The 57,671-nt window shown below is 70.1% G+C and carries 51 protein-coding genes (1 of these 51 running past the window's edge); 34 read left to right on the forward strand and 17 right to left on the reverse strand.

The genetic code is table 11. The features are described from left to right. On the forward strand, positions 1–807 hold an 807-nt coding region (locus H5T77_RS03360), incomplete at its 5' end, for an SGNH/GDSL hydrolase family protein (RefSeq protein WP_292645029.1). 87 nt (positions 808–894) lie between these two features. Here H5T77_RS03360 and H5T77_RS03365 read toward each other — a convergent pair. The 3 genes from H5T77_RS03365 to H5T77_RS03375 are packed head-to-tail and all read right to left on the reverse strand — an operon-like array spanning position 895 to position 2,818. Further along, entirely contained in the window at positions 895–1,800 is a 906-nt protein-coding gene (locus H5T77_RS03365; protein WP_292645031.1) for an aldose 1-epimerase family protein, read from the reverse strand. A gap of 9 nt (positions 1,801–1,809) precedes the next feature. Then, positions 1,810–2,352, reverse strand: a complete 543-nt coding sequence (locus H5T77_RS03370; protein ID WP_292645034.1) for a nucleoside/nucleotide kinase family protein — start codon at positions 2,350–2,352, stop codon at positions 1,810–1,812. A 1-nt stretch (position 2,353) separates the two neighbouring features. Beyond that, on the reverse strand, positions 2,354–2,818 hold the full coding sequence (locus H5T77_RS03375) for a hypothetical protein (protein ID WP_292645037.1): 465 nt from the start codon (positions 2,816–2,818) through the stop codon (positions 2,354–2,356). Positions 2,819–2,906: 88 nt separating this feature from the next. Between H5T77_RS03375 and H5T77_RS03380 the strand changes: the two genes are divergently transcribed. The 8 genes from H5T77_RS03380 (at position 2,907) to H5T77_RS03415 (ending at position 9,641) form a co-directional block, all read left to right on the forward strand. Next, on the forward strand, positions 2,907–3,401 hold the full coding sequence (locus H5T77_RS03380; protein ID WP_292645040.1) for an SseB family protein: 495 nt from the start codon (positions 2,907–2,909) through the stop codon (positions 3,399–3,401). Between the two features lie 309 nt (positions 3,402–3,710). After that, on the forward strand, positions 3,711–4,454 hold the full coding sequence (infC, locus tag H5T77_RS03385) for a translation initiation factor IF-3 (RefSeq protein WP_292645042.1): 744 nt from the start codon (positions 3,711–3,713) through the stop codon (positions 4,452–4,454). 75 nt (positions 4,455–4,529) lie between these two features. Further along, positions 4,530–4,742 carry a large ribosomal subunit protein bL35 gene (locus H5T77_RS03390; RefSeq protein ID WP_008359371.1) on the forward strand — a complete coding sequence of 71 codons (213 nt, stop codon included), beginning with the start codon at positions 4,530–4,532 and terminating at the stop codon, positions 4,740–4,742. A 46-nt stretch (positions 4,743–4,788) separates the two neighbouring features. Continuing rightward, complete coding sequence (rplT, locus tag H5T77_RS03395; protein ID WP_292645053.1) at positions 4,789–5,172, forward strand: 50S ribosomal protein L20; 384 nt, start codon at positions 4,789–4,791, stop codon at positions 5,170–5,172. A 5-nt stretch (positions 5,173–5,177) separates the two neighbouring features. Beyond that, positions 5,178–5,951: a TrmH family RNA methyltransferase gene (locus H5T77_RS03400; protein WP_472850327.1), complete on the forward strand. Its 774-nt coding sequence runs from the start codon at positions 5,178–5,180 to the stop codon at positions 5,949–5,951. Between the two features lie 201 nt (positions 5,952–6,152). Continuing rightward, complete coding sequence (locus H5T77_RS03405) at positions 6,153–7,196, forward strand: MerR family transcriptional regulator (RefSeq protein WP_292645056.1); 1,044 nt, start codon at positions 6,153–6,155, stop codon at positions 7,194–7,196. Positions 7,197–7,344: 148 nt separating this feature from the next. Next, entirely contained in the window at positions 7,345–8,547 is a 1,203-nt protein-coding gene (locus tag H5T77_RS03410) for an oxygenase MpaB family protein (RefSeq protein ID WP_292645058.1), read from the forward strand. Positions 8,548–8,582: 35 nt separating this feature from the next. Then, on the forward strand, positions 8,583–9,641 hold the full coding sequence (locus H5T77_RS03415) for a sensor histidine kinase (protein ID WP_292645060.1): 1,059 nt from the start codon (positions 8,583–8,585) through the stop codon (positions 9,639–9,641). Positions 9,642–9,668: 27 nt separating this feature from the next. On the opposite strand, the gene H5T77_RS03420 is transcribed toward H5T77_RS03415, so the two are convergent. The 3 genes from H5T77_RS03420 to H5T77_RS03430 are packed head-to-tail and all read right to left on the reverse strand — an operon-like array spanning position 9,669 to position 13,606. Continuing rightward, positions 9,669–11,768 carry an iron ABC transporter permease gene (locus H5T77_RS03420; RefSeq protein WP_292645062.1) on the reverse strand — a complete coding sequence of 700 codons (2,100 nt, stop codon included), beginning with the start codon at positions 11,766–11,768 and terminating at the stop codon, positions 9,669–9,671. Further along, positions 11,765–12,781, reverse strand: a complete 1,017-nt coding sequence (locus tag H5T77_RS03425; RefSeq protein WP_292645064.1) for an iron-siderophore ABC transporter substrate-binding protein — start codon at positions 12,779–12,781, stop codon at positions 11,765–11,767. The genes H5T77_RS03420 and H5T77_RS03425 overlap by 4 nt, the downstream gene beginning before the upstream one ends. Positions 12,782–12,808: 27 nt before the next feature. Beyond that, positions 12,809–13,606: an ABC transporter ATP-binding protein gene (locus tag H5T77_RS03430; protein ID WP_292645065.1), complete on the reverse strand. Its 798-nt coding sequence runs from the start codon at positions 13,604–13,606 to the stop codon at positions 12,809–12,811. A 222-nt stretch (positions 13,607–13,828) separates the two neighbouring features. Here H5T77_RS03430 and pheS point away from each other — a divergent pair, with 222 nt between their 5' ends. Further along, the gene (gene pheS / locus H5T77_RS03435) at positions 13,829–14,950 is read left to right on the forward strand and encodes a phenylalanine--tRNA ligase subunit alpha (RefSeq protein WP_292645067.1); all 1,122 of its coding nucleotides are present in this window, start codon (positions 13,829–13,831) and stop codon (positions 14,948–14,950) included. Further along, on the forward strand, positions 14,947–17,442 hold the full coding sequence (pheT, locus tag H5T77_RS03440) for a phenylalanine--tRNA ligase subunit beta (protein ID WP_292645069.1): 2,496 nt from the start codon (positions 14,947–14,949) through the stop codon (positions 17,440–17,442). The genes pheS and pheT overlap by 4 nt, the downstream gene beginning before the upstream one ends. 210 nt (positions 17,443–17,652) lie before the next feature. Here the strand turns inward: pheT and H5T77_RS03445 are convergent, their stop codons facing one another. Next, a complete protein-coding gene (locus H5T77_RS03445) occupies positions 17,653–18,681 on the reverse strand; it encodes a threonine aldolase family protein (RefSeq protein ID WP_292645071.1) in 1,029 nt (342 codons plus the stop codon). Between the two features lie 91 nt (positions 18,682–18,772). On the opposite strand from H5T77_RS03445, the gene H5T77_RS03450 reads away from it, so the two are divergent. Further along, the gene (locus tag H5T77_RS03450; protein WP_292645074.1) at positions 18,773–21,754 is read left to right on the forward strand and encodes an ATP-binding protein; all 2,982 of its coding nucleotides are present in this window, start codon (positions 18,773–18,775) and stop codon (positions 21,752–21,754) included. A 6-nt stretch (positions 21,755–21,760) separates the two neighbouring features. Here H5T77_RS03450 and H5T77_RS03455 read toward each other — a convergent pair whose 3' ends face one another. The 4 genes from H5T77_RS03455 to H5T77_RS03470 all read right to left on the reverse strand — a co-directional run bounded on the left by H5T77_RS03455 (position 21,761) and on the right by H5T77_RS03470 (position 24,897). Beyond that, entirely contained in the window at positions 21,761–22,525 is a 765-nt protein-coding gene (locus H5T77_RS03455) for an ABC transporter permease (RefSeq protein ID WP_292645077.1), read from the reverse strand. A gap of 1 nt (position 22,526) precedes the next feature. Then, the gene (locus H5T77_RS03460; RefSeq protein ID WP_292645079.1) at positions 22,527–23,393 is read right to left on the reverse strand and encodes an ATP-binding cassette domain-containing protein; all 867 of its coding nucleotides are present in this window, start codon (positions 23,391–23,393) and stop codon (positions 22,527–22,529) included. A gap of 111 nt (positions 23,394–23,504) precedes the next feature. Further along, positions 23,505–24,059 carry an LOG family protein gene (locus H5T77_RS03465; protein WP_292645082.1) on the reverse strand — a complete coding sequence of 185 codons (555 nt, stop codon included), beginning with the start codon at positions 24,057–24,059 and terminating at the stop codon, positions 23,505–23,507. Between the two features lie 10 nt (positions 24,060–24,069). After that, positions 24,070–24,897, reverse strand: coding sequence for a maleylpyruvate isomerase family mycothiol-dependent enzyme (locus tag H5T77_RS03470; RefSeq protein WP_292645085.1), 828 nt, complete (start codon positions 24,895–24,897; stop codon positions 24,070–24,072). Between the two features lie 73 nt (positions 24,898–24,970). Between H5T77_RS03470 and argC the strand changes: the two genes are divergently transcribed. The 9 genes from argC to H5T77_RS03515 all read left to right on the forward strand — a co-directional run bounded on the left by argC (position 24,971) and on the right by H5T77_RS03515 (position 33,841). Further along, positions 24,971–26,008, forward strand: coding sequence for an N-acetyl-gamma-glutamyl-phosphate reductase (argC, locus tag H5T77_RS03475; RefSeq protein ID WP_292645087.1), 1,038 nt, complete (start codon positions 24,971–24,973; stop codon positions 26,006–26,008). Positions 26,009–26,177: 169 nt separating this feature from the next. After that, on the forward strand, positions 26,178–27,032 hold the full coding sequence (argB, locus tag H5T77_RS03480; protein ID WP_292645283.1) for an acetylglutamate kinase: 855 nt from the start codon (positions 26,178–26,180) through the stop codon (positions 27,030–27,032). Then, positions 27,029–28,231: an acetylornithine transaminase gene (locus tag H5T77_RS03485; RefSeq protein ID WP_292645089.1), complete on the forward strand. Its 1,203-nt coding sequence runs from the start codon at positions 27,029–27,031 to the stop codon at positions 28,229–28,231. The genes argB and H5T77_RS03485 overlap by 4 nt, the downstream gene beginning before the upstream one ends. After that, on the forward strand, positions 28,228–29,151 hold the full coding sequence (gene argF / locus H5T77_RS03490; RefSeq protein WP_292645091.1) for an ornithine carbamoyltransferase: 924 nt from the start codon (positions 28,228–28,230) through the stop codon (positions 29,149–29,151). The genes H5T77_RS03485 and argF overlap by 4 nt, the downstream gene beginning before the upstream one ends. Beyond that, positions 29,148–29,675 carry an arginine repressor gene (locus tag H5T77_RS03495; RefSeq protein ID WP_292645092.1) on the forward strand — a complete coding sequence of 176 codons (528 nt, stop codon included), beginning with the start codon at positions 29,148–29,150 and terminating at the stop codon, positions 29,673–29,675. The genes argF and H5T77_RS03495 overlap by 4 nt, the downstream gene beginning before the upstream one ends. Before the next feature lie 25 nt (positions 29,676–29,700). Further along, the gene (argG, locus tag H5T77_RS03500; protein ID WP_292645094.1) at positions 29,701–31,161 is read left to right on the forward strand and encodes an argininosuccinate synthase; all 1,461 of its coding nucleotides are present in this window, start codon (positions 29,701–29,703) and stop codon (positions 31,159–31,161) included. Further along, a complete protein-coding gene (gene argH, locus H5T77_RS03505; protein WP_292645096.1) occupies positions 31,161–32,585 on the forward strand; it encodes an argininosuccinate lyase in 1,425 nt (474 codons plus the stop codon). Before argG ends, argH begins: the two co-directional genes overlap by 1 nt. 88 nt (positions 32,586–32,673) lie before the next feature. Next, positions 32,674–33,285, forward strand: coding sequence for a DNA-3-methyladenine glycosylase (locus H5T77_RS03510; RefSeq protein WP_292645098.1), 612 nt, complete (start codon positions 32,674–32,676; stop codon positions 33,283–33,285). Positions 33,286–33,421: 136 nt separating this feature from the next. Next, positions 33,422–33,841: a single-stranded DNA-binding protein gene (locus tag H5T77_RS03515; RefSeq protein ID WP_292645103.1), complete on the forward strand. Its 420-nt coding sequence runs from the start codon at positions 33,422–33,424 to the stop codon at positions 33,839–33,841. A gap of 12 nt (positions 33,842–33,853) precedes the next feature. Here H5T77_RS03515 and H5T77_RS03520 read toward each other — a convergent pair whose 3' ends face one another. After that, the gene (locus tag H5T77_RS03520) at positions 33,854–35,014 is read right to left on the reverse strand and encodes a DUF1015 family protein (RefSeq protein ID WP_292645106.1); all 1,161 of its coding nucleotides are present in this window, start codon (positions 35,012–35,014) and stop codon (positions 33,854–33,856) included. A gap of 65 nt (positions 35,015–35,079) precedes the next feature. Between H5T77_RS03520 and H5T77_RS03525 the strand changes: the two genes are divergently transcribed. The 7 genes from H5T77_RS03525 to H5T77_RS03555 all read left to right on the forward strand — a co-directional run bounded on the left by H5T77_RS03525 (position 35,080) and on the right by H5T77_RS03555 (position 44,028). Continuing rightward, entirely contained in the window at positions 35,080–36,129 is a 1,050-nt protein-coding gene (locus H5T77_RS03525; RefSeq protein ID WP_292645109.1) for an HAD-IIA family hydrolase, read from the forward strand. Next, positions 36,126–36,392, forward strand: a complete 267-nt coding sequence (locus tag H5T77_RS03530) for a hypothetical protein (RefSeq protein ID WP_292645113.1) — start codon at positions 36,126–36,128, stop codon at positions 36,390–36,392. Before H5T77_RS03525 ends, H5T77_RS03530 begins: the two co-directional genes overlap by 4 nt. An 11-nt stretch (positions 36,393–36,403) precedes the next feature. Continuing rightward, complete coding sequence (locus tag H5T77_RS03535; protein WP_292645115.1) at positions 36,404–37,267, forward strand: TlyA family RNA methyltransferase; 864 nt, start codon at positions 36,404–36,406, stop codon at positions 37,265–37,267. 148 nt (positions 37,268–37,415) lie between these two features. Next, positions 37,416–38,357 (forward strand): NAD kinase, encoded by a 942-nt coding sequence (locus tag H5T77_RS03540; protein WP_472850328.1) that lies wholly within the window; start codon positions 37,416–37,418, stop codon positions 38,355–38,357. After that, positions 38,350–40,131 (forward strand): DNA repair protein RecN, encoded by a 1,782-nt coding sequence (recN, locus tag H5T77_RS03545; protein ID WP_292645117.1) that lies wholly within the window; start codon positions 38,350–38,352, stop codon positions 40,129–40,131. The genes H5T77_RS03540 and recN overlap by 8 nt, the downstream gene beginning before the upstream one ends. A 208-nt stretch (positions 40,132–40,339) precedes the next feature. Further along, the gene (steA, locus tag H5T77_RS03550; RefSeq protein WP_292645120.1) at positions 40,340–42,283 is read left to right on the forward strand and encodes a putative cytokinetic ring protein SteA; all 1,944 of its coding nucleotides are present in this window, start codon (positions 40,340–40,342) and stop codon (positions 42,281–42,283) included. Positions 42,284–42,297: 14 nt separating this feature from the next. Then, positions 42,298–44,028, forward strand: a complete 1,731-nt coding sequence (locus H5T77_RS03555; protein WP_292645122.1) for a CTP synthase — start codon at positions 42,298–42,300, stop codon at positions 44,026–44,028. Positions 44,029–44,078: 50 nt separating this feature from the next. Here H5T77_RS03555 and H5T77_RS03560 read toward each other — a convergent pair whose 3' ends face one another. The 5 genes from H5T77_RS03560 to pepN all read right to left on the reverse strand — a co-directional run bounded on the left by H5T77_RS03560 (position 44,079) and on the right by pepN (position 51,509). Beyond that, positions 44,079–45,791 carry an alpha-glucosidase gene (locus H5T77_RS03560; protein ID WP_292645124.1) on the reverse strand — a complete coding sequence of 571 codons (1,713 nt, stop codon included), beginning with the start codon at positions 45,789–45,791 and terminating at the stop codon, positions 44,079–44,081. 41 nt (positions 45,792–45,832) lie between these two features. Further along, positions 45,833–46,801, reverse strand: a complete 969-nt coding sequence (locus tag H5T77_RS03565) for a TIGR03885 family FMN-dependent LLM class oxidoreductase (RefSeq protein ID WP_292645126.1) — start codon at positions 46,799–46,801, stop codon at positions 45,833–45,835. Beyond that, positions 46,798–48,429, reverse strand: coding sequence for an alpha-amylase family protein (locus tag H5T77_RS03570; protein ID WP_292645128.1), 1,632 nt, complete (start codon positions 48,427–48,429; stop codon positions 46,798–46,800). Before H5T77_RS03570 ends, H5T77_RS03565 begins: the two co-directional genes overlap by 4 nt. Before the next feature lie 89 nt (positions 48,430–48,518). Further along, the gene (locus tag H5T77_RS03575) at positions 48,519–48,992 is read right to left on the reverse strand and encodes an SRPBCC family protein (protein WP_292645130.1); all 474 of its coding nucleotides are present in this window, start codon (positions 48,990–48,992) and stop codon (positions 48,519–48,521) included. A gap of 78 nt (positions 48,993–49,070) precedes the next feature. After that, positions 49,071–51,509, reverse strand: coding sequence for an aminopeptidase N (gene pepN / locus H5T77_RS03580; protein WP_292645132.1), 2,439 nt, complete (start codon positions 51,507–51,509; stop codon positions 49,071–49,073). A 22-nt stretch (positions 51,510–51,531) separates the two neighbouring features. Here pepN and H5T77_RS03585 point away from each other — a divergent pair, with 22 nt between their 5' ends. The 6 genes from H5T77_RS03585 to H5T77_RS03610 all read left to right on the forward strand — a co-directional run. After that, the gene (locus H5T77_RS03585; RefSeq protein WP_292645137.1) at positions 51,532–52,167 is read left to right on the forward strand and encodes an NUDIX domain-containing protein; all 636 of its coding nucleotides are present in this window, start codon (positions 51,532–51,534) and stop codon (positions 52,165–52,167) included. Between the two features lie 129 nt (positions 52,168–52,296). Then, the gene (gene ald, locus H5T77_RS03590) at positions 52,297–53,412 is read left to right on the forward strand and encodes an alanine dehydrogenase (RefSeq protein ID WP_292645140.1); all 1,116 of its coding nucleotides are present in this window, start codon (positions 52,297–52,299) and stop codon (positions 53,410–53,412) included. 225 nt (positions 53,413–53,637) lie between these two features. Next, positions 53,638–54,534: a site-specific tyrosine recombinase XerD gene (xerD, locus tag H5T77_RS03595; RefSeq protein ID WP_292645288.1), complete on the forward strand. Its 897-nt coding sequence runs from the start codon at positions 53,638–53,640 to the stop codon at positions 54,532–54,534. Beyond that, positions 54,531–57,167: a DEAD/DEAH box helicase gene (locus tag H5T77_RS03600; RefSeq protein WP_292645143.1), complete on the forward strand. Its 2,637-nt coding sequence runs from the start codon at positions 54,531–54,533 to the stop codon at positions 57,165–57,167. Before xerD ends, H5T77_RS03600 begins: the two co-directional genes overlap by 4 nt. 30 nt (positions 57,168–57,197) lie before the next feature. Further along, positions 57,198–57,344, forward strand: coding sequence for a hypothetical protein (locus H5T77_RS03605; RefSeq protein WP_292645145.1), 147 nt, complete (start codon positions 57,198–57,200; stop codon positions 57,342–57,344). A 257-nt stretch (positions 57,345–57,601) separates the two neighbouring features. Continuing rightward, a protein-coding gene (locus tag H5T77_RS03610; RefSeq protein WP_292645146.1) for a ParA family protein crosses the window boundary here: on the forward strand, positions 57,602–57,671 show its 5' end (the start). It continues 926 nt past the right edge of the window; only the first 70 of its 996 coding nucleotides appear in the window; its start codon is at positions 57,602–57,604; its stop codon lies beyond the right edge, outside the window.

Here is a 57,671-nt window from a genome sequence, read left to right on the forward strand (position 1 = left end):
GCGGTGAGCTTCCACGTCGTCGGCGAGAGCGGCCCGATCACCGGGCACGACGTGGCCACACAGACCTCCTACGTCTCCGGGACGGCCAGCGCGGACGTGGCCGGCGAGGAGTCGGGCGCGGCGTTCACGACGCCGATCGCCAGCTGGTACTGGGTCGAGAGCGTCGTCATCGAGAAGCCCCGCCGGGTCAGGACGGCGGTGTTCTTCGGCGACTCGATCACCGACGGCAACGGCTCCACGGTCGGAGCCAACCGGCGCTACCCTGACGCGCTGGCCGACCGGGTGGCGACGAGCCGGTTCGCCGGCCGGTTCGGAGTGATGAACGAGGGCATCTCCGCCAACCGCGTCCTGGTCGACAGCTCCGGCGGGCAGCGTGCTCTGGACCGCTTCCGCCGAGATGTGCTCGACCAGCCGGGGGTCTCCACGGTCGTGGTGCTGGCGGGCATCAACGACATCCGCTGGGACGATGCCGACGAGGCCTCCGACCTGATCGTCGCCTACCGCGACCTGATCGCGCAGGCGCACGCGGAGGACGTGTGCGTCGTGGGCGCGACCCTGACGCCGTACGAGGGTGGCAGCCGCTACACCCCCACGCGCGAACGGGTGCGGGTCGCGTTCAACGAGTGGATCAGGACCTCCGGCGAGTTCGACGGTGTCGTCGACTTCGACGCCGCGACCCGTGACCCGGACCGACCGACACGGTTCCTCCCCGCGTACGACTCCGGCGACCATCTCCACCCCGGTGACGCCGGCTATGCGGCCATGGCTGAGGCGTTCGACCTGTCGCTGCTGGACTGCGACCGCTGAGCGGTCAGCGCCGCCCGACGAGCACGCGGTCGACGGTCTCGGCGTTCTCCCTGTAGGTCCTGCTGAGGCCGGAGACCTTCAGCAGGCTCATCGGACTGCGGCGATGCCCCAGGAGACCTCGAGGCGCTCGTCGGGAGCGAGCTCGATCAGATCGGTGCCCGAGTTGAACGCGTCCGGGGGAGCAGTCATCGGCTCGACCGCGAGGCTGCCTCGCGCGGGCGACTGGTCATCGGCGCTGTAGACCATCAGCCACGGGTGGTGCTCGTCGACCCACAGCTCGACGCCACCGTCCGGCCCCTGGATGGTGACCGTGGCCCGCCCGTCCTCGGCGCGGTCGAGATCGGTGAACGCGTGGTCGAGGACGACGTCGCCGATGGTTTTGGCGGAGGTGAAGTCGTAGGCCGTCGCGGCTGTCGTCTCGCTCGTCGTGGGCAGCTTGCGCTCGGGGTCCGACAGCAGGCGGGTCCGCGCGGGGAGGGTGAGGGTCCAGCCATCGACCGGACCGGCGCCGACGGTGAGATACGGGTGGGCGCCGGAAGCGTACGGAGCGGGGGAGCCGGCGTGGTTGGTCGCGGACTGGGTCACGGTGAGCCCGTCGGGCCCGACCGCGTACGTCACCTCGAGATCGAGCGTCCAGGGGTAGCCGCTCTGCGCCATCAGACGGGTCGCCAGGGTGATCGAGGACTTGGCCTCCTCGATGGGCAGCCACTGCGCCCACCGCACCAGCCCGTGGGAGGCGTTGTCGCGCGAGGCCTCGGTGAGCCCGAGCTGGTGGGTCTTCCCGGCGAACTCGTAGCGGCCGTCGCGGATCCGGTTGGGCCACGGCGCCAGCAGCTGCCCCTTGCCGCCGCTGGACTGCTCGTTGTCGCCGAAACCGGCGACCAGCTCCCGCCCCTCGTAGGAGAGCAGGCGCAGCGCGCCACCACTCTCCGTCACCGTCGCGGTGTAGCCCCCGCCGTCGATCGTGAACTGCTCTCCACTCGGTCTCAACACGTGCACAGGCTATCCAGTCGCCACGATGATGTCGGCGCGGGCAGCGGTCTGGTCGCGGGCGAAGTGTTCGGTCTCGGCCGCAGCCCAGGCGTCCCAGTGGGGCGCGAAGGTGTCGCCGTCGCGGCCGACGCCGCGTCGCCGGCGCTCCTCCTCGGGCGCGTCGACCCAGGCGAGGGCGGTGCGGAAGCCGTCGTACGCCGCGGCGCCGCTCCCGACGCCCTCGATGACGAGCAGTGGGCTCGGTGGGACCAGCACGGTCTCGGCGAGCTCGTGTGCGTGCCAGTCATAACGGCGGTAGGAGCCCGGGGCTCCCTCGACGAGGGGGAGCAGGACGGTCTCGAGCTGGGCGATGCCCTCGGCGAGACCCTCCCAGCCGGCGTACAGGTCGTCCATGTGGACCACCTGCGCCTGCGTCATGTCGGCCAGGGCGGTGGCCAGCGTCGTCTTCCCCGAGCCGGCGGGGCCGTCGACGCAGATCAGCCGGCCCGGACCGAGGGTGGCCGGGCGGCTCATCGCGATCATCAGCAGATCGGCGGAAGGGGAGTCGGTCAACTCAGGAGATGCCGTACTTCTTCAGGATGTCGTTGACGTCGGCCAGGTCGTCATCGTCCTCGTCGCTCACCGGGCTCTTGGCCGTCTTCCGCGCCGCGACCGAGGCCGGGCCGGCCGAGCCGGCAGGTGCGGCACCGGTCGATCCCTTCCGGGCCGCACGGCTCGGCTTCTCCTTGGTGGGCAGGAAACGGGCGACGAAGATCAGCACGATCGCGAGCGCGGCGATGCCGAACCCGATCCAGACCGTCGGGCTGAAGACCAGGCGCGCGGCCCAGTCGGCGATCGCGTCCACGATCCTGCCGCCGGCGCGCAGGAGACCGGTCAGATAGGCCGCCGGGGCGAGCAGCGTCCACCCCAGCGCTTTCACGCCGGCTCCGAGGCCACGCCGTCGGAGCGCGACCCAGGTCCAGATCGCGCCCAGAACGGTGAGCGCGGCGGCTAGTGCGAGGTAGGCGCCTTGGTCCATACCTGCAGTCTTCCACCCTCCTGGTCGTCTGGCACCCGGACTGTCCCTGATGTCGGCCCTGATGTTCCTCTGCGGTTCAATGGGGGCGATGAACGATAAGCGACTCCTCGGCACCGCGTTCCCCGGCGACACCGGCGAGACCAGCCCCGAGGTCGAGGCCGTGCTGAGGTCGTACGCCGCGGGTCAGGCCACGCAGGCCGACGTGCTCACCGCCTTGGCCGCTGCCCGTGTCCTGGTGCCCGTGGTCGCGGTGCTGGGCGAGGTCGAGGTCGACGAGGCCGGTCTGGCCCACGACAAGACGTCAGACATGGCCACCGTGCTGCTCACCGGCGCCGACGGGCGCCAGGCGCTGCTCGGGTTCACCGGCATGGCGCCGCTGCAGGCGTGGCAGGCCGAGGCACGGCCGGTGCCGGTCGGGTTGCGTGACGCCGCCCAGGCCGCGGTCCACGACGGAGCCGATGCCCTCGTGCTCGATCTCGCCGGGCCGGTCCCGTTCGCGATCGAGGGAGACGACCTGCGCAAGGTGGCCGAGGGCTGGCAGCTGGCGACGGTCGGGCAGCGTACGGCATGGGTGCGGCCCTGAGGGTTTCGCTCGACGCCCGGAGCGCTCCGGGGATTGGGCCGGTGCGGAATGTTGCAGTAATGTTCCGTGTTGACCGATCAGACCGACGTACGCCGTGGGTCTGATCCAACAAGCGGAGATCACGAAAGCGTTCTCCCACCCGCATCGACCGCAAGCAACAAAGGTCGTCGGGTCCGGTCCCGAAGACGATGTCCCAGGAAATTCATGGGTCGGACGATTCGGTGGTGCGAGCCCTGCTCGGGTGAGCGTCCTGACTGGCTTCCGCTTGTGACAATCAAGCGGAAGCCATTTTTGATTTCCGGACCGTTCGTGCACGCGGCCCGGAGACCGAGATCCAGAGCCTCCGCAGCCACAACAACTGGAGGACACATCAGCACTGAGCTTCGTATCAACGACCGGATCCGGGTTCCCGAGGTCCGCCTCGTTGGTCCCAACGGAGAGACGGTCGGCATCGTGCCGACCCCTGACGCGCTGCGCCTGGCCCAGGAGGCCGATCTCGACCTGGTCGAGATCGCCCCGCAGGGCAAGCCGCCGGTCTGCAAGCTCATGGACTACGGGAAGTTCAAGTACGAGAACGCCCAGAAGGCCCGTGAAGCCCGTCGAAACCAGACGAACGTGATCATCAAGGAGATGAAGCTTCGTCCGAAGATCGACAAGCACGACTACGAGACCAAGAAGGGTCACGTCGTGCGGTTCCTCAACGCCGGGGACAAGGTCAAGATCACGATCATGTTCCGCGGTCGTGAGCAGCACCGTCCCGAGCTCGGCTTCCGCCTGCTGCAGAAGCTCGCCGAGGACGTCGAGGAGCTGGGCTTCGTCGAGTCCTCGCCGAAGCAGGACGGCCGCAACATGACCATGGTCATCGGTCCGCACAAGAAGAAGGCCGACGCCAAGGTCGAGGCCAAGGAGGCCAAGGAGGAGAAGGCCGCCGAGCGTGCCGCCGACGAGGCCGCCGAGAAGGCGGAGCGTACGGCTGCCAACGCTGCCCGTCCGGCCTCCACTCCGAAGGTCAAGCGCCGCTCGGAGAACCTCGACCCCGACATCGACGTCTGAGCCTCCCGGGCCCAGCAAGAGACTTCCGCCGCCGCGGCGCCCCGTGACCGGCCGGACGACGAGAGAGAGAAGAACATGCCGAAGAACAAGACCCACTCCGGTTCCAAGAAGCGCTTCAAGGTGACCGGTTCCGGGAAGATCCAGCGCCTGCAGGCCGGCCGTAAGTCCGGCGCTGCGTTCGCCTCCGCGCCGACGACCGGTTCGCGCAAGAAGCACCGTCGCAACGCTGGCCTGGTGGAGCTCGCTCCCGCCGACGTCAAGCGCGCGAAGAAGCTTCTCGGTCGCTGACCGCTGATCACCCGAACTTTCCCCAAAGCATTCAAGGAGCACTGAAATGGCACGCGTCAAGCGCGCAGTGAACGCTGCGAAGAAGCGTCGCACCACCCTCGAGCGGGCCTCGGGCTACCGTGGCCAGCGCTCGCGCCTCTACCGCAAGGCGAAGGAGCAGGTCACCCACTCCCTGGTCTACGCCTACAACGACCGTCGCAAGAACAAGGGCAACTTCCGCAAGCTGTGGATCCAGCGGATCAACGCTGCCGCGCGCGCCGAGGGCATGACCTACAACCGCTTCATCCAGGGTCTTCACCTGGCCGGCATCGAGGTCGACCGCAAGATCCTCGCCGACCTCGCCGTCAACGACGTGGCCGCGTTCAACGCGATCGTCGCCCAGGCCAAGGCTGCGCTGCCGGAGGACGTCAACGCCCCGGCTTCGGCCTGAGTCATATGACGCCTCTCTCCGCGAGTAACGCTCGCGTCAAGGAGGCTCGCAAGTTGAGCCGCCGCTCGGTACGCACCGAGCGGCGGCTCTTCGTTGCCGACGGCCCGAAGGCGGTCGAGGGCGCGCTCGGTGTCCCGGGCTGCGTGCAGGAGATCTTCGCGACCGAAGCCGGAGCCGAGACGTACGCCTCGATGCTGGCCGACCAGCCGGTCACGCTCGTCGATGACCGAGCGATGGCCGGGCTCTCCGACTCGGTCACCCCGGCCGGGGTGGTGGCGCTGTGCCGCTTCCTGGACGTTCCGCTCGCCGACATCGCCGGCCCGCTCGTGGTGATCTGTGCCGACGTACGCGATCCCGGCAACGCCGGCACCGTCATCCGCTGCGCCGACGCGGCCGGCGCATCGGGGGTCATCCTCGCGGGCGACTCGGTCGACCTCTACAACCCCAAGACCATCCGCGCCTCGGTCGGCTCCGCGTTCCACCTCCCCGTGGCCGTCGAGCGTGACCCGTTGGCCGCGGTCAAGGCTGCCAAGGCCGCGGGCCTGATCGTCCTGGCCGCCGACATGCACGGCACCGCGGACCTCTTCACCGCCGACGACCTTCTCGCCCGACCCACTGCCTGGCTGATGGGCAACGAGGCCTGGGGCATCCCGGCCGAGCTCGCCGCCGAGGCCGACGAGATCGTGAGCATCCCGATCTTCGGCAAGGCCGAGTCGCTGAACCTCTCCACCGCAGCCGCCCTCTGCCTCTACGCCTCGGCGCGGGCCCAGCGCCGGTGAATGCTCACCGAGGTAACTCGGTGAGCATCCCGCCCTCTCCGGCCTGCCGAGGCGTCACCCCCGCTGGCCGAGGCGTCACTCGCGTCGACCGAGTGGGCACCTCGTGACGTCTCGGCCGACGTACGTGACGCTTCGGCCGACGTACGTGACGTCTCGGCGGGGCTTGACCTTCAACTCGCGTGAAGGGTGAGGGTGGCGCGCATGGACGAGCCACTGTTGACGATCGGGGCGTTCGCGCGGGCCGTGGGCCTGACTGCGAGCGCGCTGCGTCACTACGACGAGTGCGGTTTGCTGGTGCCGGCGGAGGTCGACACCGGAACCGGCTATCGCTACTACACGCCGGAGCTCGCCGACCGGGCTCGGTTGATCGTCGGCATGCGCGACGCCGGAGTCCCGATCGAGACGATGCGGGTGGTGCTCGACTCGCCGGCCGGTGAGGCCGGGGCCGCGCTGGCGGAGTTCCTCGCGGACCAGAGCGCACGCACGGCGCGGGCCGAGGAGGCCGTACGCGGCGTCCTGGCCGCCGTCGACGCGGGCCCTGCCGCCAGGCCGGCGCTCGTCGAGCTGCCCGGTCCCGTGCTGGCCGCGGCGATCCGTCAGGTGCGGTACGCGGCGGAGTCCGACCCGGCCTCCGAGCTGGCCTCGGTCCTCATCGATGTGGCTGGTGCCGGCGTCGACGTGGTGGCGACCAACCGCTACTGGATGGCGGTCCGATCGTTGCCGGCGGCTGCCGAGGGGGACGGCGGCCGAGCGGTGCTGGCCCTGGCCGACGCAGCCGTGCTGGCCGACCGGCTCGACGCGATCACCACCGCCGAGCTGCGCATCGCCGACGGCACCCTCAGCCTCGCCGGACAGGAGCTGGGCCGCGACACCACCTACCCGGCCCACCGGCTCGTGCTCGCCGGCCTCGAACCGGCCCGCACCCGCGCGGTGCTCGCCAGGACCGACCTGCTCGCCGGCCTCGATGCGGCCGCCTACGCCGAGGTCGACCTCTTCCTCGGCGAGCAGGCGCGTCTCCGCTCACCGAGCACGGCCGAGCAGAGCGACGTACGCGGCGTGGTGACCGGCCCGCCGATCCGGCTCCGGGTCGGCACGGCCCTGTTCGGGCGCGCGCTGGCTGCGTCCCTGGGGGAGGAGGTGCAGCTGGCGGTGACCGCGCCGGACCGGCCGATGGTCCTCACCTCGCCGTACCAGCCCGGTTTCACCGCGTTGGTCATGCCTGTCCGCCACGACCCCGCCGGCTGAGATGAACGGGTATCGACCGGATCGGGATCCGGCGCACGATGGCCGCGTGCTGCCTCGCTTGATACCCCACCGGGTCTGATACACGAAAGGTAAATCTGTTTCACTCGGGATGCGGAGGTTCTCTCAGGGCGATGCGAAGGAGCACGGCATGACGAACGTGAGCAGACGAAGACTGTTGGCCTCGGGCGGAGCGGCAGCTGCCGCCGGCGCGACCCTCCCGCTGTGGACGTGGTCGCCGAGCGCCTCGATCGCGGGCACGGGAGCGGGCCTCGACCCCGACCATGTCTGGGACGTCCGTGCCGATCCGGTCATCGAGCGCCTCTACGGCGAGGGGATGGACAAGGTCGCCGAGGTCAACGAGATCCTCAAGGGCTGGACGACCAACGACCAGCCGCTTCCGGACGGTCTGCCGGGCTATCTGGTCGACTTCATCGAGGAGGCGCGCCAGCTCCCCGCCTGGGCCGACCAGGGGAAGCTGAAGCTGGCCGGCACGTTCAACGAGGAGAGGTACGGCTTCTTCCTCGCGCTGCTCTACACCCTCGGCAGCGGCCTGATCAGCTGCGCGATCAAGCGCGAGGCCTGGTCGGTCTACTACTCCTACGGCGGGTCCGACATGCGCGACCGGATCGCCAAGACCACCGTGCTCGGCTATGACGTGATGGACGCCCAGGGCTGGACCGCATCGGGCCGGCTCATGGTCAATTCGGTCAAGACCAGGATGGTCCACGCCGCGGTGCGTCACCTCCTGCCGCAGTCTCCCCACTGGACGAGCGTCGGCGCCGGCCAGAAGATCCCGATCAGCCAGGCCGACATCCTGGTGACCTTCCACAGCCTCGGCACCTGGGTGATGAAGAAGTTCACCGAGTGGAACATCGCGCCGAGCCAGGAGCTCGCCGACGCGTTCCTGCACGCCTGGAACGTCGACCTCCATCTTCTCGGCGTGCAGGAGCAGTACCTGCCGAAGGACTGGGCCGCGGCGTACGCGCAGTACGACCAGATGATGGGCCCGGCGACCGGCGGCACCCGGGAGGGCGTCGAGCTCGCCCAGGCGCTGCTCGACGCGGCGATCGGCGAGGGCAACCCGCTGCTGCGCCACGAGCTGGAGTCGCTGGGGCGGTACGTGATCGGGGACGCGTACGCCGACATGATCGGCTTCGACAAGGATCCGCTGCTCGCGCCCCTGTGGGCGACCACGGTGCCGCTGCTGGTGACCTCCTACCAGGGCACCGTCCCCAACATCCCGATCGTCTCCAACCTGCTCCCGGAGGCAGTGCACACCTTCATCAAGATCTACTTCTCGCCCGGGGACCCGGCGCCGATCACGTTGCCGTTGGGGAATCGGCCGCAGTAGCGGCCGAAGGCCGTGGGGCCGTCTAGGGTGTCGGCGTGGACGCCAGAGAACTCGCCGATGCCCTGCCCGACGGTGTCGTCGTCGCCGATGCGGCCGGCGCGGTCGTCCTGGTCTCCGCCCTGGCCGGGCGGATGCTCGGCGTGGACCCGGCCGCGAGCCTGGGGCGGCCGCTGGGCGACGTACTCACCCTGAGCAACACCGACGGGCAGACCTGGGCCGAGGCCAACCAGCCCTACGACACCTTGCGGACCGTCACCGGCACCCCCGAGCAGGCCTGGCTGCTGCCGGACGGCACCGAGGTGCTGGTCGTCTCGACGATCCGGCGTCCGTCCCTCGCCGCCCCGGTCGACCAGGTCGTGATCTCGCTGCGCTCGGGCAGGGGCCGCAAGCGCCTGGACCGCGAGCGGTCCGACCTGGTCGCCACCGTCGCCCATGAGCTGCGCTCGCCGCTGACCGGGGTCAAGGGGTTCGTCCAGGCGCTCCTGAACCGGTGGGACAAGCTCAACGACGATCAGAAGAAGCTGATGCTCAGGACGGTCGCCTCCGACTCCGACCGGCTCTCCAGGCTGATCGCCGAGCTCCTCGACGTCGCCCGGATCGACACCGGTCGGCTGCAGCTCTATCCACGCGCCAGCGACGCGTCCGTGCTGGTCACCCGCGTGGTCGAGTCGGTGCGGTCGGCCACCTCGCGGCCGATCGAGCTCCATATCGCGGGCGGGCCCGACGGCGCGGCCGAGGACGAGCTGGAGATCCACGCGGACCCGGACAAGTTCACCCAGGTGGTCACCAACCTCGTGGAGAACGCCGTACGCCACGGTGACGGTGTCGTCACCGTGAGCCTGGGTGCGTGGCCGGACGACCCCGCCCAGGTCCTGCTGGTCGTCGAGGACCAGGGCGAGGGCATCCCTGCCGAGCTGCACCAGCGCGTGTTCACGAAGTTCTGGAAGCACGGCGCCCGCGGCGGCTCCGGGCTGGGGCTCTACATCGTCGGCGGCCTCACCAAGGCCCACGGTGGCTCAGTCAGGATCGGCGACGCCGACGGTGGCGGTGCCTGCATCGAGGTCGCCTGGCCCAGGGAGCAGCCCGCCACCTGAGACCGCCGGCCCGGCGGGTCAGGCGGGTCAGGCGCGGGAGCGGGCCAGCAGGAAGATGAAGTACGGCGCGCCGATGAGCGCGACGACCAGACCGGCGGGGACCTGCGCGGGGCTGATCGCGGTGCGGCCGATGGTGTCGGCGACCACGAGGAGCAACGCCCCGACCAGGATGGCGACCGGGACGACCCGCGCGCTTCGTGCGCCGACGAGCGCCCGGGCGATGTGCGGGGCGACCAGGCCCACGAAGCCGACGACGCCGACCGCGGAGACGGCCATCGCGGTGAGCACCGCGGCGGTCAGCAGGATCAGCAGCCGAGCCCGCTCCGAGGAGACCCCGACGAGCCGCGGCGTGTCCTCGTCGAGCGTGAGCAGGTCGAGCTCGCGGCGTACGAAGAAGGCGATCGGGATCGCGACAGCCAGGGCGACCGCGACCGGGATGACCTGCTCCCAGCTGCGACCGTAGGTCGAGCCGGAGAGCCAGGTGTAGATCCGCGGCGTGTCCCACGGGTTGGAGCGCACCAGCAGGAACGTGCTGAGGGAGACCGATCCGTACCAGACGCCGATGCCGATGAGGACCAGCCGGTCGGTGTCGATCCCATGCCGCCATGCCAGGCCGTAGACGAGGCCGAAGGCGACCAGCGCACCCACGGTCGCGGCGATGAGCACGGACGTGGTCGAGGCGGCGGCGGAGGTGCCGCCGCTCCAGCCCGTCGACAGACCGGTCACCACGACGACCGCGCCCACGCCCGCGCCGCCGGTGATGCCGAGGATCCCGGGCTCGGCCAGCGGGTTGCGGCAGGTGGCCTGGACGAAGGAGCCGGCGAGCGCGAGGGCGCCACCGGCGAGGACGGCCGCGGCGACACGTGGCGCCCGCTCGTCGAGGGCGAACTGGACCAGCGGGATGCCCCCGCCCTGCAGCCAGGCGATGATGTCGCCGGTGTAGAGCCACTGGTGGCCGGCGAGCAGGGCGACGACGATGGCGCCGAGGGTCAGGGCGAGCAGGAGGACGAGCACGACGAGGAACCGGACCCGGCTGCGGATCGTGACGGTGGCGCCGGGCGGCCGGCGGGTGGGGCCGGAGTCGCGTCCGCCGCGAGCCAGGAGCACCATCACGATGGCGCCGGCGATCGTCGTGGTCACCCCGGTCGGCACGGACATGGCCTCGTCCGCTCCGAGCGCGGCGCGGACGACGACGTCCGCCACGACGACGACGAGAGCGCCCACGAGACCTGCGGCCGGCAGCAGCACGGCATGCCGGTTCAGAGCCGGGACGAACCGGCCCAGCAGACGCACCAGGACCGGGGCACAGAGACCGACGAAGCCGATCGGCCCCGCCAGAGTGACCGCCGCCGAGGTGAGCAGCACCGCGAGGATCGTCCCGATCGCCCGGGTGGAGCGGACCGGCACCCCGAGGACCGAGGCGGCGTCGTCGCCCGCGGAGAGCAGGTCGAGCTGGCGCGCCAGCAGCAGGCCGGCGACCGTCGCGACGATCACCACCGGAGCCACCTGCCAGAACGCCTGCAGGCCGAGCTGGCTCAGTGATCCGCTGCCCCAGGCGAACAGGCTCGTGGTCTCCTCCGAGTAGAGGATGAGCAGCGTGGACGTACCGGCCTGGAGGGCGAGCGCGACGGCGGACCCGGCCAGGATGAGACGGGTCGTGGACGTGCCCGCGCCGCCAGCGAGCGCGAGCACGATGGCCGCGGCCACCAGGCCGCCGAGGAACGCGGTGATGCCCGAGGCCCACAGCGGGACCGACAGACCGAGCGCGGCGACCAGCGTCACCGCGAAGTAGGCCCCGCCCGTCACGGCCAGCGTGTCGGGGGAGGCCATCGCGTTGCGGGCGAGCGACTGCAGGAGCGCCCCGGCGACACCGAGGGCGAACCCGACCGCGATGCCCGCGGCGAGGCGCGGGATCCGCGAGCCGGTGATGATGTCCATCGTCGACGCGGTCGCGCCGTGGATCTGCTCACGCCCGAGCATCGCGTCGAGGAAGTCGGTGGGGCCGACCCCGGAGGTGCCCTGGGTGAGATGCCAACCGGCGGTCAGCAGCAGCCCGGCGAGCAGGCACAGGAGGACGACAGAGGCGCCTCCGGCACCCGCCCGCGGGGCGTTGGCGGCATCGGTCACTTGTCGAGAAGGTCCACGTACGCGTCCAGCACCTGCTCGGCGGAGCGGGGACCCCCGAAGGTCCAGATGCCCGCGGGGAAGGCGTGGGTGCGGCCCTCGCTCACGGCGGGGATCGACTTCCAGACCTTGTTCTTGGCCAGCTCGGCGTTGACGTCACCGGCGGGGTCGACGGTGCCGGTGTGGAGGAAGGTGGCCTCGCCGAGCGTGGTCATGCCCTCGATGTCGGTCTGCCCGAGGCCGTACGCCGGGTCGACCTTGCCCGTCCAGGCGTTCTTCAGGCCGATCTCCTCGCCGAGCTCACCGATCAGCGAACCCTGGCCGAAGGGGCGGATGGCGACGTTGGCGCCGTCGACCCAGCCGTCGTAGTAGACGAACTCGGTCCCAGCGGCACCAGCGTCGGCCACGGCCTTCTTCGACTCGGCGATCTTGTCCTCGAGCTCGCCGACGACCTTCTCTGCCTGCTCCTCACGGCCGGTCGCCTCGGCGATCATCTCGAAGGTGGTCACCATGTTGCCGACGGGGTCCTTGGCGTCGGCCCCCTTGGTGGCGAGCACCGGGACGTCGTACTCGGCGAGCTGCGCGAGGATCTCGTCCTCGGCGGTGTAGGCCTCGACGACGATCAGGTCGGGGTTGGTGCCGAAGAGCGTCTCCAGGTTCGGCTCGCCCCGGGTGCCGACCTCGGTGGCGCTCTCGGGGAGCTCCTCGGCGGAGTCCCAGGTGCGGAAGCCCTCGCCGTCGGCGACCGCGACCGGGTCGACGCACAGGGTGAGCAGATCCTCGGTCTGCTGCCACTCGAGCACCGCGACCCGCTCGGCGGGCTTGTCGAGCTCGACCTTGTTGCCGAAGGCGTCGGTCAGGCTGACCGGCCCGCTGGAGGTCGCGACGTCCTCGCAGCCCGCAGAGGCCTTCTTCTCGGGCTCGCTGGACTCGGCAGCGGTGGTCGTCTGTCCGCACGCGGCGAACATCAGGGCACCTGCCGCCGTCAGGGCCGCAGTCGTCGTACGTCGAAACATGGTCTTTCCTCTTCGTGTCCGCCGGCTTCAGAGCCGGGCGTGATGCCTGCCGCGTGGCTCGACCCGGACGCGCCCGGTCTCCGGATCGGAGGTCACCTCGATCGGGAGCCCGTACACCTCGGAGAGGTGTTCGGCGGTGAGCACGTCAGCGGGGTCGCCGACGGCGTGCACATCGCCGTGGTGCAGCAGTACGACCTGGTCCGCCACTGCGGCGGTCTGGTTCAGGTCGTGCAGGACGACGCCGATGGCGGTCCTGTGGTGGTCCGCGAGGTCGCGGACCAGGTCAAGGATCTCGACCTGATAGCGCAGGTCGAGATGGTTGGTGGGCTCGTCGAGGAGCAGCACGCCGGTGTCCTGGGCCAGGCAGCTGGCCAGCCACACCCGCTGCAGCTCGCCTCCGGAGAGCTGGTCGACCGAGCGGTCCGCCATCTTGGCGGTGCCGGTGAGCTCCATCGCGCGGTCGATGCTCGCCAGATCCTCCTCCGTCAGCGCGGCGAAGCGCCGCCGGTGGGGGTGACGCCCAAAGCCGACGACGTCGCGGACGGTCAGGCCGGAGGGGTGCGGTCGGGACTGGGAGAGCAGCGTGACCTTGCGCGCGAACGCCCTTGCGTTCAGCGGCGCGCTGTCGGCGCCCTCGATCTGGACCGACCCGGAGGTGACCCGGTGCAGCCGGGCCAGGGAGCGCAGCACGGTGGACTTTCCGGAGCCGTTCGGTCCGATCAGCGCGGTGACCCGGCCCGACTCGAGACCGATCGAGACGCCATGGACCACCGTGGCACGGGCATAGCCGAGGACGAGGTCATGACCGGAAAGAGCGGGGGGCATGAGGTGAGGCTAGCCTAACTAAATCCGGTCTCGTCTAGAGGGGCCCGCCATTCGGTCGGCAAATTCCTGAACCGGCGACACCCTTCACCGGTAACCGGTTCGCGTCCCGGGCCGCCGGATTCCTACACTGTCGCCTAGTGATCGCGCAGGTAGGGTCGCCGGCGCGTAGCAGGCGGCCCTACCTGCGCGATCACTTAACACTCGACGCGACGAAAGCCAGTGATGTCCGGTCCCAACACCGACTATGACCCGGTAGAGGTCACCCCCTTGAAGGCTGAGGAGGTCGAGGCCGCGCGCGATGCTGCGCTGAAGGCCATCGACGCCGCGACCAGTCTCGAGGAGCTCAAGCAGACCCGGCTCGACCACGCAGGCGACCGTTCGCCGCTGGCCCTGGCCAACCGCGAGATCGGCGCGCTGCCGCCAGCGGCGCGCAAGGATGCCGGCCAGCGCGTCGGCAAGGCGCGTGGCGCCGTCAACCAGGCGCTCGCGGCACGGCAGAAGGTGCTCGAGGCCGAGCACGAGGCGCGGATGCTGGTCGAGGAGACCGTCGACGTGACGCTCCCGACCGACCGGGTCCCGGCTGGTGGGCGGCACCCGCTCACCACCGGCGCCGAGTACATCGCCGACATCTTCGTGGCAATGGGCTGGGAGGTCGCCGAGGGTCCGCTCATCGAGGCCGAGTGGCTCAACTTCGACGCCCTCAACCTGGGCCCCGACCACCCCGCCCGCACCATGCAGGACACCTTCTGGACCGAGCCGGCCGAGAACCACGTGGTTCTCCGGACCCACACCTCGCCCGTCCAGGCGCGGACGATGCTCACCCGCGAGGCGCCGATCTACGTGGTGTGCCCGGGACGGGTCTTCCGCACCGACGAGTACGACGCGACCCATTCGCCGATGTTCCACCAGGTCGAGGGTCTCGCCATCGACGAGGGCATCTCGATGGCGAACCTGAAGGGCACCCTGGACCACTTCGCCACCCAGATGTTCGGCGAGGGCATCGTGACCCGGTTCCGGCCGTCGTACTTCCCCTTCACCGAGCCGTCCGCCGAGGTCGACCTGACCTGCTTCGTCTGCCGTGGCGCCCAGGTCGTCGACGCCGGAGACGGCCAGATGATCACCTGCCGCACCTGCAAGGGCGAAGGCTGGATCGAGTGGGGCGGCTGCGGGATCGTGAACCCGCGCGTGCTGGTCGCCTGCGGCGTGGACCCCGAGAAGTACAGCGGCTTCGCGTTCGGGATGGGCATCGACCGCACCCTGATGTTCCGCACCGGCCTGTCCGACCTGCGCACCCTCTTCGAGGGTGACGTCCGGCTTACTACTGCTTTCGGGAGTGAACTGTGAAGGCCCCCCTCTCCTGGATCAAGGAGTACGTCGACCTGCCCGCCGAGCTGGGCATCGAGGAGATCACCGACCGGCTGACCGCGCTCGGCCTCAAGCTGGAGGCGATCGAGACCTCGGGTGCCGGCATCGAGGGCCCGCTCGTGGTGGGCCAGGTGCTCACCCAGGAGCCCGAGCCGCAGAAGAACGGCAAGGTCATCAACTGGTGCACCGTCGACGTCGGTGACGCCAACGGCACCGGTGAGCCCCAGGGCATCGTCTGCGGCGCGCACAACTTCAAGCCCGGCGACAAGGTCGTGGTGATCCTGCCCGGCGGCGTGCTGCCCGGCAACTTCCAGATCTCGGCGCGCAAGACCTACGGCCACATGTCGGCCGGGATGATCTGCTCCGCCCGCGAGCTCGGGCTGGGGGAGGAGGCCGACGGCATCATCGTGCTGCCGGCCGACGCTCCCGCGCCCGGGACCGACGCCCGTGAGGCGCTCGGGCTCGGCGAGGAGGTCATCGAGTTCGAGATCAACCCCGACCGGGCCTACGCGCTCTCGATGCGCGGCATCGCGCGGGACGCGGCGCTCGGCTTCGACGTACCGTTCCACGACCCGGCGCAGCGAGACGTCCCGCTCGCCAACGCCGAGGGATACCCGGTGCGGATCGACGACGAGGCGGGCTGCGACTACTTCGTCGCTCGCACGGTGACCGGGTTCGACCCGACGGCGCCGACGCCCGAGTTCATCAAGAAGCGCCTCGAGCAGGTCGGGGTGCGCTCGATCTCGCTGGGCGTGGATGTCACCAACTACGTGATGTTCGAGCTCGGCCATCCGATCCACGCCTACGACAAGGCCAAGCTGGCTGGTCCGATCGTGGTGCGCCGGGCGCATGAGGGCGAGAAGCTCACCACTCTCGACGACACCGTTCGTGAGCTCGACCCCGAGGACCTCGTCGTCTGCGACGACACCGGCCCGATCGGGATGGGCGGCGTGATGGGTGGCGCCTCCACCGAGATCAGCAAGACCACCACCGACGTGCTGATCGAGGTGGCTCACTGGGACCCGCGGTCGATGTTCCGCACGGGACGTCGCCACAAGCTCACCAGCGAGGCCGGCAAGCGCAACGAGCGCGGAGTCGACCCGCTGCTGCCGCCGATCGCCGCCGACCGGGTCGTGGAGCTGCTGGTGGAGCACGGCGGCGGCGTCGCTGAGCCCGGCGTCACCGAGGTCGGCCCGGGTGCCTCCTTGGAGACCCGTAAGCCGCCGACCACGATCACGATCCCGATCTCGCTGCCGACGCGGATCATCGGCATCGAGCTCGACGACGAGACCGTGGTCAAGAGTCTCGAGTTGATCGGAGCCCGGGTGAAGGTCGAGGACGGCACGCTCACCGCGACCGTCCCCACCTATCGCCCCGACCTCAACGACCCCTACGACCTGGTCGAGGAGGTCGCCCGGATCGTCGGTTACGACAAGGTTCCCTCGGTCCTGCCGCGCCGGGCGACCGGTGGCGGCCTGACCCGCGCCCAGCAGCTGCGCCGCCGGATCGGTCGGGCGCTGGCCGGTGCCGGGCTGGTCGAGGTCGTCGACTTCCCGTTCGTGGGTGAGGCCGACTTCGATCGTCTCGGGCTGTCCGCCGACGACGTCCTGCGGCGCACGGTGAAGCTGGCCAACCCGCTCAACAGCGAGGAGCCCGGCTACGCCACGACGCTTCTCCCAGGCCTGCTGAAGGTCGCTGCCCGCAACATCTCCCGAGGTCAGGACGGGGTCTCTCTCTTCGAGACCGCGACCGTCGCCTTCCCGGTCGACCAGGCGGCGCCGATCTACGGCGTCGACCGGCGGCCGTCCGCGGAGGAGATGGAGAAGCTCCTCGCTGCGATCCCGCGCCAGCCGCTGCACCTCGCCGTCGTGCTCGCCGGGGAGCGTACGCGGGGTGGCTGGTGGGGCGCCGCCGAGACCGCTTCATGGTCCGACGCCATCGACGTCGTACGTCGCCTGGGCGCCGAGCTCGGGGTCCCAGTCGAGGTCGCCTCGGCCTCGCGGGCGCCGTGGCACCCGGGTCGTTGTGCCGTCGTCTCCATCGACGGTGTCGAGTTCGGCCACGCCGGTGAGCTGCACCCCAACGTGTGCAAGGCGTTCGGGCTGCCCGCCCGCTCGGCCGCGGTCGAGATCGACCTCGACCACCTGATCTCGAAGGTGCCCGCCACCGCTGCCGGTCCGGTCTTCTCGACCATGCCGGTCGCCAAGGAGGACGTCGCGCTCACCGTGTCCGTCGACGTCACCGTCGCTGCCGTCGAGGCGGCGCTGCGCGAGGGTGCCGGCGAGCTGCTGGAGACCGTCCGGCTCTTCGACGTCTACGAGGGTGACCAGGTCGGCGAGGGCAAGAAGTCGCTCGCCTTCGCGCTGCGCTTCCGCGCCCCCGACCGCACGCTGAAGGCCGAGGAGACCGCGGCCGCGCGTGAGGCGGCGGTCGCCAAGGCCGCCGAGCTGACCGGCGCCGTGCAGCGCTGAGCGCGCTGTCTGCGGCCTAGTCATGCCCGCGTCAGAACCCCGCACAGGTGGGGTTCTGGCGCGGGTTTGGTTTTCGGCGGCGGGCGCTTTCCCCGGCCAGCCCGGCCCAGGTTCCTGCCATGGCGGGGAGGTGCCGCCGGTGCGCCGGCGGGCCCGCCCATCTCCCCGCCATGACGGGAGATGTGCGCGGCGCCGCCGCCCGGTTCCACCTCAGCCGAGCGCCTTGCGCAGGGCGCTGAGGACGGTGTCGATCTCCTCCGGAGTCGTCGCCCACGAGGTGACGAACCGGACCTGGCCGCCGAGGCGGTAGAAGAGCACACCCGAGGCCTCGAGCCGGTCGGCGACCGCGTCCGGGACCTCGGCGAAGACCAGGTTGGCGTCGGGAGAGTTCACCAGCTTCACGCCCAGTTCGGTCAGCCCGGCGCAGAGATCGCGCATGCGCTCGTTGGCGTTGCGGGCGTTGGTGAGCCAGAGGTCGTCGCTGAGGTAGGCCAGCAGCTGGGCCGACTGGTAGCGCATCTTCGAGGTGACGTGCCCGCTGCGCTTCGTGCGGTAGACCAGCTCGTCCGCCGGAGCGTCGGAGAAGCAGACGATCGCCTCGGCCGAGAGGGCACCGTTCTTGGTGGCGCCCAGGGAGAGCACGTCCACCCCGGCCCGCCAGGTCAGGTCTGCCGGCGTGGCACCGGTCGCCACGACAGCGTTGGCGAACCGGGCGCCGTCGAGGTGCACCCGCAGGTCGCGGGTCTTCGCGATCGCGGTCAGCTCGGTGATCTCCGCGACCGAGTAGACCGTGCCGTAGTCGGACGGTGAGGTCAGCGAGAGGACGGTCGGCTGGGAGTGGTGCGGGTCGCCCCAACGTACGCCGTCGAGGTGGGCCTGCAGCGCCTCCGGCGCCATCTTGTAGCCCTCGCCCGTGACGCCCGTCATCACCGCGCCGCCAGCCAGCAGCGAGGTCGCGCCTCCCTCGCTGGTCATGATGTGCGCGGTCTCGTGGCACACCACCGAGCCCCAGGGCGGGGTCAGTGCGGAGAGCGAGAGGGCGTTGGCGGCGGTTCCGCTCAGGACCGGGAAGACGCGGGCGGTGGGGTGCTCGAAGACCTCGCGCACCCGGTTCTCGAGCGCGGCGGTCACCTCGTCACCGCCGTAGGCGAGTGCGGAGCCGGAGTTGACGGCTGCCATCGCCTCCAGGATCGCGGGGGAGACGGAGGCGGCGTTGTCAGAGCGCAGTTCGACGGTCACGGTCCTATTCTCGTCATGGCGGGTCCGCTCGCCCGCGGGAGGTCCGAAATCCCGTACGTACGCGATATATCGCTATGGCAGAATGGCGGCTGTGGCGACGCTGAGTGTGCTGGACGAGGTCACCTGGGCAGGTGCGCCGGTGGCCGGCGAGCGGACCAGGGCGCTGTTTCGTGCCCTGGTCGAGGCCGGTCCGCGAGGTGCCTCCGAGGCCGCGCTGGTCGAGGAGATCTGGGGCCGCGACGACATCCCGGCCAACCCCGCCAAGGCGCTCCAGGTCGTGGTCTCCCGGGCCCGGTCGGCGACCGACCCCGGCGCCATCGAACGTACGCCGCAGGGCTACCGCCTCGGCCTCGAGACCGGTGACGTCGGCGCCTGGTCGCTGCGCCCGCAGGCACTGAGGCTGGCGGCGGAGAAGAGGTACGCCGCGGCGCTCCCGCTCCTCGAACGGCTCGACCGCCGCGACCCGGACGAAGTGGTCACCGAGGCGCTGCTCCGTGCGGTCGCCGCGGTGCACGGTGCGCCGGCGGCGCTGGAGCGCTTCGAGGCGTACCGGTCCGGGCTGGCCGACGGGCTCGGAGTCGACCCGAGCCCGCGGCTGCGAGCCGTCCACGCCGAGCTGCTCGCGCGCGACCGTCCGGTGCGCTCGGGGCTGCGCCACGACGCGGATCTGCTGATCGGGCGTGAGCAGGACACCGCCGAGGTCTCCGCCCTGCTGAAGAGCTCGCGGGTCGTCACGATCCTGGGGCCCGGCGGGCTGGGGAAGACCAGTCTGGCCCAGGTGATCGCCCACAGCGCCGAGCAGCCGGTGGTCCATGTCGTCGAGCTGGTCGGCGTGACCGCGCCCGACGACCTGGTCAGCGAGGTGGGCTCGGCCGTCGGCGTGCGTGACTCGGTCGCCCGGCGCGACCGGCTCACCCCTGACCAGCGGGCCGACGTGCGGTCGCGGGTCGCGCAGCAGCTCGACGGCGTCCCGACCCTGCTCGTGCTCGACAACTGCGAGCACGTCGTGAGCGCCGTCGCCGACCTGGTCGCCTTCCTGGTCGCCACGGTGCGCGACCTGACGGTCCTCACGACCTCCCGCAGCCCGCTCGCCATCGGCGCGGAGCGGGTCTACCCGCTCGGCCGGCTGGGGACGTACGACGGTCGTGAGCTGTTCCGCCGCCGTGCGGTCGCCGCTCGGCCCGGTGTCCATCTCGACGAGGCCCGGGTCGACGAGATCGTCACCCGGCTCGACGGCCTTCCGCTGGCGATCGAGCTGGCCGCGGTGAAGGTGCGCGCGATGTCGGTCGAGGACATCGCGCGGCGGCTGGAGAACCGGTTCGAGCTGCTGCGCGGCGGCGACCGCAGCGCTCCCGATCGCCACCAGACCCTGATCGCGGTGATCGACTGGTCCTGGAACCTCCTCGCCGAGCGCGAGCGGCGGGCGATGCGCTGGCTCTCGGTCTTCCACGACGGGTTCACCCTCGCGGCGGCCGAGGCGATGCTCGGCGACGACACCTTCGCCGCGATCGAGGAGCTCGTCGACCAGTCGTTGCTGACGGTGGTCGATGCGCCGGCGGCGTTCCGCTATCGCATGCTCGAGACCGTCCGGGAGTTCGGTCGGATGCAGCTGATCGACGCCGGCGAGGACACCGCCGCCCGCGCGGCGCAGCGCGCGTGGGCGCGTGCCTACGCCGACGCCGGGTCGAGCCGGCTCTACTCGCCGGAGCAGTTCGACGCCATGGACGACCTGCGCGCGGAGGAGAGCAACCTCGCCGACATCCTGCGCCAGGTCCTGGCCGATGACGAGGCCGAGTCCGTGATCCGCCTCTTCTGCGCGGTCGGTGTCTTCTGGACCATCGCGGGCGAGCATCAGCGCGTGATCATGCTGTCCGGGCCGATCTCCGAGCTCCTCGAGGAGTGGGAGCCGGCGCCCGAGCTGCGGGAGAAGACGCGACTCGTCCTGGCGCTGCTGCTCTTCGGCGCCGCCGTCACCCGTGGCTCCGGTCTGGAGCGGCTGATGAGGATCCTCGACCGGGTCGGCACCGAGGCCGCCGACCCGCAGCTCAGAGTGATGCTCAAGGTGATGGTGGCGATGGCCGGCACCACCCAGACCCGTGCCGGCGAGCCCCAGCGGCTGCTGGAGGACGAGCTGGCCGACCTGGTCGCCGACCCCGACCCGGAGGTGCGCGCCCGCGCCTACACGTTCCTCAGCCACGAGCGGGAGAACCTCGGCGATCCCGAGGGTGCGGTCGCCGCCGGCGTGGAGGCGCTGCGCCTGACCGGCTCCGAAGGCGGGCCCTGGCCGCGCGCGATGCTGCACGCCCAGCTCAGCGGCCTCTACGCCCAGCTCGGCCGGCTCGAAGAGGCCGCCCACCACGCCCGCGAGGCCGCACCCGTCCTGCGCCGTCTCGGCGCCGACGACGACCTCGTCCAGACCCAGGCGATCCTGGTGACGTACGCAGTGGAGCAGGGCCACCTCGAGGAGGCCGCCGAGATACTCGCCGAGCTCACCGACGAGCAGCCCCGCGGCGGCTTCGGCTCCCGGGGTGCCGTCCACGGCGCCCGGGCCCAGCTCCTCCTCGCCCAGGGACGGGTCGGCGAGGGGGTGACCCTGTTTCGTGAAGTGGTGGAGACGATGGGCGAGCTGCCGTTCCCCGGGTTCACCGACGACCCCGACCTGACGCCGTGGCGGGTCGCGGCCGAGGCGGTCGCGCTGGTCGGCTGTGCACGCCACGGCGAGGGGACCGATGGCGCCGACCTGTTCGAGGCCCTGATGGCGAAAGCGCCGCGTCTGGTCTCCGCGGAGCGCCGGTCCCAGGACTTCCCTGTCACCGGCATGCTGCTGCTCGCGCTGGGCCTGTGGGGCCTGCTGCGCGACGCGCTGCCGCGTGAGGAGTCGGTGCGGCTGGTGGTGCTGGCCGACCGGTTCGGCTACTCCCGTTCGTTCCTGGACATGCGCTGGGAGCTCGCGGTCGCCGATGCGACGCGGTTCGCGCCCGGCGTACTCGAGCGGGTCACGGAGGAGTACGGCGAGCGCCGCGGGCCCGCCCTGCTGGACGAGGCCCGCGGCGTCATCGCACGGCTGAGCTGAGGACCCTCAGAGCTTCTTGCTGTAGGCCCACACGACGCTCAGGGTGAGGTCGCCGGCGTTCATCAGGTCGCGGGTGGCGTTGATGACCAGGGTGACCGGGTTGACGCCGACGAAGGCCTGCAGCCACTCCGGCATCGTCTCCTTGGGCACGAACGCGGGGGAGAGGAAGGTCAGCGGGAACATGATCATCATGCCGAGCCCCTGGACGCCGCCGGCGGACTTCATGACCGTCCCCAGCCAGGTGAAGATCCAGCTCAGCGACCAGCCGGCGAAGATGGTCAGCGCCCAGCCGGCGAGCACCCCGCCGACCCCGCCGCCGGGGCGGTAGCCCATGGCGAGGCCGACCGCGATGGTCAGGGTCGCCGCGATCCCGTAGCGGAGCAGGTCTGCGACCGCCGGGCCGGCCAGCGGTGCGATCCGGGCGATCGGGAGAGCCTTGAACCGGTCGAAGACACCCTTGTCCATGTCCTCGCGCAGCTGGGTGCCACGCGCCATCGAGGCGGTCAGCGCGGTCTGGGCGAGGATTCCCGTGATCACCGTCGGCAGGTAGGCCTTCACGTCACCCGAGATCGCACCGCCGAAGATGAAGGCGAACATCGCGGTGAACAGCAGCGGCTGCAGCGTGACGTCGAAGAACTGCTCGGGGTTGCGCATCATCTTGATGTACGCCCGCCGGGCCATGGTCAGCGTCTGGCTGATCGTCTCGCCGATGCTCGGGTGAGCCCTGAGCGGGCGGTCGGCGACGGCGTAGGTGGAGATCAGTGCAGCCATCTCAGGCCACCTCCTCGGTGCGGATGTCGTGGTCGGTGGACTGGGCGCGGTCGGGGTCCTCGGAGTTCTCCGAGCTCGCGGTGCCGTGGCCGGTCAGGGCGAGGAAGACCTCGTCGAGGGTCGGCTGCTGCACGTTGGCGGTGGTGATCGAGATGTCGGCGTGGCGAAGACCGATGAGTACGTCGGCGGCCCGGTCGGCGTCCGCCAGCGGAACATTGACGCCGCCGGCCTCGGGCGTGAGCACCGGACGGTCGCCGGTCACCTTCTCGACCACGGCCGCCGCGGTGGCGATCTGCGTCTTGTCGCTCAACCGAAGGTGCAGCGTGGAGCTGCCGACGGAGGTCTTGAGCTCCTCCGAGGTGCCCTCGGCGACCTTGACGCCACGGTCGATGACCGCGATCCGGTCGGCGAGCTGGTCGGCCTCGTCGAGATACTGCGTGGTCAGCAGGACGGTGGAGCCGCCGGCCACCAGCGTACGGATGGTGTCCCACATCTGGCCCCGGGTGCGTGGGTCCAGGCCGGTGGTCGGCTCGTCGAGGAAGATCAGCGGCGGTCGGCTCAGGAGCGAGGCGGCGAGGTCGAGACGGCGGCGCATGCCGCCGGAGAACTTCGAGATCTGCCGCTTGGCGGCCTCTTCGAGGCCGAAGGACTCCAGGAGCTCCTCCGAGGCCGCGCGGGCGGCCTTGCCGGACATGCCGAGCAGGCGACCGAAGAGGACGAGGTTCTCGGTTGCGGTGAGGTTCTCGTCGACCGAGGCGTACTGGCCGGTCACGCCGACGAGCTGGCGTACCTGATGAGGGGACGCCTTGACGTCGACCCCGAAGATCTCCGCCTCGCTGGCATCGATCGGGAGCAGGGTCGCGAGCATTCGGAGTTGGTTGTCATGCTCCCAGGGTGTGGGCCGGCGGTTTCAGGCCGCCTTCACCGTGGTTTCACGACGCGGGCTCGGGGTTTCAAACGCGCCCAGTCAATGGCCCAGTCAGCGGGCGGCGTCGAGGCGGGCGAGGACGTCGTCGAGGTCGTCGCCGACCACGAGGGTCTCGGCGGGGGAGCCGTGCAGGAACCCCGCCGCGGCGATGCGTTCCATCATCTCCACGAGCGGGTCCCAGAAGCCGTTGACGTTGAGGAGGCCCACCGGCTTGCCGTGCAGCGACAGGGTCTGCCAGGTCCAGACCTCGAAGAGCTCCTCGAGGGTGCCGATTCCGCCAGGAAGGGCGAGGAACGCGTCGGCCCGCTCGGCCATGAGCGCCTTGCGCTCGTGCATCGTGTCGACCACGAGCGTCTGCATCCCCGGCGCGCCTTCGACGCGACCCCACTCGCGGTCGACCATGAACCGTGGGATCACGCCGAAGATCTTGCCGTTGCCGTCGATCGCACCCTGGGAGATCTGGCCCATCAGGCCGCCGCCACCGGCTCCGTAGACCAGCTCGATCCCGCGCTCCGCGAGGCCCCTGCCGACCGCGTAGGCACTCTCCGAGAGCGCAGGATCGTTGCCGTCGCGGGACCCGAGGAAGACCGCCAGGTGCTTGATCATGCGGGAGAGGTTAGTCGTCGTTGATGGGCTGATTGGTCAACGCGCGGAAGCGGTCGTAGATGTCCTTGTCGCCGGTGACCTCGATGCCCTCGTCGTCGCGGCGGCGCCAGAGCCAGGCGACCAGGTCGGCCGCGGTGCCGGCCACGACGGCGTCCGGCTCGGTGCCGGCGGGGAGCGACTGCGCGGCGACGACGCTGAGGTCGGGCTCGTCCGCCATGGTGTCGCTGTCCGGACGGGTGCCGGAGACGAGCCCGAGCTGGACCCAGGTGTGGGTGTCGGTGTCGACGGCGTCGATCCGGACGTACTGGTCGCTGCCCGCGAAGGTCGCCCACTCGGGCTTGCCGCCGTAGAAGATGTCGAGGACCTCGTCGATCCCGTCGGCGGCCAGGGCCGGGTCGATCGGCGTCACGGCGCCGGCGGTGAGCTCGGCGTCGAGGCGGTGGATCAGGATCTCGTGGGCCTGTCGGCGGTAGGTGAAGCCGGCGGTCTGCTCGTGCGACCACGACCAGGTGGGCTCGTCGGGTCCGGTCTTCTCCAGGGTCGCCACGAACTCGGCGTTGACCTCGTCGAAGTAGTCGAGCAGCTCCTGGTAGGTGGCGTCCTTCGGCCGCTCGGGCTCGTCGTAGGTCTCGCTCGTCGGCGCGGCCGGACGGGTCTCCAGGACGTACGTCCAGAAGTGCTGCACCTCGCCGGCGACGTGCCACAGCAGATCGGCGGCGGTCCACTCAGGAGCGGTCGGGACCGGGGCTGCGGGGTCTGTGTGTGCGAGCGCGGAGCGGAAGAGCGCCGACTCCGACCTGATGTGGTCGAGGTAGGCGGTGGGGTCGAGGCGGGTCATGGGCGAACACTAGGTGTTGGTGTCTCAGGGTGCGAACGGGTTTTGCGCGAGGCATACAGGTGAGCGTATGGTCATGCATATGACGAAGAAGCGCGTCGCCGTCGCCGGTGCCAGTGGATATGCCGGAGGTGAGCTGCTCAGGCTGCTGCTGGCCCACCCCGAGGTGGAGATCGGCGCTCTGACCGCCGCCTCCAGCGCGGGCAAGACCCTGGGCGGCCTCCAACCACACCTGGTCCCGCTGGCCGACCGGGTGCTGGAGCCCACCAACGCCGAGACCTTGGCCGGCCACGATGTCGTCTTCATGGCGCTGCCGCACGGTGAGTCCGGGCCGATCGCGGCCGGCCTCGCCGACGACGTGGTCGTGATCGACTGCGGCGCCGACTACCGGCTCGCCGACGCCGAGACGTGGACGAAGTTCTACGGCACCGACCACGCCGGGACCTGGCCCTACGGGCTGCCCGAGCTGCCTGGTCAGCGGGCAGCGCTCTCCGCGGCCAGCCGGATCGCGGTCCCGGGCTGCTTCCCGACCGTCTCCACCCTGGCGCTTGCCCCGGCGGTCGAAGCCGGCATCATCGAGCCCGAGGTCGTCGTGGTCGCCGCCACCGGCACCAGCGGCGCCGGAAAGTCGTCCAAGCCGAACCTGATCGGTGCCGAGGTCATGGGCAACGTCAGCGCCTACGGTGTCGGTGGCGTCCACCGGCACACCCCCGAGATCGTCCAGAACCTCTCCGCGCTGGTCGACGGCGAGGTCTCGGTCTCGTTCACCCCGGTCCTGGTGCCGATGCCGCGCGGCATCCTGGCGACCTGCTCGGCCAAGCTCGCCGGCACCGTGACCGCGGCGGATGCGCGTGCGGTCTACGAGAAGGCGTACGGCGATGAGCCCTTCGTCCACCTGCTTCCCGAGGGTCAGTGGCCCCAGACGCAGGCCGTGCTCGGCTCCAACGCCGTCCACCTGCAGGTGACCGTCGACGAGGCCGCCGGGCGGCTGGTCGTCGTCGGGGCCGAGGACAACCTCGCCAAGGGCACCGCCGGGGGAGCGATCCAGTGCATGAACCTCGCCCTCGGTCTCGAGGAGACCACCGGGCTGAGCACGGTTGGAGTGGCGCCGTGAACGAGCGTCAGCGAGTGAACGTCAAGACCGTCACGCCGCCGCGTCCGTATTCTGGCGCCTGCGCTACGGAGGTGGCGGCGTGAACTTCGAGCTCGAGACCGTTACCCACGAGCCCGGCAGGCCTGATCCTGCCAAGGCTCGCACGCTCGCCGGCGCGCTGCCGTGGCTGATGGAGTATCACGGCAAGATCGTGGTGGTGAAGTACGGCGGCAACGCCATGACCGACGACAAGCTCAAGCGTGCCTTCGCCGAGGACATCGCCTTCATGCGGTTCGCCGGTTTCAAGCCGGTGGTCGTGCACGGCGGTGGTCCGCAGATCTCCTCGATGCTCGACCGGCTCGGTATCGAGTCGGAGTTCCGGGGCGGCCTGCGGGTGACCACGCCGGAGGCGATGGACGTCGTACGCATGGTCCTGGTCGGCCAGGTCCAGCGTGAGCTGGTCGGGCTGATCAACGAGCACGGACCGCTGGCCGTCGGGCTCTCAGGCGAGGACGCCGGACTCTTCACCGCTGAGCCGGCCAGCACCGTCGTGGACGGCGAGGAGGTCGACCTCGGCCAGGTCGGCGAGGTCGTCGACGTACGTCCCTCGTCGGTTCTCGACATCATCGAGGCCGGCCGGATCCCGGTGGTCTCCAGCGTCGCCCCCGACGCGGACGGGGCCATCTACAACGTCAACGCCGACCGCGCCGCCTCGGCGCTCGCGGTCGCGCTGAAGGCCGAGAAGCTGCTCGTGCTCACCGACGTCGAGGGCCTCTACCTCGACTGGCCCGACCCCGAGGAGGTCATCGGCGAGATCAGCCCCGAGGCGCTGGAGGGCATCCTGCCCGAGCTCGCCAGCGGGATGATCCCGAAGATGAGCGCCTGCCTCGAGGCGGTCAAGGGCGGCGTCAAGCGCGCCACCGTCGTCGACGGTCGCGAGGAGCACGCCGTGCTGCTGGAGCTGTTCACCGCCGAGGGAGTCGGCACCCAGGTGCTCCCCGGCGTCACCACCAAGACCCGCAAGGCAAGGGAGCTGGACCGATGACCACCGCTGAGTCCAATTCTTGGCAAGAGCGCTATGCCGGCGCGCTGATGAACACCTTCGGCGCCCCGAAGCTGGTCCTCACCCGAGGTCAGGGTGCCCACGTGTGGGACGAGAACGGCAAGGAGTACGTCGACCTGCTGGCCGGCATCGCGGTCAACGCGCTCGGCCACGCCCACCCGGCGCTCGTCTCCGCGGTGACGTCGCAGATGGAGTCCCTCGGCCACGTCTCCAACTTCTTCACCTCCCACCCGCAGGTCGAGCTGGCCGAGGCGCTGCTCGCCCGGATGCCGGGAGGCGAGAGCGGACGGGTCTTCTTCACCAACTCCGGCACCGAGGCCAACGAGGCCGGATTCAAGCTGACCCGGCGCACCGGGCGCAGGCACATCGTGGCTGCTCAGGGCGCCTTCCACGGCCGCACGATGGGTGCCCTGGCGCTGACCGCCAAAGAGGCCTACCGGGCGCCTTTCGAGCCGCTGCCGGGCGATGTCACCTTCGTCCCGTACGGCGACGCAGAGGCGCTGGCGGCCGCGGTGACCGACGAGACCGCGGCGATCATCCTGGAGCCGATCCAGGGTGAGGCCGGCGTGATCGTCCCGCCCGCCGACTACCTGGCCTCCGCGCGAGCGGTGGCAGACGAGCACGGCGCCCTGCTCTGGCTCGACGAGGTGCAGTCCGGCCTGGGGCGTACCGGCCGCTGGTTCGCCCACGAGACCTCTGGCATCACCGCCGACATCGTCACCCTGGCCAAGGGGCTCGGCGGCGGCTTCCCGATCGGTGCCTGCATCGGCCTCGGCCGGGCGGCGACGCTCTTCGAGCCCGGCAACCACGGCACCACCTTCGGTGGCAACCCGGTCGCCTGCGCCGCGGGCCTCGCGGTGATCGAGACCATCGAGTCCGAGGGCCTCCTCGAGCACGTCACGGTGCTCGGGCAGAAGCTGCGCGACGGTCTCGCAGCCGACCCGCGCGTCGCGCGGGTCGATGGCGAAGGCCTCTTCATCGGAGTGGTTCTCGCCGGTCTCGACTCGGGCGCTGTCGCTGCCGCCGCGCTCGAGGCGGGTTTCATCCTCAACAACGCCACGCCCGAGCGGATCCGGCTCGTCCCGCCGCTGGTGCTCACCGAGGACGACGCCGAGAGCCTCCTCGCCGCCTGGCCCGGGATCCTCGACGCTGCCCAAGCATCGGCACAGGAGCCACAATGACCAGGCACTTCCTCCGGGACGACGACCTCACCCCGGCCGAGCAGGCCGAGGTGCTGGCGCTCGCGGCGGCGATGAAGCAGGATCCCTACGCCGCCAAGCCGCTCGCCGGGCCGGTGACCGTCGCGACGATCTACGACAAGCCGACCCTGCGGACCCAGGCCTCCTTCTCCTCCGGGATCGCCGAGCTCGGCGGCCACTCGATGCTCATCGACGGCCGTCTGGCCGGGATCGGCGAGCGGGAGTCGGTCGCCGACGTCGCCCGGGTGCTCGGTCGGCAGGCCGGCGAGATCGTGTGGCGTACGTACGCCCAGTCGAGCATCGAGGAGATGGCCGCCCACTCCGGGGTTCCGGTCGTCAACGCCCTCACCGACGACTTCCACCCGTGCCAGCTGCTCGCGGATCTGCAGACGCTGCAGGAGCACAAGGGGTCCCTGGCCGGCCTGACCGCGGCCTTCCTGGGCGACGCCGCCTGCAACATGGGCAACTCGTGGGCGCTGGCCGGAGCCATCGCCGGGATGCACGTCCGGTTCGGGGCCCCGGAGGGCTATGCGCCCGACGCGGACGTGCTGGTCCGGGCGAAGGAGATCGCCCAGGAGACCGGCGGGTCGGTCACCGTGACCCCTGACCCGGTCGCGGCGGCAGCGGGGGCCGACGTACTCATCACCGACACCTGGATCTCGATGGGCAAGGAGAGCGAGACGGCCGCCCGGCTCGCGGTCTTCTCGCCCTACGCGCTGACCACCGAGCTGATCGGCCATGCCGACGACGACGCGGTCGTGCTCCACTGCCTGCCCGCGTACCGCGGCAAGGAGATCGAGGCCGAGGTGCTGGACGGCCCGCGCAGCCTGGTGTGGGACGAGGCGGAGAACCGGCGCCACGCGCAGAAGGCGATCTTGGCCTTCTTGTGGGAGCGGCGATGACCACGAACGAGGCCCAGCGGCCGGCGACCAAGGGAGCGCGCCAGTCCCTGATCGTCGACATCATCTGGAGCACCGAGATCAAGTCGCAGACCGAGCTGGCCGAGGCGCTGCTCTCGCACGGGGTCCACGTCACCCAGGCGACGCTCTCGCGTGACCTGGACGAGCTCGACGCGGTGAAGGTACGGGCGGCCAACGGGTCTCTCGTCTACGCGATCCCCGGCGAGGGCGGCGACCGCAGCTCGGTGGCGCCGGGGGAGTCCGCCAGCGGCCGAAGCAAGCTCGGTCGACTCGCCCGCGAGCTCCTGGTGAGCGCGGACGGGAGCGCCAACCTGGTGGTGCTGCGTACGCCTCCGGGGGCTGCGCAGTACTTCGCATCGGCCGTCGACCGGGCGGACTATCCCGACATCCTCGGCACCATCGCCGGCGACGACACCGTGCTCGTCATCGGCCGCGAGCCCCAGGGCGGAGCGGCGCTCGTCGACCGCTTCCTCAGCCTCGCCGGCAAGACCCCAGACATTCAGTAGATTTCTAAGCAAGGAGCAACATCTCGTGAGCAAGGTACTGACCTCCCTTCCCAAGGGCGAGCGCGTCGGCATCGCCTTCTCCGGAGGCCTCGACACCTCCGTGGCGGTCGCCTGGATGCGCGACAAGGGCGCGGTGCCGTGCACCTACACCGCTGACATCGGGCAGTACGACGAGCCCGACATCTCCGGTGTGCCGGACCGCGCGATGGCGTACGGCGCCGAGATCGCCCGCGCCATCGACATCAAGCCGCAGCTCGTCGAGGAGGGCCTAGCCGCGCTCGCCTGCGGCGCCTTCCACATCCGCTCCGGTGGCCGCGCCTACTTCAACACCACCCCGCTCGGCCGCGCCGTCACCGGCACCATGCTGGTGCGGGCCATGCAGGCCGACGACGTCAACATCTGGGGCGACGGGTCGACCTTCAAGGGCAACGACATCGAGCGGTTCTACCGCTACGGCCTGATGGCCAACCCCGAGCTGCGCATCTACAAGCCGTGGCTCGACGCCGACTTCGTCCACGAGCTCGGCGGGCGTCACGAGATGTCGGAGTGGCTGGTGGCGCACGACCTGCCCTACCGCGACTCCACCGAGAAGGCCTACTCCACCGACGCCAACATCTGGGGCGCCACCCACGAGGCCAAGACGCTGGAGCACCTCGACGTCTCGCTGGAGACCGTCGAGCCGATCATGGGCGTGAAGTTCTGGGACCCCTCGGTCGCCATCGAGACCGAGGACGTCTCGATCAGCTTCGTCGAGGGTCGCCCGGTGGCGATCAACGGCAAGTCCTACACCGACCCGGTGGAGCTGGTCTACGAGGCCAACGCGATCGGCGGCCGGCACGGTCTCGGCATGTCGGACCAGATCGAGAACCGGATCATCGAGGCGAAGTCCCGCGGCATCTACGAGGCGCCGGGGATGGCGCTGCTGTGGGCGGCGTACGAGCGGCTGCTCAACGCGGTGCACAACGAGGACACCATGGCCAACTACTACAACGAGGGCCGCAAGCTCGGCCGGCTGCTCTACGAGGGCCGCTGGCTCGACCCTCAGGCGCTGATGGTCCGCGAGTCCATCCAGCGCTGGATCGCCTCGCTGGTCTCCGGCACGGTCACCCTGCGGCTGCGCCGCGGCGAGGACTACACGATCCTCAACACCGAGGGGTCGCACTTCTCCTACCACCCCGAGAAGCTCTCCATGGAGCGCGTCGAGAACGCCGCCTTCGGCCCCGTCGACCGCATCGGCCAGCTGACCATGCGCAACCTCGACATCGCCGACTCGCGCTCCAAGCTCGAGGTCTACGCCGGGCACCCCCTCGACCAGGGCACCGTGCTCGTCGAGAACGGCACCCTCTTCGGTGAGCTCCCAGCCGGTGGCTTCGACCGCATCGCCGCCACCGACGGTAAGCCGCTCCCGGCCGCCCTCCCTGTCGACGGACCGGTCCTGGACGACTCGTTCCTGGACGAGGCTGCCATCGAGGCCGGGAACGACTGATGTCGAACACTCCTGCCAACACCACCAACGAGGGCAAGCTCTGGGGCGGCCGGTTCGCCGGCGGTCCTTCGCCGGAGCTCGAGGCGCTCTCCCGCTCGACGCAGTTCGACTGGCGGCTGGCGCTCTACGACATCGCCGGGTCGCACGCCCACGCCAAGGCGCTGGGGGCTGCGGGGCTGCTCACCGGCGACGAGGAGAACGAGATCCACCGTGGTCTCGACGTGCTCGCGGACCGGTTCACCGCCGGCCGGCTGACCCCGGCCGACTCCGACGAGGACGTGCACGGCGCGCTGGAGCGCCTGCTCATCGAGGAGGTCGGCCCCGACGTCGGCGGCAAGCTGCGGGCCGGGCGCTCGCGCAACGATCAGATCGCGACCCTCTTCCGCAACTACCTGCTCGACCACGAGCGGGTGCTGCGCGGGCTCGTGCTCGACCTCATCGACGCGCTCGCCGCGCAGGCAGACGAGAACATGGGCGCGATCATGCCCGGACGTACGCACCTCCAGCACGCCCAGCCGGTGCTTCTCTCGCACCACCTGATGGCGCACGCCTGGGCGCTGCTGCGAGACGTCGACAGGCTCGCCGACTGGCGCGAGCGGGTGATCTGCGACTCGCCCTACGGCTCCGGGGCGCTCGCGGGCCAGTCGCTCGGGCTCGACCCCGAGCTGGTCGCATCCGAGCTCGGCTTCACCGGCTCGAGCGCCAACTCGATCGACGGCACCGCCTCGCGTGACTTCGTGGCCGAGTTCGCCTACGTGTGCGCTCAGATCGGCGTCGACATCAGCCGGATTGCCGAGGAGATCATCCTGTGGGCGACCAGGGAGTTCGACTTCGTCACGCTGCACGACTCCTGGTCCACCGGGTCGAGCATCATGCCGCAGAAGAAGAACCCCGACATCTCCGAGCTGGCCCGCGGCAAGGCCGGACGCCTGGTCGGCAACCTGACCGGGCTGCTGACGACGCTGAAGGCGCTGCCGCTTGCCTACAACCGCGACCTGCAGGAGGACAAGGAGCCGGTCTTCGACTCCCTGGACACCCTCGAGGTGCTGCTCCCGGCCTTCACCGGACAGGTCGCGACGCTGGTCTACAACACCGACCGGATGGCCGAGCTCGCCCCGCAGGGGTTCTCGCTGGCCACCGACATCGCCGAGTGGCTGGTCCGGCAGGGCACCCCCTTTCGGATCGCCCATGAGCTGGCCGGGGCCTGCGTCCAGGCGGCGGAGAAGCGAGGCGTGGAGCTTGCCGAGCTGACCGACGAGGAGTTCGCGACGATCTCGCCGGCGCTCACTCCGGACGTACGTCTGGTGCTGACCATCGAAGGATCGGTCGCCTCCCGCGACGGCCGTGGTGGCACCGCGCCCGAGCGGGTCGCCGAGCAGCTCGCCGAGCTTCGGTCCAAGTCTGCCGGATTCCGCACCAGCTAGATTTGCGCCGAGATGCTCGCCCAGCGCCCCGGGCCGCCGCCCGAGGGCGCTGGGTCTGCTTCACCCACTGCGTGTCGAGGAGCTCAGTATGAATCAGGACTTCCTTGCCCGTGCCGCTGAAGAGGTCGCTCCCGAACTGCTCGGGAAGACTCTTTCCTGCGAGACCGCCGAGGGCGTTGTGACCATCGTCATCACGGAGACCGAGGCGTACTCCGGTACAGCTGACCCGGCCTCTCACGCCTACCGCGGCCGCAGCGCCCGCAACGCCACCATGTTCGGCCCCGCAGGGCATCTCTATGTCTACCGTTCCCATGGCATTCACTGGTGTGCCAACGTCGTCACTGCGACGGACGGTGTTGCGGCGGGAGTCCTCATCCGGGCGGGCAGAGTCGTCGTGGGCGAGGACCTGGCGCGGAAGCGGCGTGGGGAGCGGGTGGAGAGCACGCGCCTCGCCAAGGGTCCGGGGAACGTCGGCCAGGCGCTTGGCATCACCGGAGAGCACAACGGTGCAGATCTCCTGACAGGCCCGTCGATCAGGCTGTCCGAGGGCGAGTCGGTGCCGACCGAGCTCATCCAGGCTGGTCCTCGGGTGGGGGTGAGCAAGGCCCACGACTGGCAGCACCGCTTCTACGTGGCTGATGACCCGACGGTCTCGGCCTACCGGCTGAGTCCGAGAGTCAAGCCGGTCGCAGGAGACTGAGGCGAGTCCCGTCACCGCAAGGTCAGGCCGATCGCCGTCCACAGGACATGTTCAGACACGAGTTGTCCACAGGGCCTGTTCGCACTGCCAGAACTGTCGGCGCCCCTGACCAGGATGATGGGCGGAGGTGATCGAGATGACGGTCGCAAGGGTAGAGAAGGAGCCATCCCCGGACGATGGCGGACGCGCGGGGCGTGCCGAAGGGCTGGCAACGGTCAACGAGGTGCGGCTGATCGGCCGGCTGTCGTTGGCCGCGGAGGAGAGGCAGCTGCCGAGCGGTGACCAGCTGACCGCGTTCAGGGTGGTCGTGAACAGGCCACGCGACAAACGCCGGGGGAGCCGGGTGCAGATCGACGCGCTCGAGTGCCACACCTGGATTGCTCGGGTGCGGCGCGCGGCGATGACCTGGCAGGTGGGAGACGTCATCGAGGTCAACGGCTCCCTGCGCCGCCGGTTCTTCAAGACCGGTGGGCGGCTGCAGTCGATGACCGAGGTGGAGGTGCTGTCGGCCAGGCGGGTCAGCCGAGCCGGCGCCGCGGCCAGGCAGGCCAGCTAGCCGATGACGCGGCTAGTGCCGGGACTTCTCCAGACGCGCAGCGTCGAGAAGACGGATGAGCACCCCTGGGTGCGGCTTGGGCTGGAACGAGGTCGCCTTCTCCGGGAGCAGTTGCCCGACCGAGGCGGAGGAGAGGATGGTGTCGAACGTCGGCGCCGCCAGCAGCACGGCGACGTCGCGCCCCGGGCGGGCCCGCTTGAGAGCGGCATCGACCTGGTGAGCGTGCAAGACCCGAGACGGCTGCCGGCGCAGCTCCGGAAGGACTCGGTCGTGCAGGTAGCCGACGTCGCCGGTGGCAGGGCTTTCGGAGGTGTCGACCTCGAGCGTGGCCCAGCCACGGCCGTCGCTGACCACGATGACGCCAGGTCCGAGCCTGCCCAGGGCGGCCTCGCGCCCACCGGCGGTCCACGTCGCGCCGACGGACTCGGCTGCGGCCCGAAGATCGCGCAGGCTCACCCCGGCGAGCACCCGGTGGATCGCGCCGAGCTGCAGCGGGGTGTCGTCCTGGTCGATGAGCATCGCCAGACCGAAGTCCGTCGCGGCCGCGTCGCCGGGATCGGCCGGTCCCTGGAGCTCGGCGTAGGCCGCGTAGCGGTGGTGGCCGTCGGCGATCAGTGCCTGCTCGGTGGACCAGGCGTCGCGCAGCTGCCCGATCAGCGCCTCGTCGGTGATCGCCCAGACACGGTGGTGCTGGCCGCCGTGGTCGTCGTACTGCTCGTGGGGAGGGCTGCTCTGCATCCGGTCGAGCAGCTCGGCGACGCCGTCGGGCGCGTGATAGGTGAGCAGGATCGGCGCCGGGTGCACCCGCATCTGACGCATCCTGGAGGCCAGCTGCTCGGCTTGAGCGGTCCGTACGCCCTCGTGGGGGAGCACGGCGGCCTCACCGGGCTCGTCGGTGCGGTGCGAGACGTCGAGGATCCCGACGACGCCACGCACCGTGAGCCCGGCTGCGGTGTACTCGTGCAGGTAGAGCGCGGCGTCGCGGTGCTCATGCAGGTCCCCACGGGCCAGCCACGAGCTGATCCGGGAGGTGACCCCGCGATAGGGCCGGGAGTAGAGCCGCGCCGAGGTCGGGTCCCCGATCCGCGACGGCGCCAGGGAGAGCGCTCGAAAGGGCTCCAGCCGCAGCGGACGACGGAGGTACGGCGCCCTCACCACACCTGCATCGTCCATTCACACATCGTAGGGTCACACTGGTCCCATTCGCCGCACCCCCGACTCAGAGTGAGGAACTCAGTGTGTTGACCGGCCATCAGTTGAAGGGCTCAGACCGGGCGCTCGCCGCGGTCCACGACGTCGCGATGCTCGACCTCGACGGCGTGGTCTACATCGGCGGGGCCGCGGTCCCACGGGCCCCCGAGTCGCTCGCGGCGGCACGTGAGTCCGGCCTCCGCCTGGCGTTCATCACCAACAACGCCGCCCGGCCGCCGGCCAAGGTGGCCGAGAACATCCGCAACCTGGGGATCGAGGCGAGCGCCGACGACGTCGTCACCTCGGCGCAGGCCGCCGTGCACGTCCTGGCCGAGCGGCTCGCCCCGGGGACGAAGGTGGTCAACCTGGGCGCCGCCGGCCTGCGTGAGCCGCTCGAAGCAGCCGGACTGGTGCCGGTGGCCGTCGACGAGGACGCCGAGGCGATCGTCACCGGGTACAACCCCGACCTGCTGTGGAAGGACATCCTCCGCGGGGCGGTCCGGATCAAGGACGGCCTCTTCTGGGTCGCCAGCAACACCGACATGACCTTCCCGGCCGCCTACGGGATGGCGCCGGGCCACGGCGTCCTGGTCGACACCCTGCGCCGCTTCTCGGGGGTCGAGCCGATCGTCGCGGGCAAACCGTCGCGCCCGCTGCTGGAGGAGACCATCCGGCGCACCGAGGCCGAGCATCCGCTGATGGTCGGCGACCGGCTCGACACCGACATCGAGGGCGGGCGTAACGCCGACATCGACACGTTGTTGGTGCTCACCGGCGTGACCGGGCTCGAGGATCTGGTCGCGGCCGCGCCGCACCAGCGCCCGACGTACATCTCCTCCGACCTCGGCGGGCTGCTGGAGGCCCACTCCGCGCCCGAGAGCGAAGGCACGACCGCGCGGCTGGGCGGCTGGACGGCAGAGGTACGCGACGGCGAGCTGCGCGTCACGGGGCAGGGCAGCGCCGACGACTGGTGGCGGGCCGCCGCAACCAGCGCCTGGGCGCACCTGGACGAGACCGGGGCAGTGGTGACGCTCGGCGCACAGGCCGCGCCGCCTCGTCCGGACGCCGACGGCGAGACGGTAGTCTCGGGCTCATGAGCGAGCAGCACTTCGACGAGACTCCGGCCCCGGCCGGATTGGGCGGCGCCGGCACGGCGCCGCACACCGGTGTCGCCCGCGTCGACGCGGTCCTCGAGACGCTCGACCGGCTCGAGGAGCTGCCGCTGGCCGAGCACGTCGGCCTCTTCGAGGCCGCTCACACCGAGCTGCGCCGCGCCCTGGACCCCGACACGGGCGCCCATGACGCAATGGCCCGGATCGCCTCGGCGTCCGGTGGGCCCCAGCCGACCGACCAGCCCTGAGAGGCGAGCGCATGCCTCCTCGCCGCCTGCGCCTCGACGCCGAGCTGGTCCGACGCAAGCTGGCCCGATCTCGCGAGCACGCCAGCGAGCTGATCGCCGCCGGCCGTGTCACGGTCTCGGGCAACCGCGCCACCAAGCCGGCCACGGGTGTCACCACTGACGTCGCCATCGTGGTGACCGAAGACCCCGGCCGCCCCGACTTCGTCTCCCGTGGCGGCCACAAGCTCGCCGGAGCACTGGCCGCGTTCGAACCGCTTGGCCTCTCGGTCAAGGGCCGCCGATGCCTGGACGCAGGCGCGTCGACGGGTGGCTTCACCGACGTACTGCTCCGCAACGGCGCCAGCCAGGTCGTCGCCGTCGACGTCGGCTACGGCCAGCTCGCCTGGCGCCTGCAGCAGGACGAGCGAGTCGTGGTCCATGACCGGACCAACATCCGAGACCTCTCTCTCGATCTGGTCGGCGAACCCGTCGACGTCGTCGTCGGCGACCTGTCCTTCATCTCGCTCGAGCTCGTCCTCGACGCGCTGATCCGAGTCACCAGCCCTGAGGGCGACCTGGCGCTGATGGTCAAGCCTCAGTTCGAGGTCGGCAAGGACCGGGTCGGGAAGGGCGGAGTGGTGCGCGACCCGGTGCTGCGGGCGGAGGCGGTCAACGCCGTCGCCGCGGCCGCTGCGAGGCGCGGCTGGGGTGCCCGCGCTGTCACGACCAGCCCGTTGCCCGGCCCGTCGGGCAACGTGGAGTTCTTCCTCTGGCTGCGCCGCGGCGAGGCCACGGTCAGCGAGGCGGAGATCGAGGAGGCCGTGCGCGAGCAGCGTGGCCTGGAGAGCCCTGCCACCGGGGCTGTGTCGGTGCCGTCTGAGAGGGTTGATCCGTGAGCGAGCGTCAGCGAGTGAACCAACCGGCCAACACGTCGCCGGATCCGTATTGTGGCGCTTGCGCTACGGAGGTGGCGACGTGACCGACGCTGATGCCCCCGCTGTGGACCCACGCCCTGTGGACTCGGGCCCGGTGGACCCAGCCGAGGTGCGGCGTGTCCTCATGCTCATCCACACCGGGCGGGAGGAGGCCCGCGATGTCGCCCTCGCCTGTGCCAAGTCGCTTGCGGTCCACGGGATCGTGGTCAGGATGCTGGCTCGTGAGGCCGGCGACCTGGGCATCGACCCGGGTGCCTATCAGCCGGCGATCGAGCTGGCCGTCGACGAGCAGGAGGCCAGCAGAGACTGCGAGCTGGCGCTGGTGATCGGTGGCGACGGCACGATCCTGCGCGCTGCTGAGATCGTCCAGCCCCACCGCACCCCGGTGCTCGGGGTCAACCTTGGACACGTCGGATTCCTCGCGGAGGCGGAGTACGACGACGTCGAGTCGACGATCGAGGCGATCGTGCAGCGTCGTTACACCTCCGAGGACCGCCTCGCGCTCGAGGTCAGCGTCTTCGAGGACGGCAAGAAGGTCTTTCGTACGTTCGCGGTCAACGAGGCCAGCGTCGAGAAGGCGGCCCGCGAGCGGATGCTCGAGGTGGTCGTCGAGATCGACGGCCGGCCGCTGTCGAGGTGGGGCTGCGACGGCGTCGTCTGCGCGACCCCGACCGGCTCGACGGCCTACAACTTCTCCGCCGGTGGCCCGGTCGTGTGGCCCGGTGTCGAGGCTCTGCTGCTGACCCCGATCAGCGCCCACGCGCTCTTCGCGCGGGCCATGGTGGTCGCGCCGACATCGGTGCTGGCCGTCGAGGTCATCTCGCGCGCCGACGGTGCCGGGGTGCTCTGGTGCGACGGCCGGCGCTCCTATGACCTGGGCCCCGGCGCCCGGATCGAGGTCACCCGGGGGGTGGAGCCAGTCAGACTCGTACGCCTGCACCAGGCCCCGTTCACGGATCGTCTGGTGCGGAAGTTCGGACTGTCTGTGGAGGGATGGCGAGGCGCCGCGGAACGGCGTCCGTTCAGGATGAACGGAGGCGAGCATGCTTGAGGAGATCAGGATCTCCGGACTCGGGATCATCGAGTCCTCGACCCTGGAGCTCGGACCAGGGCTGACCGTGGTGACCGGTGAGACCGGCGCGGGCAAGACGATGATCGTGACCGCGCTCGGGCTGCTGCTCGGTGGTCGCGGCGACGCGGGCGCGGTCCGCAAGGGCAAGAAGACGGCCCGCGTCGAGGGCGTCATCGACGCCCGGTCGCTGCCCGCCGTCATCGAGGCGACCGAGGAGGCCGGGGGAGAGGTCGAAGAGGGCCGAGTCCTCGTGGCCCGCACGGTCGCCGCCGAAGGCCGAGCGAGGGCGTACGTCGGGGGAGCGACCGTCCCGGTCGCCACCCTCGGCTCGGTGACCTCGCCCCTGGTCGCCGTCCACGGCCAGTCCGACCAGCACCGGCTCCTGCAGCCGCGTGCCCAGCGCGACTCGCTGGACCGCTTCGGCGGCGACGCCGTCGCCAAGCTGCTCACGGCATACCGCGAGCTCCACACCGAGCTCCGAGTCGTCGAGCGCGAGCTCGACGAGGTGACGACCCACGCCCGCGAGCGCGCTCAGGAGGCTGATCTGCTGCGCTTCGGTCTCGGTGAGATCGAGGCCGTCTCCCCGGAGGCGGGCGAGGACGCCACGCTGGCCCAGGAGGAGGAGAAGCTCGGTTACGCCGACACCCTCCGCACGGCTGCGGAGCAGGCGCGCGAGGCCCTCTCCTCCGAGGACATCGACTCTCCGGACGCCCTCGGGGCGGTTTCGGTCGCGAAGCAGGCGCTGGAGAGCGTCCGAGATCACGATCCCGACGCCGCCGCCTTGGCCGAGCGTCTTGCCGAGGTCACCTACCTGCTCTCCGACGTCGCTGCCGATGTCGCCTCCTACGCCACCGGCGTCGAGACCGACCCCGCCCGGTTGGCCGTCGTCTCCGAGCGGCGTGCGGCGCTGACCGCGCTGACCAGGAAGTACGGCGAGACGATCGATGAGGTGCTCGCCTGGTCCGAGACCGGTGCCAAGCGCCTGCTCGAGCTCGACTCCGACGACGAGCGGATCGAGGAGCTCAAGAACGAACGTACGCGGCTGCGAGCCGATCTCGCTGACGCCGGTGCCATGCTCTCGACCGCGCGCACCGACGCCGCTGGTGCCTTGGCCGAGGCGGTCAGCGACGAGCTGACCGGACTGGCCATGCCTCACGCCCGGCTGGTTGTCGACGTACGCCAGAAGGAGACCGACGCACCGGCCTCCGAGGACGAGCCGCACGCACCGTTGCGGTTCCCGTCTTCTGGAAAGGGGAAGGGCAAGGGCGAGCGCTGGCTGCGCTACGGCTCCAACGGTCTCGACGAGATCGAGCTGCTGCTGGCCGCCAACACCGGCTCGGAGCCCCGTCCGCTCCACAAGGGTGCCTCCGGCGGTGAGCTCTCTCGGGTGATGCTCGCGATCGAGGTGGTCCTGGCCGCCACCAGCCCGGTCCCGACCTTCGTCTTCGACGAGGTCGACGCCGGTGTCGGCGGCACCGCGGCGGTCGAGATCGGCCGCCGCCTCGCCCACCTCGCCCGCACCGCACAGGTCCTGGTGGTCACCCACCTTCCTCAGGTCGCCGCCTTCGCCGACCATCACGTCGCCGTCGAGAAGACCAGCGACGGCGTGGTCACCAGCTCCGGGCTCACCGTCCTCGACGACGAGGCCCGTGAGCGTGAGCTCTCCCGCATGCTGGCCGGGCTGACCGCCTCCGACACCGCGATCGCCCATGCGCGCGAGCTCCTCGAGGTCGCCCGCTCCGCCAAGGCCTGACCCGGCGAAGGCCTGACCCCGCCGAAACCTCAGTTCTGGCGACCCGAGTGGGTACCTTTGGCGACCCGAGTCAGTAGTTGTGGCGAACCACACACGCCACAACTACCGACGCGGCCGCCAAAGGTATGAATTCGGCCGCCACAACTACCGACTCGCCGGATGGGAGATCCAGGGACACCGACCGATACCGGGGGAGGATTGGCGAGACATGAGACTGCCGACACGCCAGATTCCTTCCGTACTTCCCGGCACCCGCGGCACGCTCCGCGCCGGCCGGCCGACCAGGGCACTGGTCCCGCGGCTCAAAGAGGGCGACATCGCGGTCATCGACCATGTCGACCTCGACCGCAGCACCGCGCTGGCGATCGCAACCACGGGCGTGATCGCCGTGGTCAACGCCCAGCCGATGGTGTCGGGGCGCTACCCGAACCGGGGCCCGAAGACGCTGGCAGATGCTGGGATCGAGCTGATCGACCAGATCGGTGAGGCGGGGCTGGAAAAGCTGGTCGACGGCCGTAAGGCGCGCATCCTCGACGGAGAGATCTTCGACGGCGAGCGGCTGCTGGCCTCCGGTCGGGTGCTCGACCAGGAGTCGCTCGAGAGCGACCTCGAGAACGCCAAGCAGGGTCTGAGCTCCCACCTGGAGCTCTTCACCCACAACAGCAGCGAGCTGCTGCGGCGCGAGGAAGAGGTGCTGCTGCACGGCAACGGCGTGCCACCCCTCGACACGCCGCTGGCCGGCCGTCCCGTCGTGGTGGTCGCCGACCACCCGGATCTGGACCGTCTCCTGGGCGATCTCGAGGGCTTCCTGCGCGAGCAGCGCCCGACGATCATCGCGGTGGGCCCCGCGGCGAAGAGGCTGACCAAGAAGCAGGTACGCCACGCCGTGCTCGTCCTGGGCGCCGACACCGACACGTTCCCCGAGCCGAAGGTGCTCACCGGCGCGGCCGAGGTGGTGCTCGCGCCCGGCGGCTCCGGGAGCGAGCAGGCCGCCGAGCTCCTCGATCGCGTCGGCGTGCAGCCGAAGCGGTTCGAGTCCTCTCTGGCGCCCGAGGACGCGGCCCTGCTGATCGCCTACGCCCAGCATCCCTCGCTGGTCGTCGGGGCGGGGCTGAGCACCACGCTGACCGACTTCCTCGAGGACCAGCGTCCGGGGCTGGCCGGCACTTACCTGACCCGACTCGCGCTCGGCCCGATGCTGATCGACGCCTCCGCCGTCCCCGCGGTACGCCGCAAGGAGCCGCTCGCCCGCCGGCTCGTCCTTCCGCTCCTCACCGCGGTGACGGCCCTGGCGATCGGCCTTCCCGCAGGCGTCTGGGCCGCCGATCACGGTCTCACCGGCCGTGGCCTCAGCGAGATCGGCACCGGAGCCGGGGGCGACGCCGGCGCAGGAGCCACGGTCGACACCACCTCCGGTCAGAGCACCCGGACCGAGACCGACTCGCGACAGAGCGCCGAGGCCCAATTCGTCGCCGAGTCCGGCGACGCGCTCCTGCCCGGCAGGCTCGCCGGGCAGAAGGTCGCTGTCGTCACCTTCCCGGGCGCGGACCGTAAGACGGTCGACACGCTCACCGGCAACATCACCGCGGCCGGCGGCGAGACAACAGGGGTGCTCGACGTACGACCGAACCTGCTGGACCCGGACCGTAAGCAGTATGTCGACAGCCTGGCCACCCAGCTGGTCGAGCAGCTCGGCCGCGGCGACGCGGACCAGGCCACCTACCAGCGGATGGGGCAGGTGATCGGGGAGACCTACGCCGGCCGGAAGCCACCCGCGGAGTTCGACAAGCAGGCCAAGACTGCCGCTGTGGCGTTGCTCACCGGAGACCTGGTCAAGGCTCAGGGCCGGCCGACCGGGCCGGCCGACCTCGTCCTGGTGGTCCTCGGTGAGGACAACGACGACACGACCGCGGTCGAGGGTCTGACCGAGGGCTTGGGCGCGACCACGAAAGGCCTGGTCGTGACGGCAGCGACCGGCTCCGAGGACCTCGCGGCGCTGCGCGCCAACGACTGGCCGGGCTGGTTCGCGTCGGTTGACGGCATCGAGTCCACCACCGGTCAGATCGTCGCTCCGCTGGCCCTGGCCCGACAGAAGAACCAAGAAGGTGGCGAATTCGGTGCGTCAGGTTTCGGCGGCCTCCTGAAGGATTGATAGGATTGAGGCCCATGAAGTCGGCGAGCTTGACCAAGCACATTTTTGTCACCGGAGGCGTCGCCTCCTCCTTGGGAAAGGGTCTGACGGCATCGTCCCTCGGCCGCCTTCTCCGTTCGCGTGGTCTGAGCGTGACCATGCAGAAGCTGGACCCGTATCTCAACGTGGATCCCGGCACCATGAACCCGTTCCAGCACGGTGAGGTCTTCGTGACCAACGACGGTGCCGAGACCGATCTCGACATCGGCCACTACGAGCGGTTCCTCGACACCGACCTGGTCGGCCATGCCAACGTGACCACCGGTCAGGTCTACTCCAACGTGATCGCCAAGGAGCGACGCGGCGACTACCTCGGCGAGACCGTCCAGGTGATCCCGCACATCACCGACGAGATCTCCGAGCGGGTCCTGGCCATGCACGGCCCCGAGGTCGACGTCGTGATCACCGAGATCGGCGGCACGGTCGGCGACATCGAGTCCCTGCCGTTCCTCGAGGCCGCCCGCCAGGTGCGCCAGCGCCTGGGCCGCGACAACGTCTTCTTCGTGCACGTCTCTCTGGTGCCCTACATCGGCCCGTCCAAGGAGCTCAAGACGAAGCCGACCCAGCACTCGGTGATGGCGCTGCGCCAGATCGGCATCCAGCCCGACGCCATCGTGTGCCGCGCCGACCGCGAGCTGCCCGAGAGCATCAAGCGCAAGATCGCGCTCATGTGCGACGTCGACGAGGACGCCGTGGTGACGGCGGCCGACGCCCCGAGCATCTACGACATCCCGAAGGTGCTCCACCGCGAGGGCCTCGACGCCTACGTCGTACGCAAGCTCGACCTGCCCTTCCGCGACGTCGACTGGGCGCTGTGGGACGACCTGCTCCGCCGGGTCCACCACCCGAAGGAAGAGCTCACCATCGGCCTGGTCGGCAAGTACATCGACCTGCCCGACGCCTATCTCAGCGTCGGCGAGGCGCTGCGCGCCGGTGGGTTCGCCAACGAGGCCAAGGTCCACATCCGCTGGATCCCCTCGGACGAGTGCGAGACCCCCGAGGGCGCGGCCAAGAACCTCCACGACCTCGACGCCGTCTGCGTCCCGGGCGGCTTCGGCATCCGTGGCCTGGAGGGCAAGCTCGGCGCGCTGACCTACACCCGCACCCACCAGATCCCCACGCTCGGCCTGTGCCTGGGCCTGCAGTGCATGGTCATCGAGTACGCCCGCAACCTGCTCGGCCTGGAGAAGGCCGACTCGACCGAGTTCGACGCCGACACGCCCGAGCCCGTCATCGCGACGATGGAGGAGCAGAAGGCGTACGTCGAGGGCGCCGGCGACCTCGGTGGCACCATGCGTCTGGGCCTCTACCCGGCCGAGCTCAAGAAGGGCTCGATCGCGGCCGAGGTCTACGGCGAGTCCTCGATCGAGGAGCGTCACCGCCACCGCTACGAGGTCAACAACGCCTACCGCGACCAGCTCGAGGAGGCCGGCCTGGTCTTCTCCGGCCTCTCGCCCGACAACCAGCTCGTCGAGTTCGTCGAGCTGCCCCGCGACGTACACCCCTACTACGTCTCCACGCAGGCTCACCCCGAGCTTCGCTCGCGGCCGACCCGCCCCCACCCGCTCTTCGCCGGGCTGGTGAAGGCGGCCCTCGACCGGCAGAAGGAGCAGCGGTTCCCGATCGACGAGACCAACCTGCGCCGCGACGCCAGCGACGTCGACGAGCTCAGCGACGTCGAGCTGCCTGAGCCAGCCGAGGCCTGAGAGTTCTGACCGTCGGGGCCATGGGGCCGGCACAGGCCGGCCTCATGGCCTCAGCGCGCCGCGGCCGCCTCAGAAGGCCGAAGATGGATACGGGTCTCCCACGGCTCGAGCACGGTGCTGTCGTGCGGTCCGTCCACGTTGGCCAAGACGATGGGGGAGTCCGCGGTCGCTCGCTGCAGCCGGGGCGGGACCTCGGCGATGTCGCCGGAGAAGTTGGCGACGACCCGAAGCTCCGCGCCGTCGTGACGCCGGGTGAATGCGAACAGCTGCGGGTGGTCCGGTTCGTCGAGGGTGAAGTCACCCAGCGCCACCACCGGCTCCTCATGACGAAGCCGGATCAGGTCGCGGTGGTAGCTGAACACCGATGCGGGGTCGTCCACCTGCCGGGCAGCGTTCACCTGCTGATGGTTCGGGTTGACCGGAAGCCAGGGTCGACCGGTCGTGAATCCGGCGTGCGGTGAGTCGTCCCACTGCATCGGGGTGCGGCCGTTGTCGCGGCTCCGCGCCCGAAGAGACGCCAGGACCGCCTCAGGATCCTCGCCCATGGCCACTGACTCCTCGTAGTAGTTGATCGACTCGATGTCGGCGAACTGCTCGATCGAGGTGAAGGGGAAGTTCGTCATCCCCAGCTCCTGGCCCTGATAGATGTACGGCGTCCCGCGCTGCATGTGGAGCACGGTGGCCAGCAGCTTCGCCGATCGTTCGCGGAGCTCACCGTCGTCGCCGAAGCGGGAGACCACGCGCGGCCGGTCGTGGTTGTCCCAGTACAGGCTGTTCCAGCCGACGTCGGCCAGCCCCTCCTGCCACGCGGCGAGGGACCCGCGGAGGAGGCGCATGTCGAAGGGCAGGATGTCCCACTTCGATGCGCCGCGGTCAATCTTCAGGTGCTCCAGCTGAAACACCATGTCGAGCTCCTGGCGCTCCTGGTCGGTGTACTTGCGAGCCTCGTCGATGGAGACGTCGAGGGTCTCGCCGACGAGTAGCAGCGGCCGCTCGACGCCGGCGAAGACCTCGCGGTGCATCTCGGTGAGGTACTCGTGCACCCGGGGCCCGTCGACGACCTGCCGGCCGAGGGTGGCGAAGCGTTCACCCAGGCGGACCTTCCCGTCGGGAAGGGCGGGATCCTTGGAGATCAGGTTGATCACGTCCATCCTGAACCCGTCGATGTCCCGGTCGACCCACCAACGCATCATGTCGTAGACCGCACGCCTCACCTCTGGGTTCTCCCAGTTCAGGTCAGGCTGCTTCTTGGAGAACAGGTGCAGGTAGTAGTCACCGCTCTCCTCGTCGTACTCCCACGCCGGACCAGAGAAGAACGACCCCCAGTTGTTGGGTTCGGCGCCGGGCTCACCCGGGACCGTCCCGTCGCGGGCCGGCCGCCACCAGTACCAGTCCCGATTGGCGCTCTCGGGTCCGGAGCGGGACTCGATGAACCAGGGATGCTCGTCGGAGGTGTGGTTGACCACCAGGTCCATCACGACCTTGATTCCGCGGGCGTGGAGCTGTTTCACGAGCGTGTCGAGATCCGCCAACGACCCGAACACCGGGTCGACGTCGTGGTAGTCGGTGATGTCGTAGCCGTTGTCGTCCATGGGCGAGGGATAGACGGGCGAGAGCCAGACGACGTCCACGCCCAGCTTCTCCAGGTGGTCGAGATGCTCCAGGACACCGCCGAGATCGCCCACGCCGTCGCCGTCCGTGTCCGCGAAGCTGCGTGGATAGATCTGGTAGACCACTGCGAACTGCCACCATTTCTGCGCCATCACAGTGATTTCTGGTGCCCGTTGACAGCGGGACGTATGCATCAACCGGCGCGGACCTGGGGAAGTACGTCGGCTCCAAAGGCATCCACGAACTCCTCCTGGTCGACCCCGACCTGGTGGAGGTACACCCGTTCGACTCCCAGCTGGGCGTATTCGGCGAGAACCTCCGCGTGCCGAGCAGCCTCACTCGACATCACGATGCTGTCCTCGAGCGCCTCGGCCGGGACGTGGACGGTGGCGGCATCGAACTGCGCCGGCACCTCGAGCTCCTCGTTCAGCGACGGCGGCAGCGCGTTGGCCCGCCACTGGTCCAGCGCTTGGGCCCGGACCTCATCGTCTGAGCGGGCCCAGGACAGATGCATCTGGACATGGACCGGCTTGGCGCGTCCCGCGGTCTCGCGGAACGCTCCGATGACCGCACGCAGCTTCTGGCGAGGAGCGTTCACGGTGATGAGGCCGTCCGCCCACCAGGCCACCGCACGAGCGGTCTCGGGGCTCAGCGCCGCGGCGAACAGCGGGGGCGGAGCCGATGGCAGCGTGTAGACGCGGGCGGCGCGCAGCCGGACCAGTCCGTCGTGGTCCACGGTCTCGCCCGCGAGCAGACGGCGGATGACGTCGGCGCACTCGGCCAGTCGCGCGTTGCGTACGTCCTTGGTCGGCCAGCGACGCCCGGTGACGTGCTCGTTGAGAGCCTGTCCCGAGCCGAGCGCCGGGATGAACCGCCCGGGCGCCATCTCCAGCAGGGTCGCGATGGACTGAGCGATCACGGCGGGGTGATACCGATCGCCCGGGGCGGTAACCACTCCGTACGGCAGTGTGGTGGTCGCCAGGGCGGCGCCGAGCCAGGCCCAGGCGAACCCGGCCTGGTCCTGCCGTTCGCTCCACGGAAAGAGGTGGTCCGAGGAGAGGACGGCGTCGAACCCGGCGTCCTCCGCCTGGCGAGCCAGCCGCAGGAGTCGCGAGGGAGCGAACTGCTCGTGGGATGCGTGGTAGCCGATCTCCATGGTCATGCCTGCTCGACCCGAAGCCACCGGTAGCCGTAGCCGTGCAGCGTCAGCTCCTCGCCGTTCACCGGATCCTCGTAGGGCTGGTCGTCGATGATCTGCTTCCAATCGCGACGCAGGTCCGGAGGAAGGGTGAGGGTGGTTCCCTGCGGATGCAGGTTGGCCAGCAGCAACGACGTGGACCGCTCGTCGGAGTAGCTGATCGCGAAGACCTGCCCCTGTGGCAGGGCCACCGGGCGGGCCGAGGAGGCGAGGATCGGACCGTGGTCGCGGCGGATCTCGAACAGCGTACGCAGCGTGCGCAGCAGCGAGTCCGGGTCACCGGTCTCGTCATCGACGTTGACCTGTGCGTAGCCGAACGGGCCCTCGGTGATGACCGGGTGCACGAGCTGGATCTCGTGGGCTTCGGAGAAGCCGGCATTCACGTCCCTAGACCACTGCATCGGCGGCCGGACCGCGGCCCGGTCCGGCAGCTCCGGCTGGTCACCCATCCCGATCTCGTCTCCGTACAGGATGATCGGGCTGCCTGGAAGGGCGCAGAGCAGGAAGGCCGCGAGCTTGCGTTGCCGCGGATCATCCAGCATCGGAGCCAGGCGTCTGCGGATGCCACGACCGAACGCGCGCATCGCTGGATGCGGCGCGAAGATCGACATGGTCTCCTCACGCTCGGCGGGAGTGAGGCGCTCGAGGTTGAGCTCGTCGTGGTTGCGTAGCCAGATGGCGTAGCTGCAGCCCGCCGGCGGGACCGGTTCTTCTTCCAGCGCGTCTCGCAACGGCGCCGCGTCCTTCCTGGCCAGCGCCAGGAAAAGGTAGTTGTTGAGCCAGAAGTTGAGCAGCGTGGTCACGCGGTCCCCGCCTGCGAAGTAGTCCGCGTACCGCTGCGGCTCCACGTCGGCCTCGACCATCAGGACACCGTCGGGACGGAACCGCCGGACCGTGCGCCGCATCTCCTCGAGGAACCAGTAGCCGTCGTCATGCCCGTCCACTCGGCCGGCCTCGGCCACGATGTACGGCGCCGCATCGACCCGGAACCCGGAGGCGCCCCGCTCGAGCCAGAACTCCATGATCTTGCGGATCTCGTCGCGCACATCGGCGTTGGCGATGTTCAGGTCGGGCTCATGGCTGTAGAACGTGTGCCGGTAGTACTGCCCGGCTTCCTCGTTCCAGGTCCAGACGGAGTCCTCCACCGAGGGGAACATCGGCTTGACGATCGTCTCGTGCGGCTCGTCGGTCCAGATGTAGAAGTCGCGGAACCGGGACTCCCGGTCCCGGCAGGCCGCGCGGAACCATGGGTGCCCCACCGACGTGTGCTGCACGACGAGGTCGAGGATGACCTCCAACTCCAAGTCCTTCGCGCGAGCCATGAGGTCGTCGAAGTCGTCGAGCGTGCCGTACCGGTCCGACACCTCGATGTGATCGATCACGTCGTAGCCGCCGTCGAGGTCGGGGGTCCGGTAGAACGGCTGCAACCACACCGCGCTCGCCCCGAGCTCCTTGACATGGTCGAGCTTCTCCGTCACTCCACGGAGGTCTCCGGTTCCGTTGCCGGTGGTGTCGCGGAACAGGGCCACGGCGATCTGGTATATGACGGCCTGTTGGTACCACGGAACATCCTCAGCGTCTGGCGTCGACATCGTCTCGGTCCTCCGACTGCTCTGGCTGCGGATCCGTGGCGTCGCTCGGGCTCAGATCGCCGCGGCCCCGTCCGCGTGAGTGCTGGTGGCTAGTCGCGTACCTCGCCGGTCGGCTTCACCTCACCACGCCAGGCACCGGTCTCGGTGCCGCGCTGCTCGATGAAGTCCTTGAAGCGCTCGAGGTCCCCCTTCGCTCGCCTGTCGACGATGTTGAGGACGTCGCCCGTCTTCTCGACCGCGCCCTCGGGCTCGTACTCGAGGCGAAGCGTGACCCTGGTGGCCTTACCCATCTCGTCCGAGGCGAACGACACCGTCCCCTGGTTCTCGCTGCCTTCCACGGCACGCCAGGTGATGCGCTCGTCGGGAACCTGGTGGACGATCTCGGCGTCCCACTCCCGGGTCACGCCACCGATCTCGGCCTTCCAGTGCAGTCGCTTGTCGTCGAGCTGCTGGACCGACTCGACACCCTCCATGAACTGGGGGAAGGACTCGAACTGGGTCCACTGGTCATACGCGGTGCTGACCGGGACCTCGACCTGGACGCTCTTCTCGATGGTGCTCATGTCGTGTCTCCTCTCGATTGCGTACGTCCAGTGGGTACCCGGGGTCTTCGAGGGCCATACCTGCTAGGCCCGGTGAACTCACCGCGCTCGGGCCACGACCTGGCGAGAGTGCACGTCGGCGAGGCGGACGACGGTCTGACGGACGAACGGCACGAGAGTGTCGCCTTCGCACGCGGCTCTCGCGGCGACCGCGACGTCCTCGCCGGCCTGCGTCGGGTAGAACCGGAGCTGGAGGCCGAAGGCGAGCAGCCCACCGCCCCTGATGGCGGCGACGGCGTCGAGATAGCGCTGGGCGTACGGCGCCAGGATCTCGTCCTGGCCCGGCCGCCAGAACGCCGAGGCCAGCGCGTAGGCGCTGTCGGTACGCGGCAGCCGGCGCTCGATCATGGTCACCTGCCAGGCCTCCTCCTTGGCCTCGGCGAGCGGCTGCGCGGTGCGTACGCTCAGGGCACTGACCCACGACTCGGGATCCGGGTCCCGTGCCTCCAGCGCGGCGACGGCAGCGGCGTCGTAATCGCCCGTCTCGGCGCGCCGCCGCAGCAGCCGCCAGGCGACCTGGACGTCCTCCGCGGCCCCCGACTCGGCCAGTGTGAGCTGCTCGGGCGTGGAGGCGTGCGAGGCGAGCACCCGTAGCGCGGTGTCGCGGTTGGCGGGGTCATCGGCGAGGGTCGCGGCCGCGCCGGCGACCAGAGCGCGCTGCTCGGCCACCCGGTCCGGTGCCGTCCACAGCTCGGCCGCGGTCACCGCCATGCTCAGGTACTCGCCGGTGACCTGCGGGTTCTGCTCCCGCTCGAGGACCGAGGCGACTCGCGAGACGACCTCGGGGCCGGCGATCTCGCCACGGAACAGCGCCGCCCAGGCGCTGTTGACCGCGACCGCCCGCGCCAGCGAGTCGGGGAGGAGCCCGGCGTTCTGGCCGAGCCAGGCCTCGCTGGCGTCGTCGGAGCGCACCGCGGCGAAGGTCACGTCGGTCGCGTTGACCAGGTGTGCGGCGGCATCGGGGAGCGCGACCTCGACGGGCACGCCCTCCGCGGTGACCGGAGTGGTCGCGAGGAGCGCGCCGGAGGCGTCGTAGGAGGCGATGTCGAAGCGGTGGGGACGCACCGTCCCGTCGGCGCTGGTGACCGAGACCTTGCCGTCAGCCAAAGTGATCACGTCGGTCCCGGCATGGTCGAGCCAGGCGGTGGTCCAGGCGGAGAGGTCCTTGCCTGCGGCCGCCCCGAAGGCACCCATCAGGTCGTCGAGGACGGTGTTGCCGTAGGCGTGCTCGGCGAAGTAGGCCTGCAGCCCGGCCAGGTACGCCTCCTCGCCGATGTAGGCGTGCAGCTGCTGCAGCACCGCCTGGCCCTTCATGTAGGTGATCGCGTCGAAGTTGGCCATCGCGACGTCGACGCTGGGCACCACTCCGCGGATCGGGTGGGTGGCGGGCGTCGCGTCGACGTCGTAGGCCATCTTCTTCTCGGTCAGGGCGATCGAGGCCCACACGTCGGCGTAGTCGGGGAGCGCGGCGGAGGCCCACACCGCCGCCCACGAGGCGAAGGCCTCGTTGAGCCACAGGTCGTCCCACCAGCGCATCGTGACCAGGTCGCCGAACCACATGTGCGCCATCTCGTGCAGGATCACGTTGGTGCGATCGGTGCGGTCGGCGTGGGTCGGAGGCGTGCGGTAGATGAACGCGTCGCTGTGCGTGACCGCGCCCCAGTTCTCCATCGCCCCGCCCATGTCGGGCACGAAGATCTGGTCGTAGCGCCGCTGCGGGAACGGCATTGCGAACTTGGCGCCGAACCAGGCCAGCCCGTGCTCGGTGATCTGCAGGAGCTCCTCGCGGTCCCGCTCGAGCTGGCTGCGCAGCGACTGACGGGCGTAGAGCCCCAGATCGTAGCCACCGCGCTCGGCGCGGACCTCGACGAACGGGCCGGCGTTGACCACCACGACGTACGTCGAGAGCGGGGGAGTGTCCTCGAAGACCCAGGTCCGCGCGCCGGCCTCCTCGTCCGAGACCTCGGCCGGTGCGGAGTTGGACAGCACCGTCCACTGCTCCGGTGCGGTCACGGTGAACGCGTGCACGGCCTTGAGGTCGGGTTGGTCGAAGCAGGCCCACAGCCGGCGGGCGTCGTCGGGCTCGAAGGAGGTCCACACGTAGACGTTGCCGTCGGAGGGGTCGACGGTGCGAAGGATCCCCTCCGAGGAGGCGGTCTCGGACTGGGAGGCGGCGACGACGAGGGTGTTGGTCTCGGCGAGGTCCTCGAGCGGGATCCGCCCGGCGGTGATCGTGGCGAGGTCGAGGTCGGTGCCGTTGAGCGTGGCGGCCGACACCTCGGCCACGCAGTCGACGAACGTGCTCGTTCCAGGGGTCGCCGAGAACGTGATTGTGGAGACGCTGGAGATGGTCCCGCCCTCGAGCAGACCGGTCATGTCGAGCGTGATGTCGTAGCGCTCGACGGTGACGGTGGCGGCCCGCGCTGCGGCCTCGTCCTGGGTGAGCGATGCAGGGGCGGCGGCGGAGGTCTCAGACATGAGCCGAGGGTAGCCTCGGGCCATGACATCGGACGCACGTTTTTCCGACTCGGCCGTGCCGCTGGCCCCTCTCACCGAATGGGACACCCCCGAGAGCTGGCCGGTCGCCTCCAGCGAGGATCTGCACCGGGACGGGTGGGTGGTCGCTCTGCGGGCGGACCGGATCAACCGGCCCGGCCACGAGGACGAGGAGCCGTTCCGGCGCCTGGTGGTCGAGCACCCGGGCGCCGCGGTGGTGTTGGCTCTCGACGAGGAGGAGCGGGTCCTGGTCATCACCCAGTACCGCCACCCAGCCAAGCGGCGCTTCGTCGAGCTCCCCGCCGGGCTGATCGACTATCCCGGCGAGGACCCGCTCGACGTGGCCGTGCGTGAGCTGCGCGAGGAGGTCGCGCACGAGGCGAGTGAGTGGACCCATCTGCTCTCGACCCACACCTCACCGGGAATCTCCGAGGAGGTCCACCACTTCTATCTCGCCCGCGGCCTCACCGCGACCGACCGTGACGGCTTCGTCCTCGAGCACGAGGAGGCCGAGATGAGCGTCCACCGGGTGCCCTTCGAGGAGCTCCTGGAGGCCGTGCTGAGCGGTCGGGCGACCGACTCGCCGGTCGTCCAGGCCGTCCTTGCGTACGCCGTGCTCAGATCGCGTGGCAGAGTCTGACCTGTGCGTCAACGACTGCGGGACGCGGTTTTGGTGACTTGCGCCACACCGGGTTAGAACTGGCCGCATCAGGCGGCGAACATCCGGCCTGGCCCGACCCACGGACCATCACATTCAGGGGAAGAGAAAATGAGAATCGGCGTACCCAAGGAAGTCAAGAACCACGAGTACCGGGTGGCGATCACCCCCTCCGGCGTCCACGAGCTGGTGGCCAACGGCCATGAGGTCTTCGTCGAGGCCGGCGCCGGTGTCGGCTCCTCGATCTCGGACGGCGAGTACGCCGCGGTCGGTGCCAAGATCCTCGGTGACGCCGACGAGACCTGGGGCAACGCCGACCTGGTGCTCAAGGTCAAGGAGCCGGTCGCGGAGGAGTACCACCGGCTGCGCGAGGGGCTGACCCTGTTCACCTACCTTCACCTGGCCGCCGACAAGCCCCTCACGGAGGAGCTGCTGGCCAAGAAGGTCACCGCGATCGCCTACGAGACCGTCGAGCTGCCCAACCGGTCGCTGCCGCTGCTCTACCCGATGTCGGAGGTCGCCGGCTGCCTGGCGCCCCAGGTCGGGGCCTACAACCTGCTGAAGGCCCAGGGCGGCCGCGGCACCCTGATGGGCGGTGTCGGCGGTGTCGCCAACGCCAAGGTGGTCATCATCGGCGCCGGCGTCTCCGGCCAGAATGCCGCCAACATCGCGTTGGGGATGGGCGCCGACGTCACGCTGCTCGACACCGACCTGGAGAAGCTGCGGATGTCGTTCTGGCGCTACTCCAACCAGGTCCACGGGCTCGCGTCCAACAAGCTCGCGCTCGAGGAGCAGGTGCTCCAGGCCGACCTGGTCATCGGCGCCGTACTGATCCCTGGTGCGGCCGCGCCGAAGCTGGTCACCAACGACCTGGTCTCGCGGATGAAGCCCGGCTCGGTGCTCGTCGACATCGCCATCGACCAGGGCGGCTGCTTCGAGGACTCCCACGCCACCACCCACGCCGACCCGACCTACCAGGTCCACAACTCGACGTTCTACTGCGTGGCCAACATGCCCGGCGCGGTCCCGAACACCTCGACCTACGCGCTCACCAACGCGACGATGCCGTACGCCGTAGCGCTGGCCAACAAGGGCTGGGCCCAGGCGCTGCGTGACGACGCCGCGCTCGCCAAGGGTCTCAACACCCACGCCGGCGAACTCACCAACGCCCCCGTCGGCGAGGCCGTGGGCATCGAGTCGGTCGCCCTGGAGACCGTCCTGGCCTGACGCCGACCCGGCTCGTTCTGACGTGCAACCCCGCCGAGTCGGCGCAAACTGACATGGAATCCTGCCGAGTCGGCTCGTCATGACGAGCCGACTCGGCAGACGTTTTGGTCAGGATGAGCCGACTCGGCGGTGGTTTTGGTCAGGATGAGCCGACTCGGCTGGTTGGATGGGGACGTGACGTCGGCATCGGGTGCTTCGGTCTCCACCTCCGCGGTGGAGCATGCGATGCGTACGTATCTCGACCATCTGACCGTCGAGCGAGGTCTCGCGGCCAACACGCTCTCGTCCTACCGGCGCGACCTGCGGAGGTACGCCGAGTTCCTCGGTCGACAAGGAGTCGATGATCTGGCCGGGATCTCGGAGGCGACGGTCTCGGCGTTCCTGGCGCACCTGCGAGAGGGCAGCGAGGAGCACCCGGCGCTGAGCGCGACCTCAGCGGCGCGGACGGTCGTTGCGGTCCGCGGGTTCCACAAGTTCGCGGTCGCCGACGGGCTGGTCGAGGCCAACCCGGCGGGCCATGTGAAGCCGCCGCGAGCGGAGAAGCGGCTGCCGAAGGCGCTCCCGTTGGCCGACGTCGAGGCGATCCTGGAAGCGGCGGGCGCGCCCGGGACAGCGCTCTCGTTGCGCGATCGTGCTCTCCTGGAGCTGCTCTACGGCACCGGCGCCCGCATCTCCGAGGCGGTCGGTCTCGACGTCGACGACCTCGACCGGGTCGACCACGTCGTGCTCCTGCGTGGCAAGGGTGGCAAGGAGCGGATCGTCCCGGTCGGCTCCTATGCCATCGAGGCCGTCGAGGCGTACCTGACTCGGGCTCGCCCCGACCTCGCAGCCGCCCGCTCAGGGGGCGCGCTCTTCCTCAACGCCCGCGGTGGGCGGCTGTCCCGGCAGTCGGCCTGGACCGTGCTGACCCGCGCCGCCGAGCGTGCCGGGATCGACAAGGATGTCTCGCCGCACACCCTGCGCCACTCCTTCGCCACCCACCTGCTCGACGGCGGCGCCGACGTACGTGTCGTGCAGGAGTTGCTGGGCCATGCGTCGGTGACCACGACGCAGATCTACACTCTTGTCACCGTGGACAATCTCCGAGAGGTCTTCGTGACCGCACACCCGAGGGCCCTGTGACCGCTTCGACCGAAACCGGCGCTTCGACCAGACCCGGCGACTGGATCCCGAAGGTCGGCGCGAGCCCAGACGACGTCTACGAGGCGGTCGTGGCTTGGGCCGAGGGGAGTGGCCGCAGCCTCTACCCCCACCAGGACGAGGCGATCATGTCCATTTTGGCCGGTGACAACGTCATCCTGGCGACGCCGACGGGCTCGGGAAAGTCGCTGGTCGCGGCGGGTGCCCACGCGGCGGCGCTGGCCGAGGACAAGGTCTCCTTCTACACCGCGCCGATCAAAGCGCTGGTGAGCGAGAAGTTCTTCGACCTGGTCGAGACCTTCGGCGCCGAGAACGTCGGGATGCTCACCGGCGACGCCAGCGTCAACGCCGACGCGCCGATCATCTGCTGCACCGCCGAGGTGCTCGCCAACCTCGCCCTCAGGGAAGGCAAGCGTGCCGACGTCGGGCTCGTGATCATGGACGAGTTCCACTACTACGGCGAGCCCGACCGCGGCTGGGCGTGGCAGGTGCCGCTCCTCGAGCTCCCGCAGGCGCAGTTCCTGCTGCTGAGCGCGACCCTGGGTGACACCAGCGCCCTCGCCGAGGACCTGACCGGCCGAAACGGCCGCGACACCATCCTCGTCGACCAGGCGGAACGGCCCGTTCCGCTCGCGTTCGACTGGCGACTGACGCCTCTCCAGGAGACGCTCGAAGAGCTCGTCACCACGGGACAGGCGCCCGTCTACGTCGTCCACTTCACCCAGAAGGACGCGGTCACCCATGGCACCTCGCTGCTCAATGCCAGCTGGCTGAAGCTCTCGACCGAGGAGAAGGAGCAGATCGCCAGGCGGCTCGAGCCGGTCCGGTTCGCGGCCGGCTTCGGCAAGACGCTGTCCAAGCTGCTGCGCAAGGGCATCGGCGTGCACCACGCCGGCATGCTCCCCAGATACCGAAGGCTGGTCGAGCAGCTCGCCCAGGCCGGTCTGCTCAAGGTCATCGCCGGCACCGACACCCTCGGCGTCGGCATCAACGTCCCGATCCGCACGGTGCTCTTCACCGGTCTGGCCAAGTTCGACGGCCGCCGCCAGCGCATCCTGCGGACCAGGGAGTTCCTCCAGATCGCCGGCCGGGCCGGCCGGGCCGGCTTCGACACCCAGGGCTACGTCGTCGTCCAGGCTCCCGAGCACATCATCGAGAACGAGAAGTCCAAGGCGAAGTCCGAGGAGCGCCGCAAGGCCGGCAAGAAGAACTCCAAGGCACAGCTCAAGAAGCCGCCCGAGGGCACCGTCGTGTGGACCGAGGCGACCTTCACCAAGCTCGTCGACGGCGCCCCCGAGCCGCTGCAGAGCAAGATGAAGATCGACAACTCGATGCTCCTCAACGTCGTCGCTCGCGACGAGGACGCCTTCGAGGTGATGCGCCGGATCACCATGGAGAACCACGAGGAGCCGCGCAGCCAGCTCAAGCTCGCCCGCCGGGCCCTGCGGCTGACCCGCTCCCTGGTCCACAGCGGGGTGCTGACGAGGCTCGCCGAGCCCGATGCGTACGGACGTCGCTATGTCCTCACCGAGGACCTTCCCGCCGACTTCGCGCTCAACCAGCCGCTGGCCCACTTCGCCCTCGCCGCGCTGGACACGCTCGACCCGGAGTCGCCGGAGCACACCCTGGAGATCGTCTCGGTGATCGAGGCCGTCCTCGAGCCCCCGCGCCAGATCCTCTTCGCCCAGCAGCACGAGGCCCGCGGCAAGGCGATCGAGAACATGAAGGCCGACGGTGTGGAGTACGACGAGCGGATGGCGCTCATCGAGGAGATCACCTGGCCCAAGCCGATGGCCGAGCGGCTCGAGGCGCTCTTCGAGGTCTACCGCGGGACCCACCCGTGGCTGCCCGAGGACGCGCTCGACCCCAAGTCGATCCTGCGCGAGATGTACGAGCAGGGGATGACGTTCACCGACGTCGTACGCCGCTACCAGCTCGCTCGCTCCGAGGGCCTGGTGCTGCGCTATCTGACCGACGCCTACCGCACCTTCCGGCACACGCTGCCCGAGAGCCACAAGAGCCCCGAGGTCGAGGACCTGATCGAGTGGCTGGGGGAGACCATCCGGCAGACCGACTCCTCGCTGCTGGACGAGTGGGAGGCACTCTCCGACCCCGAGCACATCCCGTCGGCCGTCGCCCACCACGAGACGCCCCCGCCGCCGCGGTCGCTGTCCCAGCAGACCCGTGCGTTCGAGATCATGGTCCGCAACGCGATGTGGGCGCGCGTCGACGCGGTCTCGCGCGACGACCTCGACGGCCTGATGCGCCTGGAGCGCGCGGCCGCCGACCGTTTCGATCCCGCCCGGCAGGTCGTGATGACCAGGTCCCGGTGGGACGACGCCCTGGAGGCCTACTTCGCCGAGCACGACGACGTCGGCATCTCCGCCGACTCGCGTTCGCCCAAGCTGCTCACCTGGACCGCCGAGCGTGGCGCTCCGGCGGGGGTGGACGAGGACGACGAGGCGTACGACTCCACCCGCATCTGGCGGATCACCCAGACCATCGACGACCCGGCCGGAGACCACGACTGGGTCATCGAGGCGGTGGCCGACCTGGACGCGAGCGACGAGGCCGGCGAGCTGGTGCTGGCGACGGTGGCGATGCGGAGACTGTGACGGGCGGGGAGAGTCCGCTAGCGTTGCACCGTGCGCAAGCTGATGAAGAACCCCGTCGTCGTCGCGGCCATCGCCAAGATCGCCAACGAGGCTCGCAAGCCCGAGAATCAGAAGAAGATCAAGGACGCTGCGACCAAGGCCTACGACAAGGTCCAGAAGCGCCGTCGGCCGCACTGAGGGCCCCTGATCGGGTGGAGATCCGTCCCCAGGTCTCTCCACAGCGACACCCCTGCCTGTGGGGCCGGCGCGGCGCCAAGTGCACAGGTCGTCAACAGATTCGGCCCGCGTAGCAGAATCAGCCGGATTTGCCTTGTGACACGCCCGGCGCGGCTCCTACAGTCGCGCAGATCCGGGTCTTAGAGTCGCCGTGTCGACATATAGACCCGCACGCCGTGATCGTCCCAGGCCGCGGCAACTCAACCGGGGGTGGAGGAATGGAAGACAGCTATTTCGGAGCAGGTGGTGCGACCGCGCCGCAGTTACCTCCGCAGACGCCGGCGGCCC

The sequence above is a fragment of the Nocardioides sp. genome (assembly GCF_014360585.1).
GTDB lineage: Bacteria > Actinomycetota > Actinomycetes > Propionibacteriales > Nocardioidaceae > Nocardioides.

Coding starts and splice junctions, on each gene's coding strand:
- H5T77_RS03380 (WP_292645040.1), top strand. CDS start 2,907: ATGAACGATAAGCGACTCCTCGGCACCGCGTTCCCCGGCGACACCGGC.
- H5T77_RS03470 (WP_292645085.1), bottom strand. CDS start 24,897: ATGACCCGCCTCGACCCCACCGCCTACCTCGACCACATCAGGTCGGAG.
- H5T77_RS03575 (WP_292645130.1), bottom strand. CDS start 48,992: ATGAGCACCATCGAGAAGAGCGTCCAGGTCGAGGTCCCGGTCAGCACC.
- H5T77_RS03375 (WP_292645037.1), bottom strand. CDS start 2,818: ATGGACCAAGGCGCCTACCTCGCACTAGCCGCCGCGCTCACCGTTCTG.
- recN (WP_292645117.1), top strand. CDS start 38,350: ATGCTTGAGGAGATCAGGATCTCCGGACTCGGGATCATCGAGTCCTCG.
- H5T77_RS03510 (WP_292645098.1), top strand. CDS start 32,674: ATGAATCAGGACTTCCTTGCCCGTGCCGCTGAAGAGGTCGCTCCCGAA.
- H5T77_RS03430 (WP_292645065.1), bottom strand. CDS start 13,606: ATGCCCCCCGCTCTTTCCGGTCATGACCTCGTCCTCGGCTATGCCCGT.
- H5T77_RS03455 (WP_292645077.1), bottom strand. CDS start 22,525: ATGGCTGCACTGATCTCCACCTACGCCGTCGCCGACCGCCCGCTCAGG.
- rplT (WP_292645053.1), top strand. CDS start 4,789: ATGGCACGCGTCAAGCGCGCAGTGAACGCTGCGAAGAAGCGTCGCACC.
- argH (WP_292645096.1), top strand. CDS start 31,161: ATGTCGAACACTCCTGCCAACACCACCAACGAGGGCAAGCTCTGGGGC.
- H5T77_RS03400 (WP_472850327.1), top strand. CDS start 5,178: ATGACGCCTCTCTCCGCGAGTAACGCTCGCGTCAAGGAGGCTCGCAAG.
- H5T77_RS03565 (WP_292645126.1), bottom strand. CDS start 46,801: ATGACCATGGAGATCGGCTACCACGCATCCCACGAGCAGTTCGCTCCC.
- argC (WP_292645087.1), top strand. CDS start 24,971: ATGCATATGACGAAGAAGCGCGTCGCCGTCGCCGGTGCCAGTGGATAT.
- H5T77_RS03560 (WP_292645124.1), bottom strand. CDS start 45,791: ATGGCGCAGAAATGGTGGCAGTTCGCAGTGGTCTACCAGATCTATCCA.
- H5T77_RS03425 (WP_292645064.1), bottom strand. CDS start 12,781: ATGTTTCGACGTACGACGACTGCGGCCCTGACGGCGGCAGGTGCCCTG.
- pheS (WP_292645067.1), top strand. CDS start 13,829: ATGTCCGGTCCCAACACCGACTATGACCCGGTAGAGGTCACCCCCTTG.
- H5T77_RS03515 (WP_292645103.1), top strand. CDS start 33,422: ATGACGGTCGCAAGGGTAGAGAAGGAGCCATCCCCGGACGATGGCGGA.
- H5T77_RS03465 (WP_292645082.1), bottom strand. CDS start 24,059: ATGATCAAGCACCTGGCGGTCTTCCTCGGGTCCCGCGACGGCAACGAT.
- H5T77_RS03530 (WP_292645113.1), top strand. CDS start 36,126: ATGAGCGAGCAGCACTTCGACGAGACTCCGGCCCCGGCCGGATTGGGC.
- argB (WP_292645283.1), top strand. CDS start 26,178: ATGGAGTATCACGGCAAGATCGTGGTGGTGAAGTACGGCGGCAACGCC.
- H5T77_RS03555 (WP_292645122.1), top strand. CDS start 42,298: ATGAAGTCGGCGAGCTTGACCAAGCACATTTTTGTCACCGGAGGCGTC.
- H5T77_RS03520 (WP_292645106.1), bottom strand. CDS start 35,014: ATGGACGATGCAGGTGTGGTGAGGGCGCCGTACCTCCGTCGTCCGCTG.
- H5T77_RS03585 (WP_292645137.1), top strand. CDS start 51,532: ATGACATCGGACGCACGTTTTTCCGACTCGGCCGTGCCGCTGGCCCCT.
- argF (WP_292645091.1), top strand. CDS start 28,228: ATGACCAGGCACTTCCTCCGGGACGACGACCTCACCCCGGCCGAGCAG.
- steA (WP_292645120.1), top strand. CDS start 40,340: ATGAGACTGCCGACACGCCAGATTCCTTCCGTACTTCCCGGCACCCGC.
- H5T77_RS03405 (WP_292645056.1), top strand. CDS start 6,153: ATGGACGAGCCACTGTTGACGATCGGGGCGTTCGCGCGGGCCGTGGGC.
- H5T77_RS03495 (WP_292645092.1), top strand. CDS start 29,148: ATGACCACGAACGAGGCCCAGCGGCCGGCGACCAAGGGAGCGCGCCAG.
- H5T77_RS03535 (WP_292645115.1), top strand. CDS start 36,404: ATGCCTCCTCGCCGCCTGCGCCTCGACGCCGAGCTGGTCCGACGCAAG.
- xerD (WP_292645288.1), top strand. CDS start 53,638: ATGCGTACGTATCTCGACCATCTGACCGTCGAGCGAGGTCTCGCGGCC.
- H5T77_RS03485 (WP_292645089.1), top strand. CDS start 27,029: ATGACCACCGCTGAGTCCAATTCTTGGCAAGAGCGCTATGCCGGCGCG.
- H5T77_RS03410 (WP_292645058.1), top strand. CDS start 7,345: ATGACGAACGTGAGCAGACGAAGACTGTTGGCCTCGGGCGGAGCGGCA.
- H5T77_RS03570 (WP_292645128.1), bottom strand. CDS start 48,429: ATGTCGACGCCAGACGCTGAGGATGTTCCGTGGTACCAACAGGCCGTC.
- pepN (WP_292645132.1), bottom strand. CDS start 51,509: ATGTCTGAGACCTCCGCCGCCGCCCCTGCATCGCTCACCCAGGACGAG.
- ald (WP_292645140.1), top strand. CDS start 52,297: ATGAGAATCGGCGTACCCAAGGAAGTCAAGAACCACGAGTACCGGGTG.
- H5T77_RS03390 (WP_008359371.1), top strand. CDS start 4,530: ATGCCGAAGAACAAGACCCACTCCGGTTCCAAGAAGCGCTTCAAGGTG.
- H5T77_RS03460 (WP_292645079.1), bottom strand. CDS start 23,393: ATGCTCGCGACCCTGCTCCCGATCGATGCCAGCGAGGCGGAGATCTTC.